Genomic DNA, 57,671 nt, shown 5'->3' with positions numbered 1-57,671 from the left:
GCAGGAAAAGCTGGGGCGCCACGGCACCGCGCAGCTCGTCGCGCATGCGGTGAAGGCGAGCCGGATCGCGCCACTGCCGCAGGCCGACGCCCGCGGCGTGGCGACGCTGAGCAGGCGCGAGCACGAGATCCTCGAACTGGTGGCCGCCGGCCTGACCTGCAAGGAGGCGGCGCGGCAACTGGGCATCAGCCCGGCCACCGCGCGCAAGCACCGCGAGCGGCTGATGCGCAAGCTCGACGCACACCACGTCGCCGACCTCGCGCGGGCGGTGCAGGCGCTGCGGCAGGAACGGCCGCCCGCGATCCGCTGAGCGGCCGCAACGGCGCATCGCGGCGGGCGGGCCGCGACGTCGCCTATCCGTGCGTGGCGAACCGGGAAGTACGGCATCCGCGGTATTTCCTCCGCGGCGTTGTACGTGCACCCTGATCCGGCTGCCATCGCGCGACGCGTTGCAGCGTGAGCGGACGGCGGGCGTGGATGCGCCCGCGGTTCGTTCGGGTGGGCGCCGGATGCGGTCTGGAGACCGTGCCGGACGACACAGGGGGGCTACACCGCGAACCGTCCTCGAAGGCATGCGCCGGACCGGACGGCCCGTTGCCGTCGCCTCCTTTTCATCGACCGATCCATCGGCAAAGGAGGACGACATGCCGCTACAGATCCTTTCGGCTCAGGTGCAGCCGAACACGACCAAGAACTTCACCTTCGCCGACACCATCGTGCAACGCATGGTCGGCATCTCCGCGTTCTCGCTGAGCTACGGCAACAAGGACCACCACGTCCAGACCGTCTCGATCTCGCTCAGCGTGAACCAGCAGGGCAACACGCTCTCGATCACCCCGCACGCGACCCTGGTCGATTCCAGCGGGAACAACCTCGACCCGGGCGCCTCGTCGGTCAGCGTGGTGGCGGTGGCCTACGTCGGCGTGGACCCCAACACGATCAAGTTCGGCAACGCCGGCAGCATCCCCAACGGCGGCACCAGCGGCGGCATCGTGGTGCCGTGCACCAGCCCGCGCGTGCTGCAGTCGGCGCTGGCCGGCTACAACCTCTCGTTCGGCTCCAGCGACCACCACATGGAGACCGCCGCGGCCGCGGTGGGCACCCAGCTCAGCGGCAACTCGGCCAGCATCACCGGCCAGGCCCAGATGTACGACGACAGCGGCCACAGCGCCAGCATCGCCACGGTGGACGGCGGCCTGCTGGCCAGTTGCGACGACACGCTGGGCATGTACGTGGTGCCGACCGACTCGCTGCAGGGCAGCGGGCAGGTGCTGACCTTCCCGACCGGCCCGAGCCACTACATCGCGCTGCTGAGCGGCTTCCGCGTGCAGTACCGCAACAACTCCGACCACCACGTGAAGACCATCGCCGCGAACCTCGTGGTGCAGTCGGTGAGCGGCAACAGCGTCACCGTGACCGGCAAGGCCACGCTGGTCGACGGCAGCGGCAACACGCAGGACGACAGCGTCAGCAACGTCAACGGCTTCGTGATCGGCTACTGAGCCGCCCTGAAGGTACAGCGCAAGGACCGCCTCCGGCGCACCCCCGCGGTGCGCCGGGACGGGCGCGGCCGGCCCCAGCCAAGGAGACTTCCCCATGTCCGACGCATCGATCCCCAGCATCCGCACCTTCCAGATGGACGCGAGCACGGTGGGCGTGCTCAAGAGCAGCGTCAACCTGTTCCGCGGCGACGTGAACTACACGCAGAACCTGTTCTCGATGCCGGGCCGGGTGGCCGGCGACGGCCTGCAGGTAGACGTTTCCATCCAGTACCAGAGCAACGTCCACCGCACCGCCTTCACCTGGAACCGCGACCAGCCCACCGGCGTGCTGGGCATGGGCTGGCAACTGCCGCTCTCGTCCATCACGCTGGACGACGGCGGTTCGCCGACCGCGGGCGCGAGCGTCTACGCCATCCAGCTCGCGGGCGTCTCCAGCCAACTGGTGCGCGAGCCGGCCAGCGCGACGCTGTTCGACATGGACCCTGCGCTGGCTCGCGGGCTCGCCGACGGCCAGCCGGTGCCCGGCGCGGTGCGCGCCGAGTTCGTGCGGCGCGGGCTGCCGCTGTCGGCGGACACGGTGGTCGAGGGCGGCGGCTCGCCCTGGCGGCTGCGCGACGACGCGCAGGAGCAGGAGTTCGCGCTGGCCCTGGCGGACGGCGTGCTGCGGGCGAGCGACGGCGGCGACTCATACCAGTTGGTCAACTACAAGTTCTGGAAGGTCGTCCACTACGCCCGCTACGAGCGCTGGTCGGTGACCAACGAATCGGGCCAGCGGCTCTCCTTCGGCGGCGGCCTGGGCGCGACGGAGCAGGGCTACCGCACCAGCGCGGGCAACAGCGTCGCCTGGGGCGTGCGCTGGACCGACGCCGGCGGCCTGCCGCTGTGGCACGGCAGCAGCGCGGTCACCGCGGGGCAGCAGCAGTACGCGCGCGCCTGGTACCTGGAGCGCGCCTACAGCCGCTTCGGCGAATCGATCGCCTACGGCTACAACGCCTTCCCGCGCGGCGCCGACGGGCTGCTGGAATACGTCGAGCAGCAGGTGGGCCAGGGCGGCCTGCCGTACACCAAGGCGTGCTACCTCACCAGCGTCACCGACGTGTTCGGCCGCACGGCGAGCTTCGTCTACCAGCCCAAGCTGTGGAGCGACGCCACCCCGGAAAGCCCGCGCGAATACGCCGACCCGCACAAGGCGCGGCCGGACAACCTGCCCAACGGCTTCCAGGACCGCTACGAGACGCTGTACCTGGATGCCATCGCGGTCGCCGGCGCCGACGGCACGCCGCTGTTCGGCACCGACTTCACCTACGACCCCAGCCCGGACGCGCCCGGCGCCGAGGCGGTGGTCAACCTGGCCGGCACCTCCGGCGACACCTGCAAGCGCCTGCTCACCGCCTTCACCCTGACCGGCCCGGACGGCGGGAGCCTGCCCGGCTACCGCTTCGACTACGCGCTCGACGCCAGCCAGGGCAACAACCTCGGCGCGATCCGCAAGATCACCTGGCCGACCGGCGGCAGCGCCAGCTACGCCTATGCCGCGGTGGCGCTGGACAACTGCGAGCGCACGCTGGCGCTGGGCGCGCCCGCGCCGCTGCCGCAGCAGTCCATGCCGCGGGTGTGGTTCGGCCCCGACTACGCGGTGGTGCTGTGGAACAACACCGGCACGCAGCAGCTCTCGATGCAGGTGCTGACCTGGAACGGCCAGTGGCTGGAGTGGCAGCCGGCGGCGTCCAGCCCGCTGCTGCTCGACGGGCAGGGCGGCACCAGCCTGTCCACGGTCGAGGTGCTGGCTGCCGAGGACTTCGTGGCGGTGCTGTACGAGACCGGCGCCAACGCCAACATGCACCTGTTCCGCAAGGATCCGGCGCGGCCGGGCCAGTGGGTGGCGGCGGACGTCGGCGGCGGCAACGGCGGCTGCAACAGCCCGACCTGGCAGTGGGCCAAGAGCGACGGCAAGGTGCAGATGCTGGCCGGGCGCAGCTTCGTGCTGGCCAGCCAGATGAACACCTCGCAGAACCGCGGCCGCTACGACCTGTTCACCTGGTACTGGCCGGAGCAGCGCTGGAGCCGCCAGCGGCAGGACACCGCCAGCTACACGTGGTTCGCCTGCGGCGCGGAATACTTCGCCAGCGTGGACATGGGCTCGCAGGTGGCGCTGCGCTACCTGCCGCCTTCGGGCGAGTGGCAGCAGGGCGGCACCGTCTCGCTCGGCTTCAAGCTGGGCAGCTTCGACGCGCTGAGGCTGGCCGCGGACCGCGCGCTGTTGGCGGTCTCGCACTTCATCGCCGGCGGCCCCTCGATGGGGCAGCAGACCTACGACGTCTACCCGCTGCAATGGAACAGCGCCTACCAGTTCGCCGCGCCGGCGAAGTTCCGCTTCACCGACGCCTTCGATCCGGCCTATCCCACCACCTGGGCGCCCGCGGCGATCGACAACAGCCTGGTCGCGGTGGCAGGCAACATGCTGCGCTTCGACGGCGCGCAATGGCTGCAGAACAGCCAGTTGCGGCCCAAGGCCGGCGTGCAGACCAGCGAGCAGCGCTACGCCTACGGGCCGGACTTCGGCACCCTGGTGCTGGTCGGCAGCGGCGCGCCCAGCGCGCAACTGGTCGGCTACGACGCCAACGGCGACGGCCGCGCGTGGCCCGACGGCGCCACGCCGATCAAGGGGTTGACGGTGCCGCCAAGCAACCAGGCCACGGCGAACTGGGCCAGCGGCGGCAACCCGGACTACCTCACCGTCGGCACCCGGTTGTTCTTCCGCGGCACCGCGAGCAACTGGGCGAACGCGGTGACGCAGAGCATCGGCGACATCCAGACCCTGATCAACCAGGCCGCCGGCGCCAGCGACCGCTACCAGCTCAACGCCGCCTCGATGGTCAACGAGGGGCCGGCGTTCCTGGCCTGTGCGGCGTACGACAAGCAGCAGGGCGGCAGCGGCCGCGCCACCGCGGCGGCGGCGCTGGTGCTGCGCAACGGCGGCGTCGACGGCGCGGCGCAGTTGCTGACCGGCCAGCAGATGTGGACCGCGCAGGAGCACGACGTGCCGGGGCAGGGTACCTATCCCGGCGGCCCGTCGGCCTTCTACACCTATCCCGACACCGCCAACAGCCTCGACTCGGCGACCACGGTCTACCTCCACCGCTATGCCGGCCAGGCGGTGCAGGGGCCGATCAGCGACTGGCCGGTCAGCGCCATCGTGATCGACGACGGCCTGTCGGAGAGCTTCTCCACCGCCTACGTGCAGGACACCGCGCAGGCCGGCTGCGACGCCAGCGGCGAGGTGGTGAAGTACTTCCGCAGCACCGTCTACCCGGGCGGCAGCCCCGCGCGGCCGTCGAACGGCTCGGTGGAGAGCTGCTACCTCAACGGCAACGCCATCGTCACCGGCGGCGACTACTACAACATGCTCGACGGCCTGCTGTTCAGCGTCGCCACGCGCGACGCCGACGGCAAGCTGCTGTCCAGCACGCAGAACACGTGGGAGGCCTATGTCCTGCGCGCCTCCGATCCGACCGACCCGGCCGCGCCGCCGCGCCAGCTCTACGGCGCCTACGTGCTGCAGACGGCGCAGGCATCGGTCAGCGACGGCGTATCGGCGTCGCGCACCATCCGCTACGCGCCCGACGGCCTGCCGGCGACCTACACCGGGCAGCCGGCGAGCGTCACCAGCGTGGTGATGAACGGCGCCGGCAAGGAGGAAACGGACGTCCAGACGTCTACCTACGCCTGCGAGGTGTACGAGCCGAGCCGCGTGATCAACGACGTCTGCAGCGCGGTGGCGCAGACCTCGCAAAGCTCCGGCACCACCGTCAGCGCGGCGGCGACGGCGCTGGCCGGCTGGCCCACCGCGTGGGGCCAGGACGTGCTCGCGCTGGCCGAGCAGGCCGACCTGGCCTGGACCGGCGGCGACAGCACGTTCCCGTTCGGCAGCTACCGGCCCGGCGAAGCGCCGCCGGGCTGGCAGTGCAATACCGCGATCCGCCAGCGCGACGCCACCGGCGCGGTGCTGGAGCAGGTGGACGGCGCGGGGGTGCCCTGCACCACGCTGTTCGCCCAGGCGGCGGGCTTCCCGGTCGCCACCTTCAAGGGCGCCAGCCCGGCCGAATGCGCCTGGAACGGCTTCCAGGCCTACGAGAGCATGGCCGGCTGGAGCCAGTCGGGCACCTCGGCCTGCACCGACGACGCTTGGCTGGGCATGCAGAGCCTGCGCCTGCCCGCGGGCGCCACGCTGGGTACCTCGGTGCGGCCGGACGCGCAGCGCACGCGCTACCTGCTCGGCGCGCGCTACCGCACCGACAGCGGCTACGCCGCGCAGGGCGGCGGCATCCGCATCGACGCGGGCGCGGCCTCGGCGACGCTGCCGTTCGCCGACACGGCCGGGCAGTGGCGCTACGCGACCTGCGCGCTCGACCTGCCCGCGGGCACGGCCGAGGTGACGCTGGCCGCGTCCAACGGGGGCAGCGGCGACGTGCTGCTGGACGGCGTGCTGCTGGTGCCGTTCGGCACCGACGTCACGGTGCAGAGCTGGAACCCGGACACGCGCCTGCTGCGCGCCAGCATGGATGCCGCGGGCGGCAGCGACTTCGTGCTCTACGACGGCTTCAACCGTCCGTTCGGCGCCGTCGGCGCCGACGGCCAGTTGCAGGAACTGGACCTGCGCTTCCTGTCGCGCCAGGGCAACGCCGCCGATGCCTTCGACGACGCCAGCCCGAACGCCGAGCTGACCCTGCACATGGCGCGCGGCGGCATCGCCGAGAGCTTCATCGACGGCGGCCAGTGGCGGCAGCGCTGGGTGCCGGGCCAGCCCTCGCAATGGCAGGCCGAGGGCGGCGTGCTGGGCAAGCCGGGCAACACCGCCGACACGCTCGCCTGGCAGGCCGCCGACGTCACGGCCGGCGCGAAGAGCGCGGCCTGCTTCGTCGAGATGCTGCCGTCGTCCGCGCAACCCGCCGGGGCGATGGCGCTGGTGCTCGGCGACGGCGAACGGATCGCCTGGGACCCGGGCCACGGCTGGCAATGGCTGGCGGCCGACGGCGGCAGCGTGCAGGCGCCGCTGGCCGCGCCGCCGCGGATGGCCGGGCAGTGGCTGCTGCTGTTCGGCAGCGGCGCGCTGCTGTTCTACGCCGACGGCCAGTTGATCTTCAGCGGCGCCTGCGCGGCCGACATCGCCCAGGGCTGCACCTTCGACACCGGCCCCAACCCGGTGCGCCTGAACCAGCTCGGCTACGGCCTCGACCCACGGCTGGGCACGGCCTACACCGACGGCGCCGCGCGCCAGCGCCAGGTGCACCAGCGGCATGGCGGCGACAGCCGCGTGATGGCGCTGGTCTACGACGCGCTCGACCGCCAGGTGGCGGCCACCAAGGTGGCGCCCGGCAGCTTCGGCTCGGGCGCGGGCAAGCCGGCGATGCAGTACCGCGAGGGCTTCCTCGACGTGTCCGCCTTCCTCGCCGCGATGGCGTCGAGCTGGGCGATGCAGGGCGACGTCGCCGACTACTACGCCGGCCAGACCGAGGACGGGGTGGCCCGCTCCAACGACCAGGGCTATCCCTACCAGGGCCTGCGCTACGAGGCGTCGGCGCAGGACCGCGTGGTGGAGAGCGGCAAGCCCGGCCTGGAGCTGTCCATCCACGACGTGAACACGCTGCCGCCGGACCAGCGCAGGACCATGCGCACGGCCTACGGCGCCAGCAACGCGCAGGACCCGCTGCCCGCCGGCGCCTACTTCGCCACGCAGACCACCACGCCAGCCGGCTACACGGGTCGCCAACTGGTCGACACCGCGCGGCGCGCGGTGGCCGCGCGGCAGATGGACGGCAGCGGCGGCGAGGTCGGCCAGACCACCGCCAGCCCGAGCTACTCGGCGGCGGCCGGCAGCGCGGGCACCACCGGCCTGCTGACCCTGCCCAACGCCTACCTGCCGGGGCCGCAGTCGGACGATGCCGCGTTCGTGCGCACCACCTTGCAGAACCCGCTCGGCCAGGTGGCGACCTATACCGACCCGGACAGCGGCACCACCGAGTACCTGTTCAACGGCAAGGGCCAGCCGCGCTTCGTGCGGGTGCCGCTCGACCCGGGCCCGTCGTACTACCAGTACACCCGCTACGACGCGCTCGGCCGCATCCTGGAGGAGGGCGTGGTCGACGGTGCCTGGGATCCGGCGCTGCTGCAGGGCAAGCTGGACGATCCCGCCTGGCCGACCGCGGCCGACGGCGCGGTGGCCGCGCGCAGCTACGCCTACGACGGCGACGGCAGCGACCCGGATGCGCTGGGCCGGCTGGTCGAGACGATCACCCGCAACCCGGCGCCGGCGGGCCATGCCGCGCTGGGCGACTGCACCGTGCGCGAGTACTGGCGCTACGACGGGCTCGGCCGCGTCACCGTCGCCGGCATCGAGGTCAGCGGCGCCGCCACGTTGTCGGCGAGCGCCACCTACCACTACAACAACCTCAACGAGATCGTGCGGGTCGACCTGCCCGAAGGCAGTCCGCTGGCCAGCGTGGTCTACGACTACGACGACCAGGGGCAACTGCGTGCGATCGGCACTCCGGAGGACCCGGCGTCGATCGCCACCTATGCGTGGAACGCGGACGGGCAACTGCAATCGTCCACCCGCGGCGCGCTGGCCGAGACCTGGGCCTACGACTCGCCCGGCGCGGTGGCGAGCCATCGCGCCGAAGTGGCCGGCACCGCGGTCTTCGACCAGACCTACACCTATACGCCCGACCTGCAGGTGCAGACGCGCAATACCGAGCTGGCCTTCGCCGCGGCGGGCTGGCGCCGCGACGTCACCTACAGCTACGACGGCCTGCAGCGGCTGAGCGCCGCGGTGGTCGCGGACGGCCAGCCGGGCAACCAGGCGGTGACGCAGTACGACGCCAACGGCAACATCTGGCGCGCCACCCAGGACGGTGCGGACCTCACGGCGAGCTGCCGCGCCGGCACCGACCAGCTCGAGCGGGCCACGCTGGCGGACGGCACGCCGGTGGACTTCCACTACCGTGCCGACGGCCGGCCCGACCGCTGGCGCGGCCTGACCATGGGCTACGACGAGGCGCTGGGCATGGTGTCGCTGGTGGACACCGGCAGCGAGACGGTGCGCTACGCGCGAGGGCTCAACAACCAGCGCGTGCTGCGCCAGCAGGGCAGTGCGTTGCAGTTGAGCTTCCAGGGCGCCGGCCACGCGCCGCTGGTGGTGTGGCAGGACGGCCGGCCGCGCGTGCTGGTGTGGGGTGCCACCGGGCTGGTCGCGGTGCACGACGGCAGCCTGCACTATCCGGTCACCGACCACCAGCACACGGTATGGGCCGTGACCGGGGCGGACGGCACGCTGGAGGCGGCCTACGACTACCTGCCGTTCGGCGGGCTGCTGTCGGCGCAGGGCGCCGGCGCGGCGGAGTGGCCGCTGCGCTACGCGGGCAAGGAGTGGGACGCGGTCACCGGCCTGTACGACTTCGGCGCGCGCCTGTACGACCCGGCGCTGATGCGCTTCACCGCGCCGGACCCCGCGCGGCAGTACGCCAGCCCCTACGTGTTCGCCAGCAACAACCCGCTGAACCTGATGGACCCCAGCGGCAACCTGTCGGTGTGGGCGCAGGTGGGCATCGGCGCGGCGATGGTGCTGCTGGCCGTGGCCGGCGTGGCGCTGAGCCTGGTCACCTTCGGCGCGGCCGCGCCCGAGGCGGCCGCCGGCGAGGCCGCGCTGGCCGGCGCGCTGGTGACCGGCGAAGGCGTCGCCGAGGGCGTCGGCGTCGGTGCCGCCGAGGCCGGCCTGGAGCTGGGCGCGGAAGCCGCGGTGGCCGAGGGCGGCGCCGCGGCGGCGGGCGAGGTATCCGCCGGCGCGGGCGCGGCGGTGGAGGGCGCCGCGCCGCTGACCACCGCGCAGGTGGTCGGCCAGAACGCGGTCTCGGTGCTGCAGTCGGCGGTGAGCAGCGCGATCACCAGCGCCGGCACCAGCGGGCTGCAGTACGACATCCAGCATGGCCGCGACTTCACCGCCAAGGGCTTCTTCGAGGCGATGGGCGTGGGCGCGCTGAGCGGCTTCGCCAGCGGCGGCATCGGCGGCCTGGCCGGCATGCCGGCCACGGTCGGGCTGAGCAAGGGCATGAGCACCCTGGGCGCGATCGCGTTCCGCTCGGCCACCAAGGCGGTGGCCGGCATGGTCGGCAAGGACGTGGCCACCCTGCTCACCGACGCGGTGACCGGGCAGAAGGTCACCGTCGGCGAGCTGCTGCTCAGCTCGGCCAAGGGCTTCGGCTCCGGCGCGCTGTCGGGCGCGTTCAGCGGGATCAAGGCGGTGGACCCGTCCAAGACCGCCGTCGGCGCCGGCGAGAAGCTGGTCGTGCGCACGTCGAGCTTCATCAACACGGCCATCGACAAGGCCAAGAACGTGGCGACCTCGCAGGACGCCGTCGGCATCTACATGACCGGCGGCTTCTTCCTGGTCTCCAGCTACGCGATCTGGGGCGTCTACGACGGCACCCGCCAGTGACGCCGCGACAACCGCACACAGGAGCCATGCCATGTCTTCGCGATCGATGACCATCACACTGTCGAACTGGGTCGCCGGAATCGACCTCGGCTTCGGCAACGCACGCGCCAGCGAGGGACCGGCGCCTTCCGCCGTGCCGGTGCAGGTCGCCCCGGGACAGGCGACGACCGTCACGGCGGTGAATCCGTCCGGCGGCTGCCGCGGCAGTTTCAACCTGCGCGGCGGCGGCATCGACTTCGCGGTGGACTACGTGCATCCCTCCGGCGCCGGCGCAACCACGGTGAGCGTGAGCGCCACCACCGGCTTCCTCTCCGGGGCCAACGCGCAGACCTTCCCGGGGCACGACTCGGTGGCGCAGATCAACCTGTACCGCGGGGTGATGGCGAACTACGGCTGGGCGGTGCCGCTGGGCCTGCTCGCGCAGCCGCCGCGGAACAACTGCCAGGATTTCGTCAACAGCATGTTTGGCCAGGGCATGCGCGATGCGCGCGTGGTCACCACCGCCTACGGCCACCCGGCGCCGGACGGCTACGTGCTGCCGGCCGACTTCACCGGCGGGCAGATGGCCGGCTTCACCGCGCTGTGGGCGGGCCACTGGCTGGGGCAGGGCGGCGCCTGCCCGCCGCAGGATGCCGCGCTGCTCGACGTGCTGGCGCGCTACGTCGCCACCGCGAGCGCGGCCGGCCCGCTGGCGATGTGGGTGCCGCAGATCGCCTGGCGGGAGGGCACCAGCCCGTCGGTGTTCGACCTCGCCGGCTACCGCGCCTACCCGTTCATGGCGGACGGCCAGTGGAACGCGGCCACCGTGCAGGCCTTCCTCGCGCTGCTCGCCGCCGGGGCGCACTTCGTCGCGGTGAGCGCGGACAAGGACATGCCGACGGGCGTCGCCACGGCGGCCTTCGACACCTTCTTCACCGGCGCGGGGCTGCCGACCAGCCACGACATCGGCAACTCGCACTACGCCACCGTTACCAACGTCACCGGCACCTACTACCTGAGCGTGGGCGACGACTTCGCGCCGGCCGGCTGCGGGCTGATCCTGGCCTTCCTGGCGGGGCGCACGGTCAACGACGCGTTCGCGGCCAAGGGCACCTACAACACCTTCATCCAGCTCGAAGGCTGGCAGGCGGGCACCAGCCGGCACGGCGCCGACTACGACACCTACAAGAAGACGCTGTGGAACATCTCCACCTTCGGCTCCTGCCCCTACAGCGAGAAGCGCGCCACCACGATCTTCCTAGCGCCGCCGGGATGGACGCCGCAGCTATACCAGACCACCCTCATGATGCCGTACGTGGGCGCGTACGCGAATGCCAACGGCTCGCCGCAAGGCTGGCTGCACACCGAGCTGGTGGGCATCCCCGCGGACGCGCCGGCGCTGCCGTCGCGCTACCGGGAGAGCTGAGCGGGGCGGGGCGTTCCCGCCGCGCCCGGTCGGGGGCGCGGCGGCGGAGCGGGTTCCCGTGGATGGATCGGACGGTGCGGGTTCGATTGCGCCGGGCGCGATCGGGCCAGGCGCGACCAAGTCAAGGCAACCAGACCAGGACAGCCAGACCAGGACAGCCAGATCAGAGCAGCCAGATCAGAGCAGCCAGATCAGAGCAGCCAGATCAGGCATGGCCGGGTCGGGTGCTACCGAGTCAGGTTCGACCCGGTCGGTGCGATTGAGTCGATCGCAGCCCGGTCAGGCGCGGCCGGAAAACTCGCCGGTCACCGTGTTCACCCACACCTTCTCGTCGTTGGTGATGTACTCGGGCACCTGGATTTCCACGCCGGTGTTGAGCTTGGCCGGCTTGGTGCGCTTGGTGGCGCTGGCGCCCTTCAGCTCCGGCGCGGTGTCGACCACAGTGAGCGCCACGCTGGTGGGCACCTGCAACCCGACCGGGGCGTCGTCGATCAACTGCACGTAGTAGCCCTCGACCTCCTCGACGATGTAGCCGGCGTTGTCGCCGACCAGCTCGGGCGAAAGCAGGTACTGGGTGTAGTCCTCGGCGTCCATGAAGACGAACGCCTCGCCGTCCATGTACGAGAAGTTCGCCGCGCGGCGCACCAGGTCCATCTCGCGCAGGTCGTCGTCCGCGCGCAGGCTGAGGTCGAACTTGCGCCCGCCCGGGATCGAATACATGGTGAAGCGGAAGGTCACGTTGCCCCCGCGCGCGGTGGGCGAGCTGCGCTCGATGTCGCGCACCTGGTAGACGGTGCCCTCGTGTTCGACCACGTTGCCTTTCTTGACGTCGGAAGCTTTCATGGGTGTGGAGTCGCTGCGGGATGAAGTGATGAAGGTCCCGTCATTCCGGCGAAAGCCGGAATCCAGTCAGGTACTCGTGCGAAGCACGCAAAACCTGTTTTCGAGTGCTTCGCACAAGGTATTTCACTGGATTCCGGCTTTCGCCGGAATGACGGTGGATGGGGTTACTTGGGTTGCAGCCGCACCGCGCCATCCAGGCGGATCGTCTCGCCATTGATGTAGCGGTTGCCGAGGATGAAGGCGACGGTCTGCGCGAATTCCTCCGGCTTGCCCAGGCGCGAGGGGAACGGGATCGAGGCGGACAGCGACTGCTGCACGGCTTCGGGCATGTTGTCCACCATCGGGGTCCAGAAGATGCCCGGGGCGATGGTCGCCACGCGGATGCCGAAGCGCGACAGCTCGCGCGCCATCGGCAGGGTCATGCCGACCACGCCGCCCTTGGACGCGGAGTACGCGGCCTGGCCGATCTGGCCTTCGTAGGCGGCGACGCTGGCGGTGTTGACGATCACGCCGCGCTCGCCGTCCTCGCCCGCTTCGTTGCCCTGCATCAGCGCCGCGCCGGCCTTGGCCACGTTGAAGCTGCCGACCAGGTTCACCATCACGGTGGTGGCGAAGGTATTGAGCGGCATCGGGCCTTCCTTGCCCAGCACGCGGCCGGCGCCGAGGATGCCGGCGCAGTTCATCACCACGTTGAGCCCGCCCATCGCGTCGCGCGCGGCGGCCACGTTGGCGGTGACGCCGTCCTCGCTGGTGACGTCGGTGCGGAAGAAGCTCGCCGCCTCGCCCAGCGCCTTGGCGGCGGCCTGGCCCTTCTCCTCGTTGACGTCGAACAGCGCCACCTTGCCGCCGTGCGCGACGAGGTGCTGCGCCACCGCGTCGCCGAGACCGGAGGCGCCGCCGGTGATGATCGCCTTGACCTGATCGAGCTGCATGGAATGCCCTTATGCGGATGCGAAAAGCGCAATGGTAGCCGAGCGCCCGGCCCGGCATCTAACGGCCGGCGCGATGGCCGGAGCTATCCGAGCAGGCCGCGCAGCGCCTTCGAACCGGCGATCGCCGGAAAAGCCACGATGGGCTGCGGCTGCCGGGCGGGGGCCTGCAACTGCTTCTGCCACACGCCGACGTCCCACCATTGCCCGAGCTTGTAGCCGGCCTGCCGCCATACGCCGGCCGGGGCGAAGCCCATGGCTTCGTGCAGCGCCACGCTGGCGGCGCCGGGAAGGGTGATCACGCCCACCGCCTGGTTGATGCCCTGCAGCCGCATCGCGTCGAGCAGGGCGCCGTACAGCCGGCGCGCGATGCCGCGGCGATGGGCGTCCCCGCGCACGTAGATCGAGGTCTCGGCGATCCAGTCGTAGGCGGCGCGCTCGCGGAAGCGGCCGGCGTAGGCGTACGCCAGCACTTCGCCGCGTTCCTCCCAGGCCAGCCACGGGTAGTGCTGCAGCCGGGCGACGATGCGCTGGCGCATGGCGTCCACGCCGGGCGGCTCGGTCTCGAACGTGACCACGCCGCCGGCGACGTGCGGCGCATAGATGGCGTGGACGGCGGCGGCATCGCCGGCGTGCGCGATGCGGATCATGCCAGCGGCTTCTCCATGCAGATGCTGAGCGGGTTGGCGTGGTGGTCGCCGAAGGGCGGGCAGCGGCGGTAGCCGGCGCGCTCGTACAGCTCCAGCGCCTCGGCCTGCGCGGTGCCGGTCTCGAGCCGGACCAGGCGGCCCCCGTGGCGGCGGATCTCGGCCTCCATCGCTTCGAGCAACTGCTTGCCCAGCCCGAGGCCGCGGCAGGCGGGCAGCACGTACATGCGCTTCACTTCCACGTAGTCGCCCTGGTCGATGCAGGCGCCGCAGGCCACCGGCGTGCCGTCGACGCGGGCGGTGAGGAAGCGGACGTTGGGCCGCAGCAGCGCGTCCGGCGTCACCGGCTGGATGTTGCCGGTTGGATAGAGCCCGCTGAGGTAGCCGTCCAGTTCCCTGAGCAAGGAGACCACGTCCGGCGCGGCCGGATCGTCGAGTTCGAATTGCAGTACGGGGCGATTCAGCACGATAGGTATTTCCAGTTGCGTTGCTTGCCTTCGGCCAGCCATTCGAGCGTGGTGGCGATGCGCTTGCGCCGCGTGGCGTCGGTCTTCGCCCCGGCGATCCACTCCACATACTCGCGCTGCATGGCGGGACTGAAACCCTGCCAGGTCTTGCGCGCGGCGGCATGCTTGCGCTGCGCCAGCAGCGCGGCGAGGTCCGCGGGCACGGAAGGCGGCGGCTTCGACCCGGCCGCGGAGCGTTTTCTTTTCACGCCGGCCTCGTTCAAGGCCATGGCCTTCCCGAGGTAGGCCGCGAGTTCCTCCTCCGGAGGCAGGTCATCCAGGGCGGCGAGCTTGCCGAACTGGCCCATGCCTTTCCCGTCGCCGTCTTCCGCGCCGGCGCCCACGACCTGTTCGTACAGCCAGAAGCCGAAGCTGCAATGCTGCTTGAACGCGGCCATCATGCACATCGGCGAACCGCGATAGCCGAAGAACGGCATGCCCCACTTCAGGCCTTCCTCCACCTCGGGGCAGGCCGCGTGCACCAGGGCGCGCAGGCGTTCGAGGATCGGCCGGGCGAACTGCGCCGAGTCGGCGATGTAGGCGTCGATGCGCGGGTCGCGGCCGGTCATGGCTGGCCTCTACAGCTCGCGGATGAAGTAGCGGTCGCAGCCGTGGTGGCCGGTGCCGCCCATCGCGCTGCACAAGGGCGTGAAGCCGCTGCGGCGGTACAGCGCCTGCGCCGCGTCCATGCCGGTCAGCGTTTCCAGGTAGCAGCGGCGGAAGCCGTGGGCGCGGGCCGCGTCGAGGCAGCGCTGCATCATCGCGCTGCCGGCGCCGATGCCGCGCGCCTCGGGCAGGAAGTACATCTTGCGCAGCTCGCACACGTCGGCCTCGCCGCCCTCCAGCGGCGCCACCCCGCCGCCGCCCAGCACCGCGCCGTCGCGCTCGACCACGAAGTAGGCGCAGCGCGGCTGCCTGTAGGCTGCATGCATGGCGTCCACTTCCGGATCGTGGATGGCGAAGCCCGGCCCGTCCGCGCCGAATTCGGGCATCACCCGGCGGATGATCGCGGCGACCGCGGCGTCGTCGCGTGCTTCGATGGGGCGGATATGGAAGGGCGTGGACATACGGAGGAAGGAGGCGCGATGCGGCGGCCAGCTTAGGCCATGTCGATGGCGCGGCTCCAGTGGCCGCGCCGTGCGCGGCGCGCGGCTCGTCCGCCGGCGGCGCCGCTTCAGGGCGAGGCCGGCGCCGGGCGGTAGACCACGCCTTCCTTCATCACGAAGCGCACCTGCTGCAGGTCGTCGATGCGCGTGCTGGGATCGCCGGCGAAGGCGGCCAGGTCGGCGCGCTGCCCCACCGCGATGCGGCCGAAGGCGTCCGACCGGCGCAGGATCCTGGCCGCTACGTCGGTGGCGGCATGCAGCGCCTGCGCGGGCGTCATGCCGTCGGCGACCATCGCCGCCGGTTCGCGCCAGTTCTCGCCGTGCGCGAACACGCCGACGTCGCTGCCGTTGCCGATCGTCACGCCCAGCTTCAGCGCGGTGCGGAACGCGCGCTCGGCCTCGCGCATGCGTCCGGTCGGTGCATCGCGGCCGGGAACGTAGTGCTGGAAGTACTCGGCGGTGGCCTCGACCGCGGTGAGGGTGGGCTCGTAGGCGACGCCGCGCTGCTTGATCAGCCGGAAGGTCGCCTCGCTGGCGCCGTAGCCGTGCTCCACGCTGTCCACGCCCGCCTCCACCGCCATCCGCACGCCGGCGTCGGTGGCCGCGTGCACGGCGACCGGGCGGCCGATCTGGTGCGCGGTCTCCACCAGCGCCTTCAGCTCGGCGGGGGTGAAGGTGGGCGCGGTGGCGCCGTCCGGGCCCACGCGGTAGTCGCCGTAGATCTTGATCCAGTCGGCGCCGCGCGCGGCCTGTTCGCGCACCGCGGCCATCGCGGCATCGACGCCGCTGACCTCCTGCGCGCCGCCGGGCAGTTCGATGTCCGGGCGGAAGCCGCGCGGGCCGGGGCCGTAGCTGGCGGTGGCGACGATGGCGCGGGTGGCGACGAACATCCGCGGGCCGGGAATCAGCCCTTCGTCGATCGCGCGCTTCACCGACACGTCGGCGTAGCCGGCGCCCTCGGTGCCCAGGTCGCGCAGCGTGGTGAAGCCGGCCAGCAAGGTGTCGCGCGCGTGCTTCGCGGCTTCCAGCGTGCGGTAGTCCTGCGGCTCGGTCAGCACCTGGTCGTTCCACAGCGTCTCGTTGTACGGGTGCAGGAACAGGTGCGAATGCAGGTCGATCAGGCCGGGCGTCAAGGTGGTGCCGGGCAGCTCGACGCGCTGCGCGCCGCCGGGCGCCTCGATCGACGCGCGCGGACCGACCGCGGCGATCGCGCCGTTTCGCACCAGTACCGCCCAGCCGGCGTGCGCGGCGTCGCCGTCGCCGGTCCAGACGCGCTCGGGGAGCAGCAGCCAGTCGCCCTTGGGCGTCGCGGCGTGGGCGGCCAGCGCGCACAGCGCGGCGGCGCAGGCCAAGGCGTATCGATGCCATGCTTTCATGGTCGGCTCCCGTTGCTTAGGCTGCGTTTCTTCGATCGTGTTTCTTCGGCCGCGAGGCATCGCTCCGCTGTCATCGAGGAGCTGCCCCGCCGTCATTCCGGCGAAGGCCGGAATCCAGTGGAATGCTCCGTGCGCAGCACTCGAAACAGGCTTTGCGTGCTTCGCACGAGTTACCCGACTGGATTCCGGCCTTCGCCGGAATGACGGGTGGAAGATGGCCGATTCTAGCCAGGCCACCGGCGTCACCGCGAACGATGCAAATCACACTGCGACGTCCCCCGGTACTGCCGCGACCGACGTAAATGGCACTGCCAGGTCCCCTGCAGCGCTGCGACCGTTGCAAAATCACACTGCGTCCCAGGCAAAGCCGCGACCGGCGCAAAATCCCGCAGCCGCGGCTTCAGCGAAGCCGCGACGATCACATCGCACAGCCATGTCGCCAGCGAGCGGCGACCAACGCAGGCCTCACGGCCGCATCGCCGGCAAAGCCAGCCAACGCAAGTCACGCCGCCGTACGCGCCCGCGTCACCCGGCTGGCGGTTTCCTTGTGCAACTGCGCGGCCAGCCAGGCGCCGGCGGCAACGAGCAGGTCGAGGTCGACGCCCGTCTCCATGCCGAGGCCGTGCAGCATGTACGCCACGTCCTCGCTGGCGACGTTGCCGGTGGCGCCCTTCGCATACGGGCAGCCGCCGGTGCCGGAGACCGCGCTGTCCACCACGCGCACGCCTTCCTCCAGGCAGGCCAGGATGTTCGCCAGCGCCTGGCCGTAGGTGTCGTGGAAGTGCACCGCCAGCGCCGCCATCGGCACTTCCTGCGCCACCGCGTGCAGCATCGCGCGCGCCTTGGCGGGCGTGCCGACGCCGATGGTGTCGCCCAGCGAGATCTCGTGACAGCCCAGCGCGTGCAGGCGCTGCGCCACGCGCACCACGTCGGCCACCGGCACCTCGCCCTGGTAGGGGCAGCCGAGCACGGTGGAGACGTAGCCGCGCACCGCCACGCCGTCGGCCCTGGCGCGTTCCAGCACCGGCACGAAGCGCTCGATCGATTCGTCGATCGAGGCGTTGATGTTCTTGCGGTTGAACGCCTCGCTGGCGGCGGTGAACACGGCGATCTCGGCGGCGCCGACCTCGCGCGCCCGCTCGTAGCCCTGCAGGTTCGGCACCAGCACGGGATAGCTCACCCCGGGCACCTTGCGGATGCCGCGGAACACCTCGGCCGCATCGGCCAGTTGCGGCACCCACTTCGGGCTGACGAAGCTGGTCGCCTCGATGGTCTTCAGGCCGGTGGAGGAAAGCCGGTCGATCAGCGCGATCTTCACCTCGGCCGGCAGCAGGGTCTTCTCGTTCTGCAGGCCGTCGCGGGCGCCGACTTCGACGATGCGGACATGGTTGGATGCGGTCATGGGCGGCTCCGGATGGTGTTTCCTTCTCCCTGCGGGAAAAGGTGCCCGCAGGGCGGATGAGGGAGCGGGCGAAGCCGGATGCTACTGGCGCTGGCCGGACCCTCACCCCAACCCCTCTCCCGTGGGGAGAGGGACTTCGAGCGTCAGGCGTCGGCGAAGCGCACCAGCACCGCGTCCGCCTCGACGAATTCGCCTTGCGTGGCGCTCACGCTGTCGATGGTGCCGGCGCGGGGCGCCTTCAAGGCCAGCTCCATCTTCATCGCTTCCATCACCAGCAGTTCCTGGCCCTGCTCGACCGTGTCGCCGGGCCTGGCCTTCACCAGCACGATGCGGCCGGGCATCGGCGCGATGACCTGGTTGCCGCCGGCGGCGTCCTTCGATTCCCAGGCGAAGGCGGCGGCGCGGGCCAGGTTGTAGCGCTGGCCGTCGGCGTCGTGCAGCAGCACGCGCAGCGCGTCGGCGCGCAGCGGAACGCGCAGCGCCTCGCCGTCGAAGCGCGCGCTCAGGACCTCGCCGTCGTGGCGGGCGCCGCGCACGTCGCAGGCCGCGTCGCCGTGGCGCAGCCGGTAGTCGCCGTCGTGGCCGTGCGCCTCGATCTCGTGGCGCTGCTCGCGCCATGCCAGCGCGACGATGCGCTTGCCGGCATGGCCGATGCGCCAGGCGTCCGCCTTCGCCCAGGGCGAGTACGGGTCGCTGGCGGCGGCGTCCGTGCCGCGCTCGTCGTGCAGCAGGGCAGCGGTGGCGGCGGCGAACAGCAGGCGGTCGGCGGGCGCGGCCGCGCCGGCCAGGAATTCGTCCAGGTGGCGGTCGAGGTAGCCGGTGTCGATGCGCCCCTCGACCACCGCCGGGTGGCGCGCCAGCCGCTCGAGGAAGCCGACGTTCGACTTCGGCCCGGCGATCTCGCAGGCGGCCAGCGCCTCGCGCAGGCGCTGCAACGCCTGCGCGCGGGTAGCGTCGTACACGATCAGCTTGGCGATCATCGGGTCGTAGAAGATCGTCACCGTGTCGCCTTCGACCACGCCGCCGTCGAGGCGCACATGCGGCGACGGCGGCGGCAGCCGCAGCGTCTGCAGCTTGCCGGAGCCGGGCAGGAAGTTCTGGTCCGGGTCTTCGGCGTACAGGCGCACCTCGATGGCATGGCCGTGCGCCCGCACCTGCTCCTGGTCGAGCGGCAAGGGCTCGCCCGCTGCTACGCGCAGTTGCCATTCGACCAGGTCCAGGCCCAGGGTCAGCTCGGTGACGGGGTGCTCGACCTGCAGGCGCGTGTTCATCTCCATGAAGAAGAACTCGCCGTCCTGCGCCACGATGAATTCCACCGTGCCGGCGCCGACGTAGTCGACCGCCTTGGCCGCGGCCACCGCGGCCTCGCCCATTGCCTTGCGCCGCTCCGGCGTGAGGAACGGCGAGGGGGTTTCCTCCAGTACCTTCTGGTAGCGGCGCTGCGCCGAGCATTCGCGCTCGTTGAGGTGGATCACGCGGCCGTGGGTGTCGCCGAACACCTGGAACTCGATGTGCCGCGGATGCTCAACGTAGCGCTCCAGGATCACCCGGGTGTCGCCGAACGAACTGGCCGCCTCGCGCTGGGCCGAGGCCAGCGCGTCGGCGAACTCCGCCGCGCCGCGCACGATGCGCATGCCCTTGCCGCCGCCGCCGGCCGCCGCCTTGATCATCAGCGGGAAGCCGGTCTTCGCGGCCTGCGCGGCGAGGAAGTCAGCCTCCTGGTTCTCGCCGTGGTAGCCGGGCACCAGCGGCACGTCGTGCTTTTCCATCAGCGCCTTGGCCTGTGCCTTGGAGCCCATCGCGTCGATGCTTTCCGGCCGCGGCCCGATGAAGGCGATGCCGGCCTCGGCGCAGGCGCGGGCGAAGGCGGTGTTCTCCGACAGGAAGCCGTAGCCGGGATGGATCGCCTGCGCGCCAGAGCGCTTCGCCGCGTCGAGGATCGCGTCGCCGCGCAGGTAGGAGTCGGCCGGGCGCGGACCGCCGATCGGCCAGGCCTCGTCGGCGAGGCGCACGTGCTGGGCGTCCTTGTCCGCTTCCGAGTACACCGCGACGGTGTGGATGCCGAGGCGGCGGCAGGTGCGGATCACGCGGCAGGCGATCTCGCCGCGGTTGGCAATCAGTACGCGCTCGAACATGCGGTGTCCCTAGGCAGTGCGTGGCGGTGCAAAGCCCGTAAATCTAGCAGGTCGCGCCGTCCTGGCCGCGGTGCGGCGCAGCATGCCGTGCCGGTGCGCCATGCTGCCGTCAGGTCGTTGGCTAGGGCGCGTCGGTCATGCCGTAGCCGTTGCGGACCGGCCGGTGCCGGGCGGTTGCCGGCCTGCTGCGCCCACCGGGCTGCGGCGATACCGGGGACCGTTCGTTGCCTGGGAGGGAAGCCTTCCGTCGTTCAGGCCGTTGCGCACCAGGCCGGCGCGCGCTTGGCGAGGAACGCGCCGAGGCCTTCCTGGCCTTCGGCCGAGACGCGCAGGCGGGCGATCAGGGCGGCGTTGTCGCGGTCGATGCGCTCGGCCTGCGCTTCGTCGAGACCGGCCATGCCCAGCGCCAGCCGCTTCGCCTCCGCCTGCGCGAGCGGGCCGGCCTTGGCCAGCAGCCGGAGCGTGGCCTGCACCGCGTCGTCCAGCGCCTCGGCGGCGACGACCTGGTGCAGCAGGCCGATCCGCATCGCCGCGGCGGCGTCGAAGGTCTCGCCGGTGAGGAACAGCCGGCGTGCCTGGCGCAGGCCGATCGCGGCGATCACGTAGGGCGAGATCACCGCCGGCACCAGGCCGAGCTTCACCTCGGTCAGCCCGAACTTGGCGCCGTCGACGCCGATGGCGATGTCGCAGCAGGCGACCAGGCCGACGCCGCCGCCGTAGGCCGCGCCGTTGACGCGGGCGATGGTCGGCTTGGGCAGGAATTGCAGGGTGCGCATCAGCGCGGCCAGGCGCAGCGAGTCGGCCCGGTTCTCCTCCTCGCCGGCGGCGGCCATGCCGCGCATCCAGTTCAGGTCCGCGCCGGCCGAGAAGCTCGCGCCTGCGCCGCCGAGCACCACCGCGCGCACGCCTGCGTCGCCGCCGGCCGCCTGGAGGGCGGCGGTGAGTTCGGCGATCAGGCGGTCGTCGAAGGCGTTGTGCACTTCGGCGCGCTGCAGGGTGAGGTGGCGCACGCCGTCGTGGTCGGCGATCTGGATCGTGGACATCGGAGGCTCCGGTGGGGAAGCGTCCATCATAAACAGTCGCGCGCGACGGCTTCGCTGCAGAACCGGCCGGGACAGGCTACAATGCGAACCATTCTTATTTAGGTAGTTGCCTGTGCGCCTGTCCGACCTGCCCAAGGGTTCGCCCGCCGTGGTGGACCGCGTGGATGATGCCCATGCCGGTGATCCGATCGCCCAACGCCTGCGCGACCTGGGCTTCGTCGAAGGCGAGCCGGTGCGGCTGGTGGCGCGCGGCCCGCTCGGCGCCGACCCGCTGCTGATCCAGATCGGCTCGACGCGTTTCGCCCTGCGCCGCAGCGAAGCGGCACGGGTGACGGTACGGACGGAGGTGGCGGCATGAGCGCCGGCTCCCTGCGCATCGCCCTGGTCGGCAACCCGAACTGCGGCAAGACCGCGTTGTTCAACCAGCTCACCGGCGGCCGCCAGAAGGTGGCCAACTACGCCGGCGTCACCGTCGAGCGCAAGGAGGGCCGCTTCACCGCGCCATCCGGCCGCGTGCTGCACCTGCTCGACCTGCCGGGCGCGTACAGCTTCGACGCGGCCAGCCCGGACGAGCAGATCACCCGCGACGTGTGCGAGGGCGTGTATCCGGGCGAGCCGGCGCCGGACCTGATCGTCTGCGTGGCCGACGCGACCAACCTGCGCCTGCACCTGCGCTTCGTGCTGGAAGTGAAGCGGCTCGGCCGCCCGGTGGTGCTGGCCCTGAACATGATGGACACCGCGCGCCGCCGCGGCATCGTGATCGACGTGCCGGAACTGCAGCGCAGGCTCGGCCTGCCGGTGGTGGAAACCGTCGCGGTGAAGCGCGGCGGCGCGCAGGCGCTGATCGAGCGCGTGGACGGCGAGGTGCCGCCGGCCGCCATGGCGCAGGCGGACGATGCCGCGAGCCGCGCCGACCTGCATGCCCAGGTGCGCGAGCTGCTGGCCGCGACGGTGGCGATGCCGCGCGCCACCGCGGCGATCGACGACGCGCTGGACCGCTGGGCGCTGCACCCGGTGTTCGGGTTGGGCATCCTCGCGGTGCTGATGTTCCTGATCTTCCAGGCGGTGTTCTCGTGGGCGCAGCCGTTGATGGACGGCATCGAGGCGGGCGTGGCCGCGCTCGGCGGCTGGCTGACCTCGGCGCTGCCGGCCGACAGCGCGCTGCACAGCCTGCTCAACGACGGCATCTTCGCCGGCCTCGGCGCGGTGCTGGTATTCCTGCCGCAGATCCTGATCCTGTTCCTGTTCATCCTGATCCTCGAGGAGTCGGGCTACCTGCCGCGTGCGGCGTTCCTGCTCGACAAGCTGATGTTCAAGGCAGGGCTGACCGGGCGCGCCTTCATCCCGCTGCTGTCGAGCTTCGCCTGCGCGATCCCCGGCATCATGGCCACGCGCAGCATCACCGATCCGCGCGACCGCCTCACCACGATCCTGGTGGCGCCGCTGATGACCTGCTCTGCGCGGCTGCCGGTGTACACGCTGCTGATCGCCGCGTTCATCCCGCAGCGCACGCTGTGGGGGCTGTTCAACCTGCAGGGCGTGGTGCTGTTCACGCTGTACGTGGCCGGCATCGTCAGCGCGCTGGCGGTGGCCTTCGTGATCAAGCGCTTCCGCAAGGACAAGAGCGAGCACGCGCTGCTGATGGAACTGCCGTCGTACCGCATGCCGAACGTGCGCGACGTGGCGCTGGGCCTGTGGGAGCGCGCCAAGATCTTCCTCAAGCGCGTGGGCGGCATCATCCTCGCGCTGACCGTGCTGCTGTGGTTCCTGTCCAGCTTCCCCGGGCCGCCGCCGGGCGCCACCGGGCCGGCGATCGACTACAGCCTGGCCGGCCGGCTCGGCCAGGCGCTGCACTACGTGTTCGCGCCGATCGGCTTCAACTGGCAGATCTGCATCGCCCTGGTGCCCGGCCTGGCCGCGCGCGAGGTGGCGGTGTCGGCGCTGGGCACGGTGTACGCGATGTCGGGCAGCGACGATACGGTCGCCTCGCAGCTCGGGCCGCTGATCTCGCAGCAGTGGTCGCTGGCCACCGCGCTGTCGCTGCTGGCGTGGTACGTGTTCGCGCCGCAGTGCATGTCGACGCTGGCGGTGATCCGCCGCGAGACCAATTCCTGGCGCAACGTGGCGATCACCGCCGGCTACCTGTTCGGCCTGGCCTACCTGGCGTCGCTGATCACCTACCAGGTCGCGAGGGCGCTGTCGTGAACGTGTTCATGGTCGTGCAGGCGCTGGTGATCGGCCTCACGGTCATGGCCAGTGCGGCCGTCGCGTTCCGCAAGCTGCTGCCGCAGACCAGCCGGCGCCTGTTCGGGCGGATCGCCCACGCGTGGAACCGGCCGGGGCGGTCGTTGCCGCTGCGCTGGCTGGGACGCCGGCTGCAACCGGCCGAGGCCAGCAGCGGCGGTTGCGGCAGCGGCGACGGCTGCGGCAGTTGCGGCGGCTGCGCGCCAGCACCAGCGCCGTCCACGGCGAAGACGGACCGGATGCCGCTGGATTTCCGTCCGCGCCAGCGCTGAGCGCGCCGCGCGCCGACGCCGCTCAATCGAGGAAGCGGAACCCGGCCAAGGCTTCCCGCAGCTTGCGCTGCGCGGCGTCGCGCCCGAACGGCGGCGTGGCGGGTGGGTCGTAGACCTGCGGGTTGGTGCCGGTGACCAGCAGATCGATCGCGTAGCAGCGCTGCCGCCTCACCGCGCGGTAGGACTCCACGTCGAGGTAGTGGCTCATCGCCGCGTCGCCGGCGCGGAAGTGCGCGAACGGCGTGCCGCTGTGCGGCTCGGTGGCGGCGGGAGCCGGCGAACCGTTGGCCGGCATGTCGGTGCAGTGGGCGAGGGCGTCCGCGTCGTCGCTCACGCCGATGCGAAGTTCCGCCGCGGTGATGTCGTTGGAGCCTTGCAGCACCAGCGCCAGCACCGGCGTGCCCCGGCTGCCGGGCGGGGCGAACGCCTTCCACGAGCCGTCGCCGAGGTAGCTGCGCCGGAAGTCGTGGCGCAGCGCCATGCCGGCCGGCAGGGCGATCGAGAAGCCCAGGCGGGCGTCGGTATGGGTGTCGTCCGCATGGGCGATGCCAGGCGCCGGTGCGTTGCCGGCCGATGCCCCCGGGGCGGGCGTGTCGCGGTTGCACGCGCACAGCGAGGCGAGCAGCAGGACGGCCGCCGGTTTCAGCAAAGGCTTCATGGGGTGCTCCGCCATGGGGTGCTCCGTTGGCATGCTGTGCCCGATCCTCGCACGGATCGGATGAAGCGGATGCAGCGGACGGCCGCTACGCAAGCGCGGCGCGATTTGCCACACTCGCGGCTCCCTTCGCGGTTGCCATGCCATGCGCTCGAACGCCCTCGCCGCCGTGGGACTCGCCCTGTGCTCGGCGCTGTTCTTCACGCTCACCTACGTGCTCAACCGCAGCCTGGTGGCCGGCGGCGGCCATTGGGCGTGGGCGGTGATCCTGCGCTACCTGATCACCTTGCCGCTGCTCGCCGCGGTGCTGCCGATGCAGGGCGGGCTGGGCGAGCTGCCGCGCGAGCTGCGCCGGCATCCGCGCAGTTGGCTGCTATGGAGCAGCGTCGGTTTCGTGCTGTTCGGCGTTCCGCTGACCTGGGCCGCCAGCAGCGGGCCGTCGTGGCTGGTCGCCGGCAGCTTCCAGACCACGGTGCTGGCCGGGCCGCTGCTGGCGCCGCTGATCTACCGCGACGAGCGCGCGAGGCTGGCATGGCGCACGCTGGCGATCGGCGCGCTGATCGTGGCCGGGGTGTTCGCGCTGCAATGGGGGCACGCGCAGGGGCGCTTGCGTGCGGGCGACTGGCTGGCGATCGGCGCGGTGGTGCTGTCGGCGTTCGCCTATCCGCTGGGCAATCGCAAGCTGCTGTTGCACCTGGAGCGCGGCGAGACGCGCCTCAACGCCGTGCAGCGCGTGTTCGGCATGACCCTGTGCAGTTGGCCGCTGTGGCTGCTGTTCGCGGCGATCGCCTGGTGCACGGTCGGCCCGCCGACCCTGCGGGAGGCATGGCTGGCCGGCGGCGTGGCGCTGTCGTCCGGCACCATCGCCACCGTGCTGTTCTTCCGCGCCACCGACATGGTGCGCAGCGAGCCGACCGCGCTGGCGGCGGTGGAGGCGATGCAGGCGGCGGAGCTGCTGTTCGCGACCCTGCTCGGCGTGCTGTTCCTGGGCGAGGCGTGGCCGCGCGGCTATGCCCTGTCCGGCGCGCTGGCGATCGTGGTGGGCATCGCGCTGTTCGGCTGGGTCAGCGGCCGCGGCGCCGCCGGGCACGACGAGGAGGTACGCGCGCTGCGCAGCGACCGTAGCGCCTGATTGTCTTCGATTGATTGCGATTTTGTTCATTTACTTGTTTATCGTGATCGATCGGGTTACATATCCATGTCGATCCACGATCCAAGGGGCTTTCCGAACCATGAGCAAACGACGTCGTTCCTGCCTGCTGGCAGGCATGCTGCTGGGCGCCAGCGCGGCACTCTGGGCGCAGCCGCAGACCTTCGCCAGCGGTACGCAACTGCGCTGGGATGCGTCGGCCTACGGCAACCATCGCTACCTGGTGCAGGTCGCCAGGCCGGCCGAGGCGGTGCATGTGGTGATCCCCTGGCGGCGCCGCGATGCGCATCCGGAGCGGGTGGCGGCGATCGTGGTCGGGCCGGACGGCAAGCCGGTCGCCAACGTGCTGCGCGGCGCGATCGACCAGGCCAGCGGCGAGCTGGTGTTCGAGGCGCGCCAGGCCGGCGTCTACGCGGTGTATTACCAGCCGTACATCAGCAATGGCCGCAGCAACTACCCGACCGTGACCTACGCCGCGCCGAAGGACACCGCCGCCGCGGACTGGGCCGGCCGGCAGGGCCACGACGCAGCACGATGGCGCAAGCTGCCGTCGGCCACGGTGCTGCGCTACGAGGGCGTCACCGATTTCGACGCGTACACCGCGATGGAGCGGATCGCGACACCGGCGGAAGTGCGGCAACTGCTTGCCGCGCATACCGCGCAGGCGCTATGGCTGTTTCCCGAGACGCGCGCGAACCCGGTGCGCATGTTCGACCAGCTGCCGCAGCGCTGGGCGCAGCGCGGCCCCGGCGGTGAACTGGCCGACAAGGCGCTGCGCGGCGAGTACCTGAGCTTCCAGATCGGTGTATGGGCGCCGCGTGCCGCGCTCGACCGCGTGCAGGTGGCGTTCGCCGACCTGCGCGGCCCCGGTGGCGCCGTGCTGCCTGCCAGCGCGCTCACCTGCTTCAACCTGGGCGGCACCGACTTCACCGGCCGGCCGTTCACGGCGCGCGTCGACGTGCCGCAGGGGCGCGTGCAGCCGCTGTGGATGGGGCTGGACGTTCCGGCGGACGCGAAGCCGGGCATGTATCGCGGCGAGGTGACGATCAGCGCCGACGGCCAGCCGCCGCAGACCGTGCCGCTGGCGATCACCGTGGCTGCCGAAGCCGCGGTGGCGCATGGCGACGACGATCCGTCCAGGCTCACCCGCCTGCGCTGGCTGAACTCCACGCTGGCGCAGGACGACGCGCTGGTGAAGCCGTTCACCGCGATCACGGTGCGGGGCGCGCGGCTGGGCATCCTGGGACGCGACGTGGCGCTGGCGAACAGCGGCCTGCCGGCGCAGATCGAGAGCCGCTTCGACGAGCGCATGACCGGCTTCGCGAAGCAGCCGCGCGCCCTGCTCGCGGCGCCGATGCAGTTGCTGGTGCAGGACGCCAGCGGCAGTCATGCGCTGCAGGCATCCGCGCCGCCGCCGGTGCAGGCCGACGGCCCGGCCAAGGTGCACTGGCAGGCGTCCGGCGAGGCGGGCCCCTTGCAGGGCGAAGTGACCGCCAGCCTCGAAGCGGACGGCACGCTCAACTATGCGATCGCGCTGAAGGCCAGCCGGGCCGTCGCGCTGAAGGACATCCGGCTGGAGATCCCGCTGCGCAACGACGCCGCGCAATACGAGCTGGGCCTCGGCCGCACCGGCGGCCGCGCGCCGGCGGACTTCAACTGGACGTGGGACGTGCAGCGCAACCAGGATGGCGCGTGGATCGGCGCGGTGAACGCCGGGCTGGAGTTCCATCTACGCGACGAACACTACCTGCGTCCGCTCAACACCAACTTCTACCACCAGCAGCCGCTGCGCATGCCGGCGTCGTGGGACAACGGCGGGCAGGGCGGCATTACCTTCAAGCGCGACGGCGCGCGCTACCTGGTCAAGGCGTTCAGCGGCCCGCGCACGATGGCGGCGGGGCAGGTGCTGCGCTACGACCTCGTGCTGCGGGTGACGCCGTTCAAGACGATCAAGCCGGCGGAGCATTTCGCCGAGCGCTTCTTCCACAAGTACGCCGACCTGGATGCGATCAAGGCCGATGGCGCGAACGTGGTGAACATCCACCACGCCACGCCGATCAACCCGTGGATCAACTATCCCTTCCTCGAAGCTGGCGCGATGCGCGGCTACGTCGAGGCGGCGCACCAGCGCGGCATGAAGGTGAAGATCTACGACACCATCCGCGAGGTGTCCGACCGCGCGCCCGAGCTGCCGATGCTCGAATCGCTGGGCCACGAGGTGATCAGTGCCGGCAAGGGCGGCGGTTTCTCGTGGCTGCAGGAACACCTGGACGGCGACTACATCGCCGCCTGGCACGTGCCGGAGAACCGCGATGCGGCGGTGATCAACGCCGGCCAGAGCCGCTGGCACAACTACTACATCGAGGGGCTGGACTGGCTCGCGCGCAACGTCGGCATCGACGGCCTGTACCTGGACGACGTCGCCTACGACCGCACCACGATGAAGCGCGTGCGCAAGGTGTTCGCGGCACGCCGGCCGCATCCGCTGATCGACCTGCATTCGGCCAACCAGTACAACCCGCGCGACGGCTACATCAACAGCGCGCTGCTGTACATGGAATTGTTCCCGTACATCGACCGGCTGTGGTTCGGCGAGGAGTTCGACTACGAGAAGACCTCGCCCAGCTACTGGCTCACGGAAATGTCCGGCATTCCGTACGGCCTGATGGGCGAGATGCTGCAGCACGACGGCAATCCGTGGCGCGGCATGCTGTTTGGCATGACCAGCCGGCTCGGCTGGTCCGAGGGCAGCGACCCGCGGCCGCTGTGGAAGCTGTGGGACAGCTTCGGCATCGAGCAGGCGCAGATGATCGGCTGGTGGGTGCACGACACGCCGGTCAAGACCGGCCGCGACGACGTGCTGGCGACCAGCTACGTGCGCGACGGCAAGACGCTGGTGGCGCTCGCCTCGTGGGCGCCGCAGCGGACCACGGTGAAGCTGCGCATCGACTGGAAGGCGCTGGGGCTGAAGCCGGGCTCGGCGCGGCTGGTGGCGCCGGCGGTGGAACGCTTCCAGCCGGCCGCGTCGTTCAAGCCGGGCGATGCCATCCCGCTGGAGCCGGGCAAGGGCTGGCTGCTGGTGCTGGAGCCGGCGGGTTGAGATGTCTGTTCAAAGTCTCCCCGCCGGGCTGGAATCCCCCGCTCGTCATTCCTGCGAAAGCAGGAATCCAGCGACTTTGCCCTTCCCCATACCTAGAGGCACTGGATCCCAGCTTTCGCTGGGATGACGCCCCCAACCATAGGGGGATACCTGGGAGACTTTGACTGCGGCTGACGGTTGGGCCTGTCGGATCGGCCCGGGCGGGCGAAGCGGCCGGTGATGCCGCTTCGCCGTGGCCGGGGATGCCTGCGGCTCGCTCGATGGCCGCCGGTTCGCCTGGATGCGGCCGGCTTGCGGAGCGACTCGACGGCGCACATCGAGCCGCCTTCGCATGCATCCGGTTCTGCGGTGGACGGCTCGCTCGCCTTTGCATGTTTGTGCATGATTTTTTATATTCATGCCTGATTTCTCGGATCGGGCACGCGATGCAAGCCAGCGAACTTTCCAGCGCCGCGGACTGCGGCGACCGCCTGCCGGCGGCCATCCGCGCCACGCGGCTGATCTTCCTGGTCTCCGGCATCGGCATGGCCGCCTGGGCGCCGATGGTGCCGTACGCGAAGAGCCGGCTGGGCCTGGACGACGCCTCGCTGGGGCTGGCCCTGCTGGCCTTCGGCGGCGGCTCGATGGTGGCGATGCCGCTGATGGGCTGGCTCGTGCACCGCTTCGGCTGCCGCAGGGTGATCGGCACCGGCGGCATGCTGCTGTGCCTGGCGCTGCCTTGCCTGGCAGTGGCGCCCAGCCTGCCGCTGCTGGTCCTGACCCTGCTCTATTTCGGCGCGACGCTGGGCGCGGTCGACGTGGCGATGAACGCGCATGCGGTGGCGGTGGAGAAACAGGCCGGCCGTGCGCTGATGTCGGGTTTCCACGGCCTGTTCAGCCTCGGCGGCCTGGGCGGCGCGGCGGGCATGAGCCTGCTGCTGGCGGCCGGCCTGCCGCTGGCGGTGGCGGCAGGCGCGATCGCGCTGCTGCTGGCGATCATCGTGGCCGCGCAGTGGAACGGCCTGTTCGACGATGCCGGCGACGACGGCGGACACGCGATGGCCTTCGGGCTGCCGCGCGGCATCGTGCTGGTGCTCGGCCTGCTGTGTTTCGCCAGCTTCCTCGCCGAGGGCGCGATGCTGGACTGGAGCGCGGTGCTGCTGCGCGATTTCCGCGGCTTCGCGCCGGCTTCCGCAGGCATCGGCTACGCCTGCTTCTCGGTGGCGATGGCGGCCGGCCGGCTCACCGGCGACCGGGCGATCCAGCGGTTCGGCCCGGTGCTGGCGGTGCGCCTGGGCGCCAGCGTGGCGGCCGGCGGCCTGCTGCTGGCGGCGCTGGCGCCGTGGCCGGCGAGCGCCCTGGCCGGCTTCGTGCTGGTGGGGCTGGGCGCGGCCAACATCGTGCCGGTGATGTTCGGCGCGGCCGGGCGGCTGCCCGGCGTGGCGCCGGCGATCTCGATCGCCACGGTCACCGCGCTCGGCTACGCCGGCCTGCTCAGCGGCCCGGCGCTGATCGGCTTCCTGGCGCATGCCAGCAGCCTGCCGGCGGCGCTGGCGGCGGTGGCTGGATTGCTGTTGCTGGTCGCGGCCTCGGCCCGGGTGGTGCGGCGATGAACGCGCCGGCCGGCCGCTTCGACGCGGTGGTGTTCGACCTGGGCGGCGTGCTGATCGACTGGAACCCGCGCTACCTGTACCGGCAGCTCTTCGCTGGCGACGAGGCGGCGATGGAGCGCTTCCTCGCCGAGGTCTGCACGCAGGACTGGAACGAACGGCAGGACGCCGGCCGCGGCTGGGACGAAGCGATCGCCGGCCTGAGCGCGCGGCATCCGCAGCATGCGCCGCTGATCGAGGCGTACCGGGCGCGCTGGGAGGAAATGCTCGGCGGGCCGTTGCAGGACAGCGTCGCGGTGCTCGGCGAACTGCGCGGGCGCGGCGTGCCGCTGTACGCGCTGACCAACTGGTCGCAGGAGACCTTCCCGATCGCCCTGCGGCGCTTCGATTTCCTGGACTGGTTCGGCGGTATCGTGGTGTCCGGGCGGGAGCGGTTGTGCAAGCCGGACCCGGCGATCTTCCGCCTGTTGCTGGCGCGCTTCGCCCTGGCGGCGGAGCGCACGGTCTACATCGACGACGCGCCGCGCAACGTCGAGGCCGCGCGGCGGCTGGGCATGCACGCGATAGCGTTCCGCGACGCCGCCCGCCTGCGCGCGGCGCTGTGCGACGCCGGCCTGCTGCGGGTGCGCGGGGAGGAGGGGGCATGAGCAAGGCGAATCCGGCCGACGCCCTGCCGCAGGAGCGCCAGCAATGGATCCTGCAGCGGTTGCGCAGCCGCGGCCGCGTGGTCGCCGCCGAACTGTCGGCGGAGTTCGCGGTGTCGGAGGATTCGATCCGCCGCGACCTGCGCGAGCTGGCGGCGCAGGGGCTGTGCCGCCGGGTCTACGGCGGCGCGCTGCCGGCCACCGTGGCCGCGGCGCCGCTGCGGCAGCGGCGGAGCGAGCAGGTCGGCCGCAAGCTGGTGCTGGCGCGCAAGGCGGCGACGCTGGTGCGCGAAGGGCAGGTGCTGCTGATCGACGCGGGTTCCACCAACGCCGCGATCGCCGCGGCCCTGCCCGAGCGGATGGGGCTGACCGTCGTCACCAACGCGCCCGACGTCGCGCTGGCGCTGCTCGACCGCGAGGGTTTCCAGGTACTGCTGCTCGGCGGCCGCGTGGACGGCCGGATCGGCGGCGCGGTAGGCGCGCAGACCCTGCGCGAACTGTCGCGGCTGCGTGCCGACCTGGCGTTCCCAGGGGCGTGCGCGATCGACGCCGAGAGCGGCCTGTGGGGCTTCGACAGCGAGGAAGCCCTGCTGAAGCGGGCGATGGTCGAGGCCAGCGGCGAGACCGTGGTGGTGGCGACCACCGACAAGCTGGGCGGCTCGGCCACCCACCAGGTCGCCGCGATCGGCGACGTGCATCACCTGGTGGTCGAGCGCGACGCCGGCCGCGCCGTGCGCGCCGCCTTCGCCGCGCGGGGCGTCAGCGTGCACCGCGCCGAGGCGCCGGCGGACTGAGGCCGGCGCGGGCGGTTCAGGGCGTGCGCTGCCACTCCTGGCTGTGGCCGAGCATGGACAGGCCGCTGTAGCGGCGCAGCTCGAGCTTCCGCCCACCGTCGGAAAGCTCCAGCTTGGCCTTGTAGACCTTGCCGTTGTCCGTATCGAGGAGCTTGCCGCCGGTCCACTCCTTGTCGTTCTTGTCGTCCTTGCGCAGGTTCCACAGGAACACCATGCCTTCGATCGGCTGGTCCTGCAGCTTGCCGCGGCACTTGGCGCAGACCGGATGCGCGCCGCCGCCGGACTGCAGCACGCGGGAAACCATGCCGCGCAGCTCGCCGTCCACTTCGGACAACTGCACGATGGCCGTGGCGTTGCCGGTGTCGCCGTCGATGACCTTCCAACTGCCGGCCGGCGTGTCGCTGGCCGCCCAGGCCAGTCCGCTGCATGACAGCAGGGCGGTTGCCATGGCGAGCAGGCCCGGCAGACGCTTCGTGCGTTTCATGGATTCACTCCCTTGATCGGAATATCGGCTGCCAATGATGGCGGCTGGGCGCCGCGCGGCGCAATGCGCTGCGTCATGGTTTGGCAGGCGGCCGGCGCCGGTCCGCGCCGGCGACGCCTTGATGAAAGGAATGCGCGCGGGCGGCGCTATTCCTGGCGCTCCCACATCTGGCTGCGCCCGAGCAGCGAGAAGCCGATGTAGCCGTGCACGTCGAGCTTGCTGCCGTTGTCGACCAGGCTGAGCTTGACCTTGTAGGTCTTGCCGTTGTGCGGGTCGAGGATCTTGCCGCCGTCCCACACGTCGCCATCGCGGGTGACGCCCCACATGATGGTCATGCCCTCGATCGGCTGGTTCTTGCGTTCGCCGTCGCATTTCATGCAGACCGGATGCGGGCCGGCGTCGGATTGCAGCACCTGCAGCACCTTCGCCTGCAGCTCGCCGTTCTGTTCGGTGATCTGCACGATCGACTTCGGCTTGCCGGTGGCGTCGTCGATGGTCTTCCAGGTGCCGACCGGCGTGTCGCTGGCGGCGAAGGCCGCGGCGCTGCCGAGCAGGAGGCCGGCGGCGACGGCCAGGCGGAACAGGTGCTTCATGGACTTGCCTCCCCGTACGAAACAGTATGGTCGGAGCCTGACCAGACGCCGCTGGAGCGTCAAGCTGCAATGCGCAATGTCCCGGCGCGGCGCCGCACTGACCTGCATCAGGCGGCGGGCGGGCCCGGGCTGGCATAATCGGCAACCCCGCGAAACGATGCCTTCCCGACATGACCCAGGTGAACGAAGCCCTGGTCCGCCGCATTCTCGGCGACCTGACCGACCCCCACACCGGCGCCCCGCTGGCCGATGCGCTGCGCGCCGTCGGCGTGGACGGCGCGAAGGTGTCGGCGGACGTCGTGCTGGGCTATCCCGCGGCCGGCGCGGCCGACGCGCTGGCCGCCCGGGCGCGGCAGGCGCTGGAGGCGGACCCGGCGATCGAGGCGGCCGCCGTGTCGGTCGGCAGCCGCATCCATCCGCACAAGGTGCAGGGCACGCTGGCGCCGCTGCCCAGCGTGAAGAACATCATCGTGGTCGCCTCCGGCAAGGGCGGCGTGGGCAAGTCGACGGTGTCGGCCAACCTCGCGCTGGCGCTGCAGGCGGAGGGCGCGAAGGTGGGCGTGCTGGATGCGGACATCTACGGCCCCAGCCAGCCGCGCATGCTCGGCATCGGCGGCAAGCCGCATTCGCCGGACGGCAAGAGCATCGTGCCGATGGCGGCGCACGGCCTGCAGGTGATGTCGATCGGCTTCCTGGTCGACGAGGAGACGCCGATGATCTGGCGCGGCCCGATGGTCACCCAGGCGATGATGCAACTGCTCACCGACTCGCGCTGGGAGGCGCTCGACTACCTGGTGGTCGACCTGCCGCCGGGCACCGGCGACATCCAGCTCACGCTGTCGCAGAAGGTGCCGGTGGCCGGCGCGGTGATCGTCACCACGCCGCAGGACATCGCCCTGCTCGACGCGCGCAAGGCGCTGAAGATGTTCGAGAAGGTCGAGGTGCCGGTGCTCGGCATCGTGGAGAACATGGCCACCCACGTGTGCTCGAACTGCGGCCACGAGGAACACATCTTCGGCGAGGGCGGCGGCGAGCGGATGGCGGCCCAGTACGACGTGCCGTACCTCGGTTCGCTGCCGCTGGACATCCGCATCCGCGAGCAGGCCGACGGTGGCACGCCCACGGTGGTGGCGATGCCCGACTCGGACCTGGCCGCGCGCTACCGCGAGATCGCGCGCAACGCGGCGGGGCGGCTGTCGCGCCAGCCGCGCAACAAGTCGCTGGGGCTGGGCAAGATCGTGGTGCAGGGCGCCCCCGCCGCATGAGCGCGCTCCGGCGCGTGCTGTGCCTGTGCGGCAGCCTGCGCGGGGTCTCGTCCAATCGCGCGGCGCTGGAGGCGGCGCGGCAACTGGCAAGCCTCGACACCCCGTCATCCCTCGACACCCCGTCATACCAGCGAAGGCTGGGGCCCAGTGACTTCGATGGCGTAGAGCCGAAGGCGCTGGATTCCTGCTTGCGCAGGAATGACGAACAATCGGGCGATCGCCCACCGCCATCGCCGACTCACCTCGACACCTCGTCACCCCAGCGAAAGCCGGGGGCCAGCGACTTTGACAGCGCAGAGCCGAAGGTGCCGGATTCCTGCTTGCGCAGGAATGACGAACAATCGGGCGATCGCCCGCCGCCACCGCCGACTCACCTCGACACCTCGTCACCCCAGCGGAAGCTGGGGTCCAGCGACCTTGGCAGCGCAGGGCCGAAGGTGCCGGATTCCTGCTTGCGCAGGAATGACGAACAATCGGGCGATCGCCCACCGCCACCGCCACCGCCGGCTCACCTCGACACCGCGTCACCCCAGCGAAAGCTGGGGTCCAGCGACTTTGGCGGCGCAGGGCCGAAGGCACGGGATTCCCGCTTTCACAATAATGACGGGCGCGCCATGTTGGAGCTGCGGCTATACGGCGGCCTGGGCGAACTGCCGCTGTTCAATCCCGACGATGAACGCGATCCGCTGCCCGCGCCGGTGCTGGCGCTGCGCGAGGCGGTGGGGCGGGCCGATGCGTTGCTGGTGGCCTGTCCCGAATACGCGCACGGCGTGCCCGGCGCGTTCAAGAACCTGCTGGACTGGCTGGTGGGCAGCCTTGAATTCCCGGGCAAGCCGGTGCTGCTGCTGAACGCGTCGGCGCGCGGCTCGCACCACGCGCAGGAGGCGCTGGCCGAGATCCTGCGCACCATGTCAGCCGAGCTGCTGTCCACGCAGCCGTTCCCGGTGGCCCTGCCGGGTGCGGGCTGCACGGCGGAGCAGGTGCTGGCCAGCGCGGAGCGCCGCGCCGAACTGCGCGCGGCGCTGGATCACCTGGCTGCCGAACTGGCCTGAGGGCCCGCCGCCCGCCGTTCTTACCGCGAGGGCGGCGAGCCGTGCGAGTAGCCCTCAAGCCCACGCCTTCTTCGCCGGCAGCACCACCAGCAGCGTCGCCACCAGCAGGGCCACCAGCAGCCAGGGCAGGGTCGTCGCGCCGGCGTTCCTGAGCAGCATGCCGCCCGCCGCGCCGCCGCCGGCAATGGCGAGGTTCCAGCCGACCACCACCAGCGATTGCGCCAGATCCTGCTGTTCGCCGGAGCGGCGCACCACGGCGGTCTGGATCAGGGCCGACATGCCGCCGAAGCCCAGCCCCCAGGTCGCCACCCCGGCGATCAGCGCCACCTGCGACGCCGGCCACAGCGCCATCGCTCCCGCGGCCAGCAGGAACAGTCCCATTTCGGCGGCGACCAGGGCGTGCATCCAGCGGTCGATCAGCGCGCCGGTGGCCACGATGCCCACCACCGAAGTCACGCCGAACAGCAGCAACAGCCGATCCAGCATGCCCTGCGAACCGGACAGCGCGGCGAATGGCGCGACGTAGGTGTACAGCGCGTTGTGCGCCAGTACGGCCAGCAGCATCACCGCGTACACCGCCGCCAGTCCGGGTCGCGCCAGCACCTCGCGCAGGTTGCCGCGCTGCTGCGCCGGCACGCCCGGCACCGGCGGCAGCACGAGGCGCGAGCAGCCCACCAGCGCCAGGCTCAGCAGCGACATCAGGCCGAACACCCAGCGCCAGCCGACGAGCTGCGCCAGCCAGGCGCTGGCGGGGATGCCGAGGGTCATCGCCAGCGGGATGCCGACCAGCGCGATCGAGATCGCGCGGCCCTGCTGGTGCTGCGCCACCATGCGGCTGGCGTAGCCGACCAGCAGCGCCCACAGCAGGCCGGCGGCCACGCCGCCCACGAAGCGCGAGGCCAGCATCAGCGCGTACGAATCGGTCCAGGTCATGGCGCTGTTGGCCAGCGCGAAGCCGGCCAGCGCGGTCATCAGCAGCGGCCGGCGCGGCAGGTGGCTGGTGAGCTTGACCAGCGGGATCGCGGTGAGCAGCGAGCCCAGCGCGTAGGCGGTGAGGAGCTGCCCGATCAGGGATTCGCCCAGGCCGAGGTCGCGGCTCATCGGCGGCAGCAGGCCGGCGACGATGGACTCAGTAAGCACGGTGATGAAGGCCGCGCAGGCCAGCGCGATCAGGCCGGGTATCGGCAGGCGCGCGGCCGTGGCCTCGCGCGCGGGGCCGGGCAGGGTGTCGTCGAGGGCGCTCATGCGCGGCCCTCCTTGGCGACGACGGGGAAATGCGGGGACATGGGATGCTCCAACGGATGGGGAGCATCAAGGTAGATATCGCCCGCCGGCGGAAAAAGGCGGGTAGAGTTCGTGGCTTTGTGAACCTGGAGTTCCGCAATCGATGAATGCCGTGGACAGCCTGGGCGGCTTGCAGACCTTCGTGCAGGCGGCCGACAGCCTGAGCTTCGTGGAGACCGCGCGGCAGCAGGGCGTGTCCGCCTCGGCCGTGGGCAAGGCCATCGCGCGGCTGGAGCGGCAACTGGGCGTGCGGCTGTTCCACCGCAGCACGCGCAGCGTGGCGCTGACCGCCGAGGGCAAGCTGTTCCTGGCGCGTTGCCGGCGCGTTCTGGACGAACTGGAGCAGGGCGCGGCCGAGCTGTCCAGCCGTTCCAGCGAGCCGCGCGGCACCCTGCGCGTGGCGCTGCCGCTGGCCAGCCGCATGCTGCTGGTGGTGCTGTCGGATTTCACCCAGGCCTACCCGCAGGTGCACCTGGATCTGGATTTCGACGACCGCCTGGTGGACGTGGTGGAGGAGGGTTTCGACGTGGTGCTGCGGGTGGGCGAGCCGGGCGACTCGCGCCTCAACAGCCGCCGCGTGGGCGATTTCCGCCGACTGCTGGTGGCGTCGCCGGCCTACCTCGCGCGCAAGGGCGTGCCGCGCACGCCGGCGGACCTCGCGCACCACGATTGCCTGCACTACCGCTATCCCACCAGCGGCCGGATGGAGCCCTGGCCGCTGCCGCCGGGGCTGGAGGCCCCGGTCGGCATGGTCTGCAACGACATGGACGCGCGCGTGTGCTTCGCCACGCGCGGCCGCGGCATCGCCTACCTGCCCGAGCACATGGTGCGCGCCGAGCTGGCGGCCGGCGAACTGGTGCCCGTGCTGGGCGACTGCGCCACTGCCCGCGGCAGCTTCCACCTGCTGTGGCCGTCGGGCCGGCACATGCTGCCGAAGCTGCGCGTGTTCCTGGATTTCGTGGGAGAGCGGCTGCTGGCGCAGGGCGGGGAAGTGGCCGCGCCGTCGCATCGCGGCGCGGCCGCGCCGGCCCCGCGCCGTCGCGGCCGGACGCCCGGCTGAAGCGCCGCCGGCCCGGCCTGCGCGCCCGCTCGACTGGCGGCCCCCCGGCCGATCCGCTATTTTTCCGCATCTTCCGCCCCGCGCCGCCGCCGGACGGACCACGCAAGCAACGGGAGCCCGAGTGAGCATCAAGTCCGACAAGTGGATCCGCCGCATGGCCGAGCAGCACGGCATGATCGAGCCGTTCGAGCCGGGCCAGATGAAGCTGCGCGACGACGGCGTCCGCGCGGTGTCATGGGGCACTTCCAGCTACGGCTACGACGTGCGCTGCGCGCGCGAGTTCAAGGTGTTCACCAACATCAACTCCACCATCGTCGACCCAAAGTCGTTCGACCCGAACAGCTTCGTGGACGTGCACTCGGACGTGTGCATCATCCCGCCCAACTCGTTCGCGCTGGCGCGCACGGTGGAGTACTTCCGGATCCCGCGCAACGTGCTGGTGGTGTGCCTGGGCAAGAGCACCTACGCGCGCTGCGGCATCATCGTCAACGTGACCCCGCTGGAACCGGAGTGGGAAGGCCATGTGACGCTGGAGTTCTCCAACACCACGCCGCTGCCGGCGAAGATCTACGCCAACGAGGGCGTGGCGCAGATGCTGTTCTTCGAATCCGACGAGGAATGCGAGACCAGCTACCGCGACCGCGGCGGCAAGTACCAGGGCCAGCAGGGCGTGACCCTGCCGCGGACCTGAGCCCACGCCTGAACGCGCGTCCGCCGCGGCGCGTCGGCGCCGGCGGCCCGCGCTACACTCCGACGGTTACCGAAATCGCAACGATGCAGGAGATCCGCATGATCCGCTTTTCCACGCTGCTGACGCGCACCTGCGCCGCCGCGATGCTGGCCAGCCTGCTGGTGCTGGCCGGCTGCCACCGGGGCAGCACCAAGGACGAGGTCGCCACCGAACAGGCCAAGAGCCAGTTCGACGTCACCCTGCAGGCCTACAAGGGCGGCCAGTTCCTGGTGGACGGCGCGGTGCTGTCGGCGCTGGACACGGGCAGCCACTTCGCCTACCTGAAGGACACCGGCAAATTGCCCCGCACCGTGCTGCTCACCTCCAGCGACGAATCCAAGATCCGCAAGCAGCACCTCGAGTTCATGGCGCGCATGCAGCTGGACTACGGCTTCATCGTCTACTACGACGACAAGGGCACGCTGAAGAAGATCAACCCGGTCGAGACCAAGGCGCGCGCGCTGGAGGACTACCACGCGCCGGTGAAGATGAACGACGAGCTGAAGGGGCGCGAGGCCAGCAGCGGCGGCTTCGGCTCGCAGCAGCAACAGCAGCAGTAACCGGCCGCGGGCGCCTGCCGGGCGCCGTGCGGAGCGCAGCGCCCGCGGAGCGATCCGCGGGCGTTGTCGCATCCGTCAATGCTCCAGCGCCGCGCGCAGCCGGGCCAGCAGCGCATCGCGCGCCGCCGCCGCATAGGGCTCGGCGCGGCCGCTGCCCCATACCGGCCCCGGCCATGCCGCGTCGCCCTCGCGGCGCGCCACCACGTGCACGTGGAGCTGGCGCACGATGTTGCCGAGCGCGCCCAGGTTGAGCTTGTCGCACGGGCCGGCGGCGCGCAGCGCGGCGCCGGCCCGGCTCGCTTCCTGCCACAGCGCGGCCTGATCCTGCGCGGCGAGGTCGGCGATCTCCACCATGCCGGCGCGGCGCGGCACCAGCACCAGCCAGGGAAAGCGCGCGTCGTCCATCAGGCGCAGCGTGCACAGCGGCAGCTCCGCCACCGGCACGGTGTCCGCGGCCAGCCGCGGGTCCAGCGCGAAGCCGGCGGCGCTCATTCGCCGGCCAGGTGGCGGGCGAAGAAATCCAGCGTGCGCTGCAAGGCGAGCTTCGCGCTGGCCTCGTCGTAGTGGCCGGGATCGATGTCGCGGTTGAAGGCGTGGCCGGTGGGATAGACGAACGTCTCCATCTGCGGCAGCAGCTCGCGGTGCTTCGCCACCATGTCCGGCGGGATGCCGGGGTCGTTCTCGCCGAAGTGGAACATCACCGGCGCCTTCGGCCGCTCGCCCAGGAAAGGCACGTTGCGCGCGCCGTAGTAGCTCACCGAGGGCAGGCCGAGCCGCAGCGCGCTGAGCAGGGCGACGGTGCCGCCCCAGCAATAGCCGACGGTGCCGATCCGGCCGGCCGAGGCGATCGCCTCGGCGGCGCTGGCGACGTCCTCGACGGCGCGGTCCAGCCCCAGTTCGCCGATCAACTGCCGTCCCTTGGCGTAGCCCGCCTCGTCGTAGCCCAGCTCGACGCCGCTTTCCAGGTGGTCGAAGAAGCTGGGGGCGATCGCGGTGTAGCCCGCCTCGGCAAAGCGGTCGGCGACGCTGCGGATGTGCGCGTTGACGCCGAAGATTTCCTGGATCACCACCAGGCCGCCCTTCGGTCGCCCCTGCGGCTGGGCGAGGTAGGCGCCGATGCACTGGGTGCCGGCGGTGGGGATGCTGATCTGCTGGCCCACGGTCTTTCCCGGTGGCGAAAAGCCCATTCTAGCCGCCCGGGAAAGGCCGGCCCGCTCACGTATAATTGCCGGTTTCCCGCATGTCTACGGTAGTGACGGCCATGTCGCAGGCTTCTCCCAAGATCGGTTTCGTCAGCCTCGGCTGCCCCAAGGCGCTGGTCGATTCCGAGCGCATCCTCACCCAGCTCAAGGTCGAGGGCTACGAGATCGTGCCCCGCTACGACGCGGCCGATGCGGTGGTGGTGAACACCTGCGGCTTCATCGACGCGGCGGTGCAGGAGTCGCTGGACGCGATCGGCGAGGCGCTGCATGAGAACGGCAAGGTGATCGTCACCGGCTGCCTGGGCAAGCGCTCGGAACTGATCCGCGAAGCCTATCCGGACGTGCTGTCGATCAGCGGCCCGCAGGACTACGCCAGCGTGATGGGCGCGGTGCACACGGCGATCCCGCCGAAGCGCAACCCGCTGCTGGACCTGGTGCCCGACACCGGCATCAAGCTGACGCCGAAGCACTACGCCTACCTGAAGATTTCCGAGGGCTGCAACCACCGCTGCAGCTTCTGCATCATCCCGTCGATGCGCGGCGACCTGGTGTCGCGCCCGGTGGACGAGGTGCTGGTGGAGGCCGAGAAGCTGGTCAAGGGCGGCGTGAAGGAACTGCTGGTGATCTCGCAGGACACCAGTGCCTACGGCGTGGACGTGAAGTACGCCGGGCGCGAGTGGCGCGGCAAGGCGTACCGCACGCGCATGACCGAGCTGTGCGAGGGCCTGTCCGAGCTGGGCGCGTGGACGCGGCTGCACTACGTCTATCCGTATCCGCACGTGGACGAGGTGATGCCGCTGATGGCGGCGGGAAAAATCCTGCCGTACCTGGACATCCCGTTCCAGCACGCCAGCCCGCGCATCCTCAAGCTGATGAAGCGCCCGGGCAACATCGACAAGACGCTGGAGCGCATCCGCAACTGGCGCAAGGCGGTGCCCGACCTCGCCATCCGCAGCACCTTCATCGTCGGCTTTCCCGGCGAGACCGACGCGGAGTTCGAGGAACTGCTCGACTTCCTGCGCGAGGCCGAGCTGGACCGCGTCGGCGCGTTCGCCTATTCGCCGGTGGAGGGCGCCAGGGCCAACGAGCTGCCCGACCCGGTCTCGGAGGAGCTGAAGGAAGACCGCCTCGAACGGTTCATGGCGGTGCAGGCGGAAATCTCCGCCGCCAAATTGCAGCGCAAGATCGGCCGCACCATCAAGGTGCTGGTGGACGAGGCCGATGCCGCGGGCGCGGTCGCGCGCTCCGCCGCCGATGCGCCGGAGATCGACGGCACGGTGCTGATCGCCGACGGCCAGAAGTTGCGGCCGGGGCAGTTCGTGGAGGTGGTGGTGGAAGCCGCCGACGAACACGACCTGCACGCGCGGCTGGCCCATCCGGCGCTGCAACTGGTCTAGGCATCCGCGCGATGCGCTACGTGGCGCCGCAGCGCGGCGAGGTCGATCCGCAGGTGTTCGACCGTCCGCCGCTGGCGTCGTGGCACGCGCATGCGGCGCTGCTGCGTTCGCCGGACTGGCCGGCGGTCGACGCGCTGAACGCCCTGTGGCCGGCGGATGCGCGCACGCGCTTCGCGGAGCAGGACCGCGGCTTGCTGGCCGACGGCCTGCACTACGAGCAGCGCATTGCCGAGACGGGGCGCATCGCCACCCGCGCCGGCAACTGGCACGACCTGTTCAATGCGCTGGTCTGGCTGCGCCATCCACGCCTGAAGCGGGCGCTGAACGCGCAGCAGGTGGACGAGCTGGCGCGCATGGGCTCCCGGCAGCGCTCGCGCCCGCAGTGCGCGATGACGCTGTTCGACGAATCCGGCTGCGTCGTGCTGCTGCGCGATCCCGCATTGCTGGCCTTGTGGGATGCGCACGACTGGCACGGGCTGTTCTGGCGCCGGCGGGAGGCATGGCTGGACGGTTCGGCCGACGTGGCGGTGTTCGGCCATGCCTTGCTGGAACACGCCCTGACGCCGGGCAAGCTGCTGGTCGGCAAGGCGCTGCCTTTCGTGTCGGCCGACGGCGACATGCGCCGCGCGCTCGACGCCTGCGCCGGCGCGATCGCCGCCGGCCGGCTGCTGCGCGACCCGCAGGAACTGCGCCCGCTGCCGCTGTCGGGCATGCCGGGATGGCATCCGGGCAACGACAGCGAGGCCTTCCACCGCATGGCGGCCTGCTACCAGCCGCGCCGGCCCGGCCGCTGCTATCCGCCGCCGCTGCGGCTGGACTGAACGGCGGGCGCGGGTTGCCGTTGCCGCCGATCGCGGTTATACAGCCGACTGGACGAAGGGCATTCGGGGGCGGACGGAAATGCCAACGTGCATGACCGGGAAGCGGCTGCCGCGCCGGCACGGCCGGGCTGTCCGGCTGTGGCTGCTGGCCGCCGGCCTGTGCCTGGCCGGCCTCGATGCCCGAGCCGCCGGACCCGATGCCGGACCCGACGCCTCCGCGATCCGCTTCGGCATCCTGCCGATCGGCAGCGCCGCGGAGTCGCGCGAACAGTGGCGCCCGCTGCTGGCCGACCTGGCTTCGCGGCTGGAGCATCCCGTCAGCACGGTCTCGGTCAGCAGCTACGCTGGCCTGTCCAATGCGATCTCCGGGCAGCGCGTGGACATCGCGTTCGTGTCCGGCCGGCTGGCGATCGAGGCGGTGACGCGCCAGCACATGCAGGTGGTCGCGCAGTTCGTGCGCAACGACGGCGTCGCCGGCAACGTGGCGATGCTGATCGTGCGCGACGGCGGCCCGATCCGCTCGCTGGACGACCTGCTCGCGCAGCCCGGGCGCTGGCGCTACGGCCGCGGCGAGCCGATGTCGGTGACCGGCTACGTGGCGCCGGAGGCCGAGGTGTTCGCGCCGCGCGGCCTCAACTCCGACACCTTCTTCGCCCGCGTGAGCGTGGCCAACCACCAGAACAACGCGCTGGCGGTGGTCAACCGCGAGGTCGACGTGGCCAGCAGCAACAATCCGGACCTCGACCTGTTCGGCCGCAACTTCCCGCGCGAGGCCGCGCAGATCAAGGTGATCTGGCGCTCGCGGCTGATTCCCTCCGGCGTGCTGATCGTGCGCGAGGGCATGGCCGAGCCGCTGCGCAGCCAACTGATCGCCTTCATGCGCGGCTACGGCAAGGCGCCGGGCGCCGCCGGCGAGCGCGAGCGGCAGAACCTGGCGCGGATTCCCGACCTGGCCGGTTTCGCACCCGCCGACGACCAGGTGCTGCGGCCTTTCATCGAGATGGAATTCACCCTGTTGCGCCAGCAGGCGCGCAACGGCCGCTGGGTCAGCGAGCAGGCGAAGCGGGCGCGGCTGGCGCAGATCGAGCGCGACTACCGCACGGCGCTGCGGCGGCTGCAGGGTGGCTGAACCGTGGCTGGCGCCGCGCCGTTGCAGGCATCCCTGCGGTGTTAGTCTCGACGGCCACGACCGTGATCCCGAGGAATTGCCGATGAAGATGCCGTCCCGCCTTCTTCGCATGCGTGTGCTGCTTCCGCTGCTCGCCGTGCTGGTGTCGATCGTGCCGCTGTGGGCGCAGGCGCAAGTCGCGGCGCCGGGCCTGCCCGAGGCCGACAAGCAGGCGATCGCCAGCTACAACCTCAACGAAGACGTGTTCAACCGCCTCGTCGCGGCCACCAAGGAGGCACGCGCGCAGGGCATCAAGCCGCAGCAGCCGCCGGCCAATGCCCAGGTGCACAACCTCGACGACCTCGCCAACCAGGCCGTCGGCAGCGACCCGCGGATCGCGCCGCTGATCAAGAAGCACGGCTTCACGCCGCGTGAATTCCTGCTGGCGAACATCGCGCTGATGAACGCGGCGCTGGTGGTGCAGTCGCGCAGCCAGCCGGAAATGGCGCAGTACATCGACCAGAGCAAGGTCAACAAGGCCAACGTGAGCTTCTACGAGGCGCACCAGTCGCAGATCGCCGCGTTGCAGTCGAGCGGCGGCGGCCAGTAGGAAAAGCAGCGGGGATGCCCGCCGCGTGCGGCGGGCATCAGTCCTCGTAGCCCACTTCGACGATGACGAACGCGGTGCGGCCGCCCGGCAGCTCGGCCTCGAATTCGTCGTCGACGCGTTTTTTCAGCACCGCGCGCGCCAGCGGCGAATCGATGCTGATCCAGCCGAGCTTCGCGTCGGTCTCGTCGGGGCCGACGATGCGGTAATGCAGGCTCTCGCCGCTGGCGAGGTTTTCCAGTTCGATGCGCGCGCCGAAGAACACCGCGTCGCGGTCGGCCGGCGCGCCCTCGGCCACCTTCAGCGACGGAATGCGCTTGCTGAGATAGCGCACGCGGCGGTCGATCTCGCCGAGCTGTTTCTTGCGGTAGGTGTACTCGGCGTTTTCCGAGCGGTCGCCTTCGGCCGCGGCGGCGGCCAGCGCCTTGACGACTTCCGGCCGCAGCGTATGCCACAGATGGTCGAGCTCGGCCTTCAGCCGCTCGAAGCCCGCGCGGGTGATGATCGCGGTCGAGGACGGCGAGGGAGGGCGCCAGCGGCTCACGGGCGCACCTGCGCGGGTCGCGGCCGGGCGAAGGGACGGCCGGGCGAGCCGCGAACGACTGGCGGCGGCAGTGCCACGCAATGGCATGGCGCCGCGCCGCGCGGCGGATGGCCGGTGCCGTCGGGTGCGTGCCGCGCGGACGGCGGGAGCGCCGCGACGTTTCCGTTCCGCCCCATGCCTTGCCCGCTCAGCGCTTGCCGCCGAAGATGCCGCCCAGCACGCCGCGCACGATCTGCTGGCCGAGGCGCGAACCCATCGTGCGCATCACCTGCTTGCCCATCGTCTCGATCATGCCCTGCCGGCGCTTGGTGCCGAGCAGCGCGTCGCGCACCGCCGAGCCCCAGCCGGAGGTGTTGTCGGCGGTGGCGCCGCTGGCGGCGGCGCCGTTCGCGGCGGCCGCCACGTCGGCGGCCTTGTCGCCGGCGCGCTTGGCGAGCATCTCGGCGGCCGATTCGCGGTTCACCGCGGTGTCGTACTTGCCGCCCACCGGCGAGCGCTGGCGCACGGTGGCGCGCTCGGCCTCGGTGATCGCGCCGATGCGGCAGCACGGCGAGGTCACCAGCACCCGCTCCACCGGCGCCGGCACGCCGCCGTCGCCCAGCGTGGAGGCGAGCGCCTCGCCGACGCCGAGCTTGGTGATCGCCTCGGTCACGTCGATCTTCGGGTTGGCGACGAAGGTCTCGGCGGCCGCCTTGACCGCCTTCTGGTCGCGCGGGGTGAACGCGCGCAGCGCATGCTGCACGCGGTTGCCGAGCTGGCCCAGGATCACCCCGGGCACGTCGTCCGGGTTCTGCGAACAGAAGTACACGCCCACGCCCTTGGAGCGGATCAGCCGCACCACCTGCTCGACGCGCTGCTGCAGCGCCGGCGGGCAGTCGTCGAACAGCAGGTGCGCCTCGTCGAAGAAGAACACCAGCTTGGGCTGGTCCAGGTCGCCCACCTCGGGCAACTGCTCGAACAACTCCGACAGCAGCCACAGCAGGAAGGTGGAATAGAGCTTCGGCTTCATGATCAGCTGGTCGGCGGCGAGCACGTTGATGACGCCGCGGCCGCTCATGTCCTGGCGCATGAGGTCGGCCAGTTCCAGCGCCGGTTCGCCGAAGAACCGGTCGGCGCCATCCTGCTCCAGCTTCAGCAGCGCGCGCTGGATCGCGGCGATGCTCTGCGAACCGATCAGGCCGTAGTGGGTGGAGATGTCCTTGGCGTTTTCCGCGGCGAAGGTCAGCATGCCGCGCAGGTCGGCCAGGTCGAGCAGCAGCAGGCCCTGGTCGTCGGCGACCTTGAAGATCACCTCCAGCACGCCTTCCTGGGTGTCGTTCAACTCCAGCACGCGGCCGAGCAGGGTGGGGCCCATCTCGCTGATCGTCGCGCGCACCGGGTGGCCGAGCTTGCCGTAGATGTCCCAGAACACCACCGGGTTGGCCTGCGGCTTCCAGCCGGTCAGCTTCAGCTTTTCCAGGCGCGCCTTCAGCTTCTCGCCGGGCTCGCCGGCGGCCATCGCCAGGCCGGCCAGGTCGCCCTTGGCGTCGGCCAGGAAGCACGGCACGCCCAGCCGCGAGAAGCCCTCGGCCAGCACCATCAGCGACACCGACTTGCCGGTGCCGGTGGCGCCCGCGATCATGCCGTGGCGGTTGCCGTAGCGGGGATCGAGGGTGACGCTGGTGCTGTCGTTGCGGCCGATCAGAATGTCAGTCATGGGCGCGTTCCGTCCGGTGGTGGCCGGGCGATTGTAGCCAACCCCCGCCGCGCTGTTGCCTGCCGCCGCGCGTTTGGCATCGCGGGCCGGGCATGCGTTATGGTGGTCGTTTCCCGTACGCGAAAACCGAACCATGCCGTCCTGCCCGTCCGCCCGTTTCCTGCGTCTCGCTCCTTTGGCCGTCGCCCTGGGCCTGGGCGCCTGCGCCAGCGCCGGCGGCGCCAGGCCGTCGGCCGGGGTCAACGCCCTGTACGCCCAGCTCGACCAGGCCAGCAAGGGCTACGAGACCGCGTTGCAGCAGGCGCGCGAGGGCAACGGCGAGGCGTCGGACAAGACCCTGGTGGCCGCGCTGGACCAGCTCAAGAACGCGGCCGCGCAGTGCGGCAACACGCCCGGCTGCGACCCGCAGCGGTTCTTCTCGGTGTTCGACCGCCTGCTGCGGCTGAAGGACGGCAGCTTCTTCGCCGGCGACGACATGGACACGCCGGACAACGCGCCCGAAGGCAGCAGCAGCGGCAAGACCGGCGCGGCGAGCCTGCCGCAGGCGCAGCGCAGCGTGACCCTGCTGCGCGGGCAGAAGCTGTCCGAGCTGATCGCGATGAACGGGCCGGTGAAGGCGGCGCTGGAGATGTGGCTGACCCAGTGGCGCTCCAACCTGGTGGATACCTGGGTGAACTACCAGTTCATGCGCTACGAGATGTGGCCGCAGTACGAGAAGGCCGACCTGCCCGAGGCGCTGCTGTTCGGCATCATGGCGAAGGAGTCCGGCGGCAAGGTGCACGCGGTGTCGCGCTCGGGCGCGGCCGGCCCGCTGCAGTTCATGTACGCCACCGGCATGCGCTTCGGCCTGACCAGCGACAGCGGCTTCGACACGCGCTTCGACCCGGCGCAGTCCGCGCGCGCGAATGCCGCCTATCTCAACGAGCAGTTGGAGATCTTCAACAACAACCTCGAACTCAGCCTGGGCGCCTACAACGGCGGCGAGGGACGCATGCGGCGCATGGTCGGCGCGGATACGTCGGTGAGCTTCTACGACCCGAAGATCTACAGCCAGCTCTCGCAGGAAACCCGCGAATACGTGCCGGCGGTGCTGGCGGCGGCCTGGCTGTTCCTGCATCCGGACAGCTACAACCTGCGCTTCCCCAAGATCAACGGCGCGCCCGGCCGGGTCACCCTGAAGCGCCCGGCTTCGATCTCCGAGCTGACCGTCTGCCTGGGCTCCGCCGGCGGCATGACCGACGGCTGGTTCCGCACCCTGCGCAACCTCAACCCGCGGCTCGACCCGCAGGCGACCCAGCCGGCCGGCAGCCTGCTGGTCGTGCCCAAGCAGCTCGAAAAGGCCTACGCCTCGCGCTGCGTGGACGGCCCGTGGCCGATCCTCGCCAACGACCTGCACACCGCGGTGATCCCGGTGGTGACACCCACGGCGCCTCCGCCCGCGCCGCCCGCCCGCAGCAGCCGCACGGTCAGCTACAAGGTGAAGCGCGGCGAGACGCTGACCAGCATCGTGCGCAAGCACGGCTGCTCCAGCGTCGAGGCGGTGGCGAAGCTCAACGGCATGCGTACGCACCACCTGAAGATCGGCGAGACGATCCGGTTGCCGAGTTGCCGCTGAGGCGGGGAGGGTTTTCGGGATTCGGCGGTATCTGCACTGGCACCGGCTCGTCATCCCGACCCATGGCCGTCATCCCAGCGAAAGCTGGGATCCAGTGGCTTTGGGATTGTCGAAGCAAGGCGCTGGATTCCAGCTTTCGCTGGAATGACGCCGCGTGGGTTTGGTGGGTTTGCGGGTGATTCGGTCTGGAACGGCCCTGAGCGATACCAAGACGGATGAGCCGTGAGTCGCGCTGCTCCGCGCCGTCATTCCAGCGAAAGCTGGGATCCAGCGATTTTGGGCCATCGAAGCGAAGGCACTGGATTCCGGCTCGACCAGCCCTTCGGCTGTTGAAAGGCGCCTCGCTGGAATGACGCCGGGGCAGGGCAGGCAAGGTCCGCTGCTCGCGCCATACCGTCATCCCAGCGAAAGCTGGGATCCAGCGACTTGGGGGCCATCGAAGCGAAGGCACTGGATTCCGGCTTGACCGGGCCCTGCGGCCATTGGTCGCTGGAATGACGCCGTGGCGGGGTAGGCGAGGTCCGCTGCGTGAATGCCATGGGAGCCAGTGCCCCAAAAAAGACCCCGGCCTGAACCGGGGTCAACGCTTTGCCAAGCATCGGGACAGGCGTGCCGGAGCGCCGTTGCGCCAGGCCAGCCGGCGCAACGAGTGTTTCCTCAGGGCGAGTAGGTCCCCAGCACGCTGACACCGCTGAACCGTTTCTCGCCGACGATGCGGACGTAGTAGGTGCCGGCTTGCGGTGTGCGGACGACGACGGTCTCGTTGTTGCCGAGGCGCACGGACTGGTAGTCGTGGCTGGCGGCGTCCGGCGCGCGGCCGAGGCCGACGTACAGCGAGACGTCGCCCATGCCGCCGAAGCTGCGCAGGCTCAGGTTGCGCGCGCCGGCGGGCACGTCCAGGGTGAAGGTGAGGCTTTCGCCGGCGGCGCCGTACTGGTTGCCCAGCGCGACGCCGTTGCTCAGCGTGGTGGCCTGATCGCCGCCGTCGTCGCCCAGCGCCAGGTCGATCGCCGCGGCGGCATCGACGATGCCCGGGCCGATCGGTGTGCTGCTGGACGGGACCTTGGGAAACTTGCGCACGCTGTCGACCAGGAGCTGGCGCACCTGCGCCGGGGTCGGCGCGTCCATGCCGGCGTTGCGCATGGCGTCGAGCACCAGCGCCACGGTGGCAGTGACGTGCGGGGTCGCCTGCGAGGTGCCGGCCATGCCGCCGAAGTAGACGTAGCCGTCGCCGACGTCGTCGGCGGGCGTGGTGGCGCCGCTGTTGACCAGCGACCACACGAAGCCGTCGTCGCGCGGCGAGCCGCCGCTGCACATGCCGGTACCCGGATCGGGCAGGTTGTCGTCGGGGCAGATGCCGCCGCCGGGCGCGGCCAGCGCCACCGCCGTGCCGAAGTTGGAGTACTCCGCCTTGCCGCCGTCGATGCCGGTGGCGCCCACCGCGATGGCGCCCGGGCAGCTCGCCGGCGAGTAGTTCGCGGTGTTGGAGCCGTCGTTGCCGGCGGCCACCACCACGCTGGTGCCCAGGTCGTTGGCCTGCTTGATCGCCGTGGCGAACAGCGAGTCGGAGTAGCAGTAGCCGCCGCCGCCCAGGCTCATGTTGATCACCTGCGCCGGATGGGGGTTGTCCGGCACGCCGTCGACGTGGCCGCCGGCCGCCCACACGATGGCGTCGGCGATGTCCGAGGTGGGGCCGCCGCAGTGGCCCAGCACGCGCACCGGCAGCACCTTGGCCTTGCCGGCGATGCCGGCCAGCGCCACGCCGTTGTCGGTGAGCGCGGCGATGGTGCCGGCGACGTGGGTGCCGTGCCAACTGCTGTCTTCCGCGGGTGAGCCGTTGCCGCAGGCGCCGGCCGCGGTCCAGTCGCCCAGGTCCCAGCCGCCCGCCGCGCGGCCGTCGGCGGCGCGGCCGGAATAGTCCTTGCCGCTGAGGAAGTCGTAGCCGGCGTCGCCGAGCGAATAGTCGATGTCGGCGTTGCGGGTCAGGCCGGTGTCGAGCACCGCCACGGTGACGCCGTCGCCGTCGGCGAGCCGCCACGCGGCCGGCGCGTTGACGCCGCCGGTGGCGCTGAAGAAGTCCCACTGGTACTGCGCGTACTTCGAGTCGCTGGGCGGGTCCTGCGGGAACGCCGCCGGCCGCGCCGCCGCGCTGCGCACGGCCGGCGTGCGCATGCCGCCGATCGCATGCATCACCACGTCGGGCTCGACGAACCGCACCGCCGGGTCGCTGGCGATCTCGCGCATCAGCACCGCCGCCTCGGCGTCGCTGAGCTTGCGCGTGGTCTGCACGAGATCGGCACCCACGGCCAGCTTGCGCCGGTAGTTCACGCCGAGCGCCGGCAGCGCCTGGCCGTTCAGGGTGCGCACCGGCTTGGCGAGGCCGCTGCGGGCGATCGCCGTGCCCACGTTCTGCAGCACGGCGGCGCGGTTGCCCCGCTCGGCGCTGCCCGGCCGGTAGGTGACGATGAAGCGGTCGTAGCTGTGGCCTTGCTGCAGGCCGCCCACGCTGAAGCGCGCGGCGGCGGGCGTGCCGGCGGGCGTGGCCGCCAGCGCGCAGGCCGGCATCGCCAGGGCCAGGGCGGCGCCGAGTGCGCCGAGGCGCAGGAACCGACGGGATGTCTTCATGTATTGCTCCCCACTTCGTTCGGGTTGGATGGATGGCCGCGTGCCGGAGGCCGCGGCCGGGATGCGGAAGGAACCGGCCCTCACCAGCTGAAGCCGCCGCCGACGCCGACCGTGCTCTCGCTGCCGGACACCGAGGCGCCGATGGAGACACTGGCGCGGTTGGCGTTGAAGGCGCGCTGGTAGCCCACCGACAGCGCCGACTGCCCGCCGTAGCTGCCGGCGCCGACGCCGATGCGGTTGTCGCCGGCCAGGCCGGAGGTGTTGGCGGTCATCTGCGCCATCGCCGTGCCCATCGCGCCGACCCGGTCCAGCCGCCGGTTGACGGTGTGGAAGCGGTCGTCGACCTGGCTGCGGAAGGCGTCGAAGTCGCTGCTGCTGACCGCGTTGCCGAATTTCTGGTCGGTGTATTTCTTGGCGTTGTCCAGGGTGGTCTTGTCGCCGGCGTCGGCGTAGGTCTTGGCGGTGGCGAGCGCTTCGTCCACCTGGCCGACGTTGGCCGCGTCGGTGGCGGCGGTGCCGCTCGCCACGTTGGTCACGCGGCGCTGGTTGCCGGCGCTGCCGACCGACACCGTATTGGCCTCGGTCGCCACCGAACCGGCGCCGAGCGCCACCGCGTTGTCGGCGCCGGCCTGCACCTGCGCGCCCTGGCCCAGGGCGGTGCCGCCGGCGGCGTCCGAACGGCTGGCCTGGCCGACCGCCGTGCCGGAAGCCTTCGAGACGGCGCTGTCCGCGCCGATCGCGACGGCGTTGGTGGCGAGGGTGTCGGTCACCTGCGCGTTCGCGCCGAGCGCGGTGCTGCCGTCGGCGGCGATGTGCGCGCCGTTGCCCACGGCGGTGTCGCGTCCGTCCCGGGCGTGGCTATCGTTGCCGATCGCCAGGCCGTCGCCGCTGCCGCCGGGCGCGTTGTGGCCGTTGCCGTTGCCGCCGTTCCGCTCCAGCGCGCCGACGCGGCCGCCGAGCGCGCTGACCGCGCCGTCGAGCGCGCCGAGCGCGTCGCCGACGTTGAAGTAGCTGCTGCCCTGGATGGCGAAGCTGGGCGTGCCGATCAAACCGTTCGGCCCCATCGAGATGCCGCCGCCGATGGTCGCCGCCAGCGACTTGAACTGCTCGACGTTGACCGCCTCGCCGTTCTGCGTGCCGGCGGCGAGGTTGGCGATCACCGTGCCGTCGCCGCCGCCCAGGGTGACGCGGCCCTTGTCGCTGCCACTGTCGTAGCTCACCACCGCCACGGCGTTGCCGTCGCCGTCGACGAGGCCGGCATCCTTGAGCTGGGCGAGGTTCACCGCATCGGTGTCCTCGGTGCCGGCGGCGACGTGGGTGATCTGGCGGTCGATGGCTTTGACCGGCGCCTTCAACTGGCCATCGTGGGTGCGCGCCGGCGAGCCCACCGAGACGGTGTTGGGGCGGTCGGCGTAGGAGTCGGCGCCCAGCGCCACCGAGTTCTCCGCGCCGGGCGCCACCTCGCTGCGGGTGCCGAGCGCGAGGCCGCCGGTGGGGAAGGCGATGCTGTTCCAGCCCAGCGCCATGCTCTGGTTGCCGCCGGCGGCGGAGATGCCGCCGAGGGCGAGGCTGCCGTCGCCGCCGGTGATCGCCATTTCGCCGAGCGCGACGCTGCGCGCGGCGCCGGCCTTGGCGTTGGCACCGATGGCGACGCCGAGCACCTCGTAGGCGCGCGCCTGGCTGCCCATGGCGATGCTGCGGTCGCCGCGCGCGGTGCTGGCCGGCCCCACGGCCACGGCGCCGTCGCCGCTGGCCTCGGAGGTCATGCCGACCGCCACCGTCGCATAGTTGGTGGCATGTGCCGCCGTGCCGATCGCGGTGCTCTCCTTGCCGCTGGCCTGGGTCGACCAGATCTCGTGTTCCCAGGTGGTGCCGTTGACCACTTCCATCTGGCCGCCGACGGCGACCGCGCTCTGCCCGGTGGCCTGGCTGCCGACGCCATAGGCGGTGCTCCACTTCGCGCCGGCGACGCTGCCGTAGCCGGCGGCGGTCGCCAGGTCGCCCAGGGCGAACGCGCCGCTGCCGAAGGCCGAGGCGCCGTAGCCGGCGGCGAAGGCGGCGGAACCGAGCGCGGTGCCGTAGTCGCCGAGCGCCTGCGCATCGTCGCTGCCGTCGCCGGCGCCGTTGGCGGCGAGGTAGTGGCTGGCGCTGCCGACGCTGTCGGACAGCGCGTCGAGCTGGGCGAGGTTCACCGCGTCGGTGGCTTCGGTGCCGGCGGCGACGTGGGTGATCTGGCGGTCGAGGGCCGCCACCGATTCGGGGAACTGGCCGTCGTGCGTGCGCGCCGGCGTGCCCACCGATACCGCGTTCGGCCGGTCGGCATAGGAGAAGTTGCCCAGCGCCACCGCGTTCTCCATGCCGGCGGCGACCTCGCTGTTGGCGCCCAGCGCCAGCCCGCCGGCGGCGCCCGGGAGGACCAGGCTGTTCCAGCCCAGCGCCACGCCCTGCACGGCGCCGGTGGCCGACAGGCCGCCGAAGGCGAGGCTCTCGGTGGCGTCGGCGACGGCCATGCCGCCCATCGCGATGGTGCGGTCGCCGCGCGCCTCGGACCAGTTGCCGAGCGCGGTGCTGAACACGCCGCGCGCGCGCGCCTGGCCGCCGATCGCCACGCTCTGGTCGCCGCGCGCGGTGCTGGCCTGGCCCAGCGCCGTCGAGCTTTCGCCGCTGGCTTCGGACACCACGCCGAGCGCGGTGCTGCCGTACTGGGTCGCGTGGGCGGCGGTGCCGATGGCGGTGCTTTCCTGGCCGCTGGCCTCGGTGGACCAGGTCTTTTCTTCCCAGGTGCTGCCGTCGATCACGGTCATCTGGCCGCCGACGGCGACCGCGCTCTGCCCGGTGGCCTGGCTGCCGACGCCGTAGGCGGTGCTCCACTTCGCGCCGGCGACGCTGCCGTAGCCGCCGGCGGTCGCCAGCTCGCCCAGCGCGGACGCGCCGCTGCCGAAGGCCGAGGCGCCGGTACCCGCGGCGGAAGCGCCCGCGCCGAGCGCGGTGGCGTGCTCGCCCGACGCCTGTGCATCGTCGCTGCCGTCGCCGGCGCCGTTGGCGGCGAGGTAGTGGCTGGCGCTGCCGACGATGTCGGACAACGCGTCGAGCTGGGCGAGGTTCACCGCGTCGGTGGCCTCGGTGCCGGCGGCGACGTGGGTGATCTGGCGCGTTTCGGGGAAGCCGTCGATGTTCTCGCCGGCACCGACCGATACCGCGTTGGCGCGGTCGGCCACCGAGCCCGTGCCCAGCGCCACGCTCTGGTCGGCCAGCGCGAAGGCGTAGTAACCGAGCGCGGTAGCGCCTTCCGCATTGGCGAACGAGAGGCCGCCGAGCGCGCTCGAACGGCGCGCATTGGCCATGGCCGATTCGCCGACCGAGGTGGCGCTGGTTTCGGTGGCGAAGGCGTTCCAGCCCAGCGCGGTGGCGTACATCCCGGTGGCCTGCGCGGCGTTGCCGAAGGCGGAGGAGAAGTCGCCCGCGGCTTTGGTGGCGACGTGGCCGAGCACGCGGCCCGCCGGACGGCTGCCGCCGACGGCGGTGCTTTCCACGCCGGAGGCCTGCGCCGATTCGCCGAGCGCGACGCTGTTGTCGCCGGAGGCATTGGCGCGCGAGCCGGCCGCGGTCGCCCACAGGCCGGAGGCGCTCGATGCCGCGCCTAGCGCGGTGGCGAGGTCGCCGCCCGCCTGCGCGCCGGCGCCGAACGCGCTGGCCGCGCTGCCGCCGGCCGCGGTGCCGCCTGCCAGCGTCACGCGCTGCTGGGTCTCCGGGTCGAGGTAGTCGTAGTCGAGCTGGCCGCCGACCGCACTGGCGGAGTCGGCCGTGGCGAGCGCGCCCGCGCCGACCGCGGTGGCGTCCGTGCCCGCGGCCTGGCTGCCGGCGCCGTAGGCGGTGGCGCGCGGCGCGTTGGCGCTGCTGCCGTAGCCGGCGGCAGTGGCCTGCTCGCCCAGGGCGAACGCGCCGCTGCCGAGCGCCGCGGCGCCGGTGCCCACCGCGTAGGCGGTGCTGCCGAGCGCGAGCGCGTCGTCGCCCTCGGCGTCGGCATCGGCGCCGGCCGCCACGCTGCGCGCGCCGGCGGCCAGGCTGCGCGCGCCTAGCGCGGCGCTGTCCTTGCCGCTGGCGTCGCTCAGCGCGCCGGCCGCCAGGCTGTAGTCGCCCTCGGCGCCCGCGCCGGGGCCGAACGCGGCGGCGGCCAGGCCGCCGGCATAGGTGCGGTAGTCGAGGCCGCCATAGGGCACCGCGTTGCCCACCGCGACGCTGTACGTGCCGTCGGCCTGGCTGTAGACGCCGGCGGCGAGGCTGGCCGCGCCCTGCGAGGTGGCGTTCCAGCCCAGTGCGCTGCTCAGTTCGCCGATCGCCTGGCTGTTCACGCCGCTGGCGAGGCTGCCTTCGCCGGAGGCTTTCGCCAGGGTGCCCAGCGCGGTGCTCTGCACGCCGCTGGCGTGCGCGGCGCCGCCCAGCGCCGTGCTGTAGTCGGCCTCGGAGAATGTTTCATCGCCGAGCGCGGTGGAGTAGTTGCCGTCGCTGCGCGCGCCCGCGCCCACGGCGGTGGAGTGCGCGCCCATGGAGCGGGTGTTGACGAAGCCGAGGAAGGAGTCGAAGGCGCCGCCGATCGCCACGCTGGCCTCGCCGCCGGCGTGGGCGCGGCCGCCCATCGCGATCGCGCCGCGTTCGGACGAGGTGGCGAACTCGCCCAGCGCCACGCTCCATTCGCCGCCGGCCAGTGCGTTGTGGCCGGCGGCGAGCGCGCCGTAGACGTCGGCGACGCTGCCCCAGCCCAGCGCGGTGGCGTACTGCGCCGCAGCCTGGCTCTGCGCGCCGAGCGCGGTGCTGGAAGCGCCGCTGGCCTGGGCGGCGGTGCCCAGCGCGATGGCGCTGTCGTCGCTGGCGGCGCTGTCGCGGCCGATGGCGATGCTGTCGGCGCCGTCGGCGCGGCTGCCGCGGCCGAGCGCGCTGGCGTCCTGCCCGGTGGCGCGCGCGTCGTAGCCGTTGGCGATGCTGTAGTTGCCGGTGGCCTGGCTCTTGTAGCCGATGGCGTTGGCATAGTCGCCGGAGGCGAGCGAGCGGTTGCCGAAGGCGGTGGCGTATTCGCCGGTGGCGGCGGCGAGGGCGCCGCAGGCGAACGCGCTGCTGGCCGCGGTGGGGCCGGTGCCGGGGGCGAAGGTGCCGCTGCAGACGTCGGCGCGTGCGGGCGGCGCGGCGAGCGCCAGCGCGACCGCGCAGGACAGCGCGCCGGCCGCCGCGATGGCGCGGCGCGGCCGGCCGCCGCCGTGGCGGGCGCCCCTGGCGGCCCTCGCCAGTTCCGAGGCGACGACGAGCGCGCCCAACGCTGCGTTCCAGACCTTGCTGTGGATGGTGTTCATGCTGCTCCCCGAGAGTGGTCGATGGCCGTGCGGCCGGTGGCTGCGGAACCGGTGAGTGCGCAGGGAGCGGCGTGCCTCCCCGCCGATGGCGCGCGCGGCCGGCGGCCGCGGCGCGTGCAACATCGAGAGCGCCGAACGTAGGGCGGAGCGCGTGCACGGTCACGCGCAAGTGCTCGCCGATCCTCACATTTGCTCACCATGGAGGGGCGGGCTAGAGTCGGGCGTCCGGGCGGCCAAAGGCTGCGCGGCAACGCGCGGTCTCATCGGGGTGGCCGGCGTACGTTGCGTGGGGTATCGGTAATGTGGCGACGTGTCGTGGGTTGGTTGGGCCGGGTCGAGGTGGCCGATCCGGTCGACAGGCGCAACGCGCCGTTCTTCCAGGTGCTGATGGCGATGATGGGCACCCTGGTGGTGCTCAACTGGGCCTATCTGCAGTTCGTGGTCGGGCTGCCCAAGCGCGCCGGCGGCATGGTCGACCTGGCGATGAGCCTGGTCACCGCGGCGGTGGCCTGGTGCTCGTTCGCGATGGTGCGGCGCGGCCGCTTCCGCGGTGCGGTGAAGCTGTTCCTGTGGGCGGAGGTCGTGTCCCAACTGATCGCCTACGCGGCAGTCGGGCTGCACGGCCAGTTGTCCGACCCGACCATCCCGGTACTCACCGTGGTGCTAGGCGGCCTGATGCTGGGCCGGCGCACGCTGTGGCTGATGTTCGCGCTGCTGATGGCGATCTTCGGCGCCGGCGCGGCCACCGACGCGCTGCGCTTCGCCGCCGCCGGCGACGACTGGGTGCGCGGCATCAGCAACATCCCGCACATCGTGCTGCGCTACCTGGTGATCACCGTGGTCATCGACCGCTGCGTGGCGGCGCTGCGCGAGAGCCTGGACGAATCAGTCAGCCGCGGCCGCGCGCTGACCGCGCTGAACGACCAGTTGCGCCACGAGATGGGCGAGCGCGAGCGCGCGCAGGCGCAGCTCATCCACGCGCAGAAGATGGAAGCGGTAGGCCGGCTTGCCGGCGGCATCGCGCACGATTTCAACCACGTGCTGAGCGTGGTGCTGGGCTACGCCGGCCAGCGCGAGCGGCTGGCCCGCGACGGCGCGGGCGCCATGCTGCGCGCGATGGAGGGCATCGAGACGGCGGCGCGGCGCGGCGCCGCGATCTGCCGCAAGCTGCTCGGTTTCAGCCGCCAGGACGTGGTGCGGCCGGATGTGTTCGACGCCGGGCAGGCGCTGCGCGAGCTGGAACCGATGCTGCGGCAACTGTTCGACGCCTCGCCGGTGGCGGTCTCGCTGGCGCTCGCCGAGGCGGAGCTGCCGATCCGCTTCGACCGCGGCCAGTTCGACCTGATGGTGCTCAACATCGCGGCCAACGCGCGCGACGCGATGCCGGCCGGCGGCGGTTTCGCCGTGCAGGCCGGCCCGCTGGCGGACGGCGGCGTCGAGATCGTGCTGCGCGACGACGGCCACGGCATGACGCCGCAGGTGAGCCGGCGCATCTTCGAGCCGTTCTACACCACCAAGTCGGCCGGCAGCGGCACCGGGCTCGGGCTGTCGATCGTGCGCGACCTGGTCGGCCAGGCCGGCGGCAGCATCGCGGTGGAGAGCGCGCCGGAGCGCGGCTCGACCTTCATCGTGCGCCTGCCGGCAGTCGCTGCGGATTTCGCGGAGCGCGCGGCCTGATCCGCGCTTTGGCGTTGGAGCCTGTTCAAAGGCTCCTATCCCCTACGAAGCGTCATCCCGGCGGCTTTCAACGGCCGCAGGGCCGGCCAAGCTGGGATCCAGTGCCTTTAGGTTTTGGGGAAGGGGAAGTCGCTGGATGACCAGCCCTTCGGCTGTTGAAAGCGTCTTCTGCC

43 protein-coding genes (1 of these 43 cut by a window edge) are annotated in these 57,671 nt (G+C 71.6%); 23 read left to right on the top strand and 20 right to left on the bottom strand.

The genetic code is table 11. The features are described from left to right. The 4 genes from ASG87_RS07800 to ASG87_RS07785 form a co-directional block, all read left to right on the top strand. Nucleotides 1–310, top strand: the 3' portion of a protein-coding gene (locus ASG87_RS07800; protein WP_056003358.1) for a LuxR C-terminal-related transcriptional regulator. Its footprint begins 122 nt before the window's first position; 310 of the gene's 432 nt are visible here — the last part of the coding sequence; the start codon falls outside the window, past its left edge; it ends in the stop codon at nucleotides 308–310. Between the two features lie 334 nt (nucleotides 311–644). Next, the gene (locus ASG87_RS07795; RefSeq protein WP_056003355.1) at nucleotides 645–1,502 is read left to right on the top strand and encodes a hypothetical protein; all 858 of its coding nucleotides are present in this window, start codon (nucleotides 645–647) and stop codon (nucleotides 1,500–1,502) included. 94 nt (nucleotides 1,503–1,596) lie between these two features. Next, nucleotides 1,597–9,993: an RHS repeat-associated core domain-containing protein gene (locus ASG87_RS07790; protein WP_056003352.1), complete on the top strand. Its 8,397-nt coding sequence runs from the start codon at nucleotides 1,597–1,599 to the stop codon at nucleotides 9,991–9,993. Between the two features lie 31 nt (nucleotides 9,994–10,024). Further along, the gene (locus tag ASG87_RS07785) at nucleotides 10,025–11,398 is read left to right on the top strand and encodes a hypothetical protein (protein ID WP_157510948.1); all 1,374 of its coding nucleotides are present in this window, start codon (nucleotides 10,025–10,027) and stop codon (nucleotides 11,396–11,398) included. Nucleotides 11,399–11,677: 279 nt separating this feature from the next. On the opposite strand, the gene yeiP is transcribed toward ASG87_RS07785, so the two are convergent. From yeiP to ASG87_RS07735, 10 genes are all read right to left on the bottom strand, one after another. Then, complete coding sequence (yeiP, locus tag ASG87_RS07780) at nucleotides 11,678–12,241, bottom strand: elongation factor P-like protein YeiP (protein WP_056003345.1); 564 nt, start codon at nucleotides 12,239–12,241, stop codon at nucleotides 11,678–11,680. A gap of 164 nt (nucleotides 12,242–12,405) precedes the next feature. Further along, nucleotides 12,406–13,173, bottom strand: a complete 768-nt coding sequence (locus tag ASG87_RS07775; RefSeq protein ID WP_056003342.1) for an SDR family NAD(P)-dependent oxidoreductase — start codon at nucleotides 13,171–13,173, stop codon at nucleotides 12,406–12,408. An 83-nt stretch (nucleotides 13,174–13,256) separates the two neighbouring features. Continuing rightward, nucleotides 13,257–13,820: a GNAT family N-acetyltransferase gene (locus ASG87_RS07770; protein WP_056003339.1), complete on the bottom strand. Its 564-nt coding sequence runs from the start codon at nucleotides 13,818–13,820 to the stop codon at nucleotides 13,257–13,259. Continuing rightward, nucleotides 13,817–14,284, bottom strand: a complete 468-nt coding sequence (locus tag ASG87_RS07765) for a GNAT family N-acetyltransferase (protein WP_056003336.1) — start codon at nucleotides 14,282–14,284, stop codon at nucleotides 13,817–13,819. Before ASG87_RS07765 ends, ASG87_RS07770 begins: the two co-directional genes overlap by 4 nt. Then, complete coding sequence (locus tag ASG87_RS07760) at nucleotides 14,278–14,892, bottom strand: YdeI/OmpD-associated family protein (RefSeq protein ID WP_056003333.1); 615 nt, start codon at nucleotides 14,890–14,892, stop codon at nucleotides 14,278–14,280. Before ASG87_RS07760 ends, ASG87_RS07765 begins: the two co-directional genes overlap by 7 nt. Before the next feature lie 9 nt (nucleotides 14,893–14,901). After that, entirely contained in the window at nucleotides 14,902–15,390 is a 489-nt protein-coding gene (locus ASG87_RS07755; protein ID WP_056003331.1) for a GNAT family N-acetyltransferase, read from the bottom strand. 107 nt (nucleotides 15,391–15,497) lie between these two features. After that, nucleotides 15,498–16,805 (bottom strand): amidohydrolase family protein, encoded by a 1,308-nt coding sequence (locus ASG87_RS07750; RefSeq protein WP_056003327.1) that lies wholly within the window; start codon nucleotides 16,803–16,805, stop codon nucleotides 15,498–15,500. 502 nt (nucleotides 16,806–17,307) lie between these two features. After that, on the bottom strand, nucleotides 17,308–18,207 hold the full coding sequence (locus ASG87_RS07745) for a hydroxymethylglutaryl-CoA lyase (RefSeq protein ID WP_056003324.1): 900 nt from the start codon (nucleotides 18,205–18,207) through the stop codon (nucleotides 17,308–17,310). Nucleotides 18,208–18,350: 143 nt separating this feature from the next. Beyond that, nucleotides 18,351–20,342 carry an acetyl-CoA carboxylase biotin carboxylase subunit gene (locus ASG87_RS07740; protein WP_056003320.1) on the bottom strand — a complete coding sequence of 664 codons (1,992 nt, stop codon included), beginning with the start codon at nucleotides 20,340–20,342 and terminating at the stop codon, nucleotides 18,351–18,353. Between the two features lie 251 nt (nucleotides 20,343–20,593). Next, complete coding sequence (locus ASG87_RS07735; protein WP_056003317.1) at nucleotides 20,594–21,385, bottom strand: enoyl-CoA hydratase-related protein; 792 nt, start codon at nucleotides 21,383–21,385, stop codon at nucleotides 20,594–20,596. A gap of 112 nt (nucleotides 21,386–21,497) precedes the next feature. Between ASG87_RS07735 and ASG87_RS07730 the strand changes: the two genes are divergently transcribed. The 3 genes from ASG87_RS07730 to ASG87_RS07720 are packed head-to-tail and all read left to right on the top strand — an operon-like array spanning nucleotide 21,498 to nucleotide 23,901. Then, on the top strand, nucleotides 21,498–21,743 hold the full coding sequence (locus ASG87_RS07730) for a FeoA family protein (RefSeq protein ID WP_056003314.1): 246 nt from the start codon (nucleotides 21,498–21,500) through the stop codon (nucleotides 21,741–21,743). Continuing rightward, nucleotides 21,740–23,590, top strand: coding sequence for a ferrous iron transport protein B (gene feoB / locus ASG87_RS07725; protein ID WP_056003311.1), 1,851 nt, complete (start codon nucleotides 21,740–21,742; stop codon nucleotides 23,588–23,590). Before ASG87_RS07730 ends, feoB begins: the two co-directional genes overlap by 4 nt. After that, entirely contained in the window at nucleotides 23,587–23,901 is a 315-nt protein-coding gene (locus ASG87_RS07720; RefSeq protein WP_056003308.1) for a DUF6587 family protein, read from the top strand. Before feoB ends, ASG87_RS07720 begins: the two co-directional genes overlap by 4 nt. A 22-nt stretch (nucleotides 23,902–23,923) precedes the next feature. On the opposite strand, the gene ASG87_RS07715 is transcribed toward ASG87_RS07720, so the two are convergent. Then, nucleotides 23,924–24,559 carry a hypothetical protein gene (locus tag ASG87_RS07715; protein ID WP_056003305.1) on the bottom strand — a complete coding sequence of 212 codons (636 nt, stop codon included), beginning with the start codon at nucleotides 24,557–24,559 and terminating at the stop codon, nucleotides 23,924–23,926. 142 nt (nucleotides 24,560–24,701) lie between these two features. Here ASG87_RS07715 and ASG87_RS07710 point away from each other — a divergent pair, with 142 nt between their 5' ends. From ASG87_RS07710 to ASG87_RS07690, 5 genes are all read left to right on the top strand, one after another. After that, entirely contained in the window at nucleotides 24,702–25,688 is a 987-nt protein-coding gene (locus ASG87_RS07710) for a multidrug resistance efflux transporter family protein (RefSeq protein WP_056003301.1), read from the top strand. 100 nt (nucleotides 25,689–25,788) lie between these two features. Then, complete coding sequence (locus tag ASG87_RS07705) at nucleotides 25,789–28,806, top strand: glycoside hydrolase domain-containing protein (protein WP_157510947.1); 3,018 nt, start codon at nucleotides 25,789–25,791, stop codon at nucleotides 28,804–28,806. 425 nt (nucleotides 28,807–29,231) lie between these two features. Beyond that, a complete protein-coding gene (locus tag ASG87_RS07700) occupies nucleotides 29,232–30,398 on the top strand; it encodes an MFS transporter (protein ID WP_056003296.1) in 1,167 nt (388 codons plus the stop codon). Next, nucleotides 30,395–31,042, top strand: coding sequence for an HAD family phosphatase (locus ASG87_RS07695; RefSeq protein WP_056003293.1), 648 nt, complete (start codon nucleotides 30,395–30,397; stop codon nucleotides 31,040–31,042). The genes ASG87_RS07700 and ASG87_RS07695 overlap by 4 nt, the downstream gene beginning before the upstream one ends. After that, complete coding sequence (locus ASG87_RS07690) at nucleotides 31,039–31,833, top strand: DeoR/GlpR family DNA-binding transcription regulator (protein WP_056003290.1); 795 nt, start codon at nucleotides 31,039–31,041, stop codon at nucleotides 31,831–31,833. The genes ASG87_RS07695 and ASG87_RS07690 overlap by 4 nt, the downstream gene beginning before the upstream one ends. Before the next feature lie 16 nt (nucleotides 31,834–31,849). On the opposite strand, the gene ASG87_RS07685 is transcribed toward ASG87_RS07690, so the two are convergent. Together ASG87_RS07685 and ASG87_RS07680 are read right to left on the bottom strand one after the other, a co-directional pair. Next, a complete protein-coding gene (locus ASG87_RS07685; protein WP_056003287.1) occupies nucleotides 31,850–32,317 on the bottom strand; it encodes a DUF2147 domain-containing protein in 468 nt (155 codons plus the stop codon). Nucleotides 32,318–32,463: 146 nt separating this feature from the next. Continuing rightward, complete coding sequence (locus ASG87_RS07680; RefSeq protein WP_056003284.1) at nucleotides 32,464–32,910, bottom strand: DUF2147 domain-containing protein; 447 nt, start codon at nucleotides 32,908–32,910, stop codon at nucleotides 32,464–32,466. Nucleotides 32,911–33,080: 170 nt separating this feature from the next. On the opposite strand from ASG87_RS07680, the gene apbC reads away from it, so the two are divergent. Together apbC and ASG87_RS07670 are read left to right on the top strand one after the other, a co-directional pair. Then, nucleotides 33,081–34,175 (top strand): iron-sulfur cluster carrier protein ApbC, encoded by a 1,095-nt coding sequence (gene apbC / locus ASG87_RS07675; protein ID WP_056003281.1) that lies wholly within the window; start codon nucleotides 33,081–33,083, stop codon nucleotides 34,173–34,175. A 614-nt stretch (nucleotides 34,176–34,789) separates the two neighbouring features. After that, the gene (locus ASG87_RS07670; protein ID WP_082582828.1) at nucleotides 34,790–35,227 is read left to right on the top strand and encodes an NADPH-dependent FMN reductase; all 438 of its coding nucleotides are present in this window, start codon (nucleotides 34,790–34,792) and stop codon (nucleotides 35,225–35,227) included. Nucleotides 35,228–35,281: 54 nt separating this feature from the next. Here ASG87_RS07670 and ASG87_RS07665 read toward each other — a convergent pair whose 3' ends face one another. After that, nucleotides 35,282–36,472: an MFS transporter gene (locus ASG87_RS07665; protein WP_056003278.1), complete on the bottom strand. Its 1,191-nt coding sequence runs from the start codon at nucleotides 36,470–36,472 to the stop codon at nucleotides 35,282–35,284. Nucleotides 36,473–36,614: 142 nt separating this feature from the next. Between ASG87_RS07665 and ASG87_RS07660 the strand changes: the two genes are divergently transcribed. The 3 genes from ASG87_RS07660 to ASG87_RS07650 all read left to right on the top strand — a co-directional run bounded on the left by ASG87_RS07660 (nucleotide 36,615) and on the right by ASG87_RS07650 (nucleotide 38,861). After that, entirely contained in the window at nucleotides 36,615–37,571 is a 957-nt protein-coding gene (locus ASG87_RS07660) for a LysR family transcriptional regulator (protein WP_082582827.1), read from the top strand. Between the two features lie 121 nt (nucleotides 37,572–37,692). Continuing rightward, nucleotides 37,693–38,262 carry a dCTP deaminase gene (dcd, locus tag ASG87_RS07655; RefSeq protein WP_056003275.1) on the top strand — a complete coding sequence of 190 codons (570 nt, stop codon included), beginning with the start codon at nucleotides 37,693–37,695 and terminating at the stop codon, nucleotides 38,260–38,262. A 98-nt stretch (nucleotides 38,263–38,360) separates the two neighbouring features. Then, complete coding sequence (locus ASG87_RS07650; RefSeq protein ID WP_056003376.1) at nucleotides 38,361–38,861, top strand: hypothetical protein; 501 nt, start codon at nucleotides 38,361–38,363, stop codon at nucleotides 38,859–38,861. Nucleotides 38,862–38,936: 75 nt separating this feature from the next. Here ASG87_RS07650 and ASG87_RS07645 read toward each other — a convergent pair whose 3' ends face one another. Both ASG87_RS07645 and ASG87_RS07640 read right to left on the bottom strand, forming a co-directional pair. Next, the gene (locus ASG87_RS07645) at nucleotides 38,937–39,353 is read right to left on the bottom strand and encodes an HIT domain-containing protein (RefSeq protein ID WP_056003271.1); all 417 of its coding nucleotides are present in this window, start codon (nucleotides 39,351–39,353) and stop codon (nucleotides 38,937–38,939) included. After that, nucleotides 39,350–40,003 carry a dienelactone hydrolase family protein gene (locus ASG87_RS07640; protein WP_235499591.1) on the bottom strand — a complete coding sequence of 218 codons (654 nt, stop codon included), beginning with the start codon at nucleotides 40,001–40,003 and terminating at the stop codon, nucleotides 39,350–39,352. The genes ASG87_RS07645 and ASG87_RS07640 overlap by 4 nt, the downstream gene beginning before the upstream one ends. A 119-nt stretch (nucleotides 40,004–40,122) precedes the next feature. On the opposite strand from ASG87_RS07640, the gene rimO reads away from it, so the two are divergent. From rimO to ASG87_RS07620, 4 genes are all read left to right on the top strand, one after another. Then, nucleotides 40,123–41,460, top strand: a complete 1,338-nt coding sequence (rimO, locus tag ASG87_RS07635; RefSeq protein ID WP_056003268.1) for a 30S ribosomal protein S12 methylthiotransferase RimO — start codon at nucleotides 40,123–40,125, stop codon at nucleotides 41,458–41,460. A gap of 11 nt (nucleotides 41,461–41,471) precedes the next feature. Continuing rightward, nucleotides 41,472–42,281, top strand: a complete 810-nt coding sequence (locus tag ASG87_RS07630) for a DUF3025 domain-containing protein (RefSeq protein WP_056003264.1) — start codon at nucleotides 41,472–41,474, stop codon at nucleotides 42,279–42,281. A gap of 91 nt (nucleotides 42,282–42,372) precedes the next feature. Next, complete coding sequence (gene phnD, locus ASG87_RS07625) at nucleotides 42,373–43,410, top strand: phosphate/phosphite/phosphonate ABC transporter substrate-binding protein (RefSeq protein ID WP_082582826.1); 1,038 nt, start codon at nucleotides 42,373–42,375, stop codon at nucleotides 43,408–43,410. A gap of 82 nt (nucleotides 43,411–43,492) precedes the next feature. Continuing rightward, complete coding sequence (locus ASG87_RS07620) at nucleotides 43,493–43,999, top strand: hypothetical protein (protein ID WP_157510946.1); 507 nt, start codon at nucleotides 43,493–43,495, stop codon at nucleotides 43,997–43,999. Between the two features lie 37 nt (nucleotides 44,000–44,036). Here ASG87_RS07620 and greB read toward each other — a convergent pair whose 3' ends face one another. After that, on the bottom strand, nucleotides 44,037–44,540 hold the full coding sequence (gene greB / locus ASG87_RS07615; RefSeq protein WP_056003258.1) for a transcription elongation factor GreB: 504 nt from the start codon (nucleotides 44,538–44,540) through the stop codon (nucleotides 44,037–44,039). Nucleotides 44,541–44,727: 187 nt separating this feature from the next. Continuing rightward, on the bottom strand, nucleotides 44,728–46,236 hold the full coding sequence (locus tag ASG87_RS07610) for a helicase HerA-like domain-containing protein (RefSeq protein ID WP_056003255.1): 1,509 nt from the start codon (nucleotides 46,234–46,236) through the stop codon (nucleotides 44,728–44,730). Between the two features lie 133 nt (nucleotides 46,237–46,369). Between ASG87_RS07610 and ASG87_RS07605 the strand changes: the two genes are divergently transcribed. Next, nucleotides 46,370–47,851 carry a transglycosylase SLT domain-containing protein gene (locus tag ASG87_RS07605; protein WP_056003252.1) on the top strand — a complete coding sequence of 494 codons (1,482 nt, stop codon included), beginning with the start codon at nucleotides 46,370–46,372 and terminating at the stop codon, nucleotides 47,849–47,851. A gap of 657 nt (nucleotides 47,852–48,508) precedes the next feature. Here ASG87_RS07605 and ASG87_RS07600 read toward each other — a convergent pair. Together ASG87_RS07600 and ASG87_RS07595 are read right to left on the bottom strand one after the other, a co-directional pair. Next, on the bottom strand, nucleotides 48,509–50,476 hold the full coding sequence (locus ASG87_RS07600) for a S8 family serine peptidase (RefSeq protein ID WP_056003249.1): 1,968 nt from the start codon (nucleotides 50,474–50,476) through the stop codon (nucleotides 48,509–48,511). Nucleotides 50,477–50,556: 80 nt separating this feature from the next. Beyond that, entirely contained in the window at nucleotides 50,557–55,821 is a 5,265-nt protein-coding gene (locus tag ASG87_RS07595) for an ESPR-type extended signal peptide-containing protein (protein WP_056003246.1), read from the bottom strand. 300 nt (nucleotides 55,822–56,121) lie between these two features. On the opposite strand from ASG87_RS07595, the gene ASG87_RS07590 reads away from it, so the two are divergent. After that, nucleotides 56,122–57,498: an ATP-binding protein gene (locus ASG87_RS07590; RefSeq protein WP_162258331.1), complete on the top strand. Its 1,377-nt coding sequence runs from the start codon at nucleotides 56,122–56,124 to the stop codon at nucleotides 57,496–57,498. Nucleotides 57,499–57,671 lie beyond the last annotated feature (173 nt).

It is taken from the genome of Frateuria sp. Soil773, from assembly GCF_001428405.1.
Taxonomy (GTDB): Bacteria; Pseudomonadota; Gammaproteobacteria; order Xanthomonadales; family Rhodanobacteraceae; genus LMSL01.
This window is presented reverse-complemented; position numbering and strand designations above follow the sequence as displayed.

What these genes read in the sequence shown, in the direction of transcription:
- ASG87_RS07685 (WP_056003287.1), bottom strand. Translation starts at nt 32,317, where the DNA reads ATGAAACGCACGAAGCGTCTGCCGGGCCTGCTCGCCATGGCAACCGCC.
- ASG87_RS07690 (WP_056003290.1), top strand. Translation starts at nt 31,039, where the DNA reads ATGAGCAAGGCGAATCCGGCCGACGCCCTGCCGCAGGAGCGCCAGCAA.
- ASG87_RS07680 (WP_056003284.1), bottom strand. Translation starts at nt 32,910, where the DNA reads ATGAAGCACCTGTTCCGCCTGGCCGTCGCCGCCGGCCTCCTGCTCGGC.
- ASG87_RS07710 (WP_056003301.1), top strand. Translation starts at nt 24,702, where the DNA reads ATGCGCTCGAACGCCCTCGCCGCCGTGGGACTCGCCCTGTGCTCGGCG.
- ASG87_RS07715 (WP_056003305.1), bottom strand. Translation starts at nt 24,559, where the DNA reads ATGAAGCCTTTGCTGAAACCGGCGGCCGTCCTGCTGCTCGCCTCGCTG.
- yeiP (WP_056003345.1), bottom strand. Translation starts at nt 12,241, where the DNA reads ATGAAAGCTTCCGACGTCAAGAAAGGCAACGTGGTCGAACACGAGGGC.
- ASG87_RS07740 (WP_056003320.1), bottom strand. Translation starts at nt 20,342, where the DNA reads ATGTTCGAGCGCGTACTGATTGCCAACCGCGGCGAGATCGCCTGCCGC.
- ASG87_RS07645 (WP_056003271.1), bottom strand. Translation starts at nt 39,353, where the DNA reads ATGAGCGCCGCCGGCTTCGCGCTGGACCCGCGGCTGGCCGCGGACACC.
- ASG87_RS07620 (WP_157510946.1), top strand. Translation starts at nt 43,493, where the DNA reads ATGAAGATGCCGTCCCGCCTTCTTCGCATGCGTGTGCTGCTTCCGCTG.
- ASG87_RS07775 (WP_056003342.1), bottom strand. Translation starts at nt 13,173, where the DNA reads ATGCAGCTCGATCAGGTCAAGGCGATCATCACCGGCGGCGCCTCCGGT.
- ASG87_RS07695 (WP_056003293.1), top strand. Translation starts at nt 30,395, where the DNA reads ATGAACGCGCCGGCCGGCCGCTTCGACGCGGTGGTGTTCGACCTGGGC.
- ASG87_RS07745 (WP_056003324.1), bottom strand. Translation starts at nt 18,207, where the DNA reads ATGACCGCATCCAACCATGTCCGCATCGTCGAAGTCGGCGCCCGCGAC.
- ASG87_RS07795 (WP_056003355.1), top strand. Translation starts at nt 645, where the DNA reads ATGCCGCTACAGATCCTTTCGGCTCAGGTGCAGCCGAACACGACCAAG.
- ASG87_RS07735 (WP_056003317.1), bottom strand. Translation starts at nt 21,385, where the DNA reads ATGTCCACGATCCAGATCGCCGACCACGACGGCGTGCGCCACCTCACC.
- ASG87_RS07660 (WP_082582827.1), top strand. Translation starts at nt 36,615, where the DNA reads ATGAATGCCGTGGACAGCCTGGGCGGCTTGCAGACCTTCGTGCAGGCG.
- ASG87_RS07595 (WP_056003246.1), bottom strand. Translation starts at nt 55,821, where the DNA reads ATGAACACCATCCACAGCAAGGTCTGGAACGCAGCGTTGGGCGCGCTC.
- ASG87_RS07705 (WP_157510947.1), top strand. Translation starts at nt 25,789, where the DNA reads ATGAGCAAACGACGTCGTTCCTGCCTGCTGGCAGGCATGCTGCTGGGC.
- ASG87_RS07700 (WP_056003296.1), top strand. Translation starts at nt 29,232, where the DNA reads ATGCAAGCCAGCGAACTTTCCAGCGCCGCGGACTGCGGCGACCGCCTG.
- ASG87_RS07670 (WP_082582828.1), top strand. Translation starts at nt 34,790, where the DNA reads ATGTTGGAGCTGCGGCTATACGGCGGCCTGGGCGAACTGCCGCTGTTC.
- ASG87_RS07605 (WP_056003252.1), top strand. Translation starts at nt 46,370, where the DNA reads ATGCCGTCCTGCCCGTCCGCCCGTTTCCTGCGTCTCGCTCCTTTGGCC.
- feoB (WP_056003311.1), top strand. Translation starts at nt 21,740, where the DNA reads ATGAGCGCCGGCTCCCTGCGCATCGCCCTGGTCGGCAACCCGAACTGC.
- ASG87_RS07785 (WP_157510948.1), top strand. Translation starts at nt 10,025, where the DNA reads ATGTCTTCGCGATCGATGACCATCACACTGTCGAACTGGGTCGCCGGA.
- rimO (WP_056003268.1), top strand. Translation starts at nt 40,123, where the DNA reads ATGTCGCAGGCTTCTCCCAAGATCGGTTTCGTCAGCCTCGGCTGCCCC.
- ASG87_RS07600 (WP_056003249.1), bottom strand. Translation starts at nt 50,476, where the DNA reads ATGAAGACATCCCGTCGGTTCCTGCGCCTCGGCGCACTCGGCGCCGCC.
- ASG87_RS07630 (WP_056003264.1), top strand. Translation starts at nt 41,472, where the DNA reads ATGCGCTACGTGGCGCCGCAGCGCGGCGAGGTCGATCCGCAGGTGTTC.
- ASG87_RS07770 (WP_056003339.1), bottom strand. Translation starts at nt 13,820, where the DNA reads ATGATCCGCATCGCGCACGCCGGCGATGCCGCCGCCGTCCACGCCATC.
- ASG87_RS07665 (WP_056003278.1), bottom strand. Translation starts at nt 36,472, where the DNA reads ATGAGCGCCCTCGACGACACCCTGCCCGGCCCCGCGCGCGAGGCCACG.
- phnD (WP_082582826.1), top strand. Translation starts at nt 42,373, where the DNA reads ATGACCGGGAAGCGGCTGCCGCGCCGGCACGGCCGGGCTGTCCGGCTG.
- ASG87_RS07590 (WP_162258331.1), top strand. Translation starts at nt 56,122, where the DNA reads ATGTGGCGACGTGTCGTGGGTTGGTTGGGCCGGGTCGAGGTGGCCGAT.
- ASG87_RS07760 (WP_056003333.1), bottom strand. Translation starts at nt 14,892, where the DNA reads ATGACCGGCCGCGACCCGCGCATCGACGCCTACATCGCCGACTCGGCG.
- ASG87_RS07755 (WP_056003331.1), bottom strand. Translation starts at nt 15,390, where the DNA reads ATGTCCACGCCCTTCCATATCCGCCCCATCGAAGCACGCGACGACGCC.
- ASG87_RS07790 (WP_056003352.1), top strand. Translation starts at nt 1,597, where the DNA reads ATGTCCGACGCATCGATCCCCAGCATCCGCACCTTCCAGATGGACGCG.
- apbC (WP_056003281.1), top strand. Translation starts at nt 33,081, where the DNA reads ATGACCCAGGTGAACGAAGCCCTGGTCCGCCGCATTCTCGGCGACCTG.
- ASG87_RS07610 (WP_056003255.1), bottom strand. Translation starts at nt 46,236, where the DNA reads ATGACTGACATTCTGATCGGCCGCAACGACAGCACCAGCGTCACCCTC.
- ASG87_RS07750 (WP_056003327.1), bottom strand. Translation starts at nt 16,805, where the DNA reads ATGAAAGCATGGCATCGATACGCCTTGGCCTGCGCCGCCGCGCTGTGC.
- ASG87_RS07650 (WP_056003376.1), top strand. Translation starts at nt 38,361, where the DNA reads ATGATCCGCTTTTCCACGCTGCTGACGCGCACCTGCGCCGCCGCGATG.